Below are 57,671 nucleotides of genomic sequence, written 5' to 3'. Positions count from 1 at the left end.
ATAAAATGAACATAAAAACGCGCAATAAAATGCTGGAATCCATGACGGACGAAGTCGGGGCGCTTGTCTTGCGAAATAATTACCAGCAGGCACAGGGAATCAGCCTGATGGAGTTACAGGCTGCGGCCAACCTGCCGGAACACGCCCAGTTAATGCGCGAACTGGAAAAATCCGGAAGCTTGAAACGTGTGCTCGAAAACCTGCCGCCGGACGAAGAAATAGAAGAGCGCATCCGGACAGGAAAAGGTCTGACACGTCCTGAACTCAGCATCCTACAGGCTTATGCAAAAATTTCCTACACAAGCGAACTTCTGGATAGTGACATCCCTGAAAGCAAGGCGATGGAAGGACGGCTTTTAAAATATTTTCCTCAGCATATGAGCAAGACATATAAAAAGGAAGCTCTATCTCACATGCTTAAACGTGAGATTATCTGCACCACGCTGGCAAACAGTATTGTCAACCGCATGGGGCCGACCTTCATGATGAAGCGGATTGAAAAATCAGGAACCGATGCCGCCGAAGTCGCCAAAGCCTATATTATCGTTCGCGAAGCCTTCGGCCTGCGCCATATCTGGAATGAAATCGAGGCGCTTGACAATAAGGTCCCCGCGCTGGTTCAGTTGAAAGCCTTCCAGAACATTGCCCAGATGACAGATCGTGCTGTTACATGGTTCTTAACCCGCACCGGCTGCAACCTGAATATTAACAAGGAAATTGCCGCCTATGAAACCGGCATTGACGAAGTTCGCAGAAATCTGGATAAGGTCGCGACAAAAACGCTGTCCAAAAACATAGAAAATCTGGCGGCGCTCAATATCAACAACGGCATGCCGAAAGATCTCGCCCATCATATTGCCCTCATGCCAATGCTGTCTTCGGCCTGTGATATCATCCGCATTTCAGAAAAACGGAAAGTGGATACGGCCATTACCGCACAGGTTTATTTTGAACTTGGCGAACACTTCCACCTCGACTGGATGCGTCAAAAAGCCCATTACCTGCCCACCGGCGACCGCTGGTCTACCGAAGCGCTGGAAGGCCTTATCGACCAGCTCTACAGCTGTCAGGCCGGTTTGGCGTCTCGTATTTTAAAAGACACCATCAAAGCCGCAGGTACCACAAAATTCAAATTAAATGGAAAAGAACGTATTCTTAAAAAGTGGATCGAAACACACGGCCAGCAAGCCAGGCTTTTGGAGCCTCTGTTTGATGAACTGCGCTCCAGCGCCGCCGTTGATTTGCCGATGCTCATTATCGCCGAACAGCGCCTCAGGGGTCTATACGGAGGATAAGGAACGTTTTACGGGCACGGCCATGCACGAGCGTAGTTGTTGGAAATATTAACAATCTCTTGTGCAGTAAAACCAATATATTTCTTAAGTTCAGGATCATGCCAACTCGCGACGAGCGTTCCTTTTTCTTTCATCTCCTTTGCTGTCTGCCAGAACTTTTTCATTCTTTCCAGATCTGGCTCTTTTTTATCTTGCGGCCATGCCTCGTTGAATGTCTTGGTAAGAGAAGAAAAGTGAGTGTCTTGAGAGTGAGGTAATTGCAGCATAGCGGATTCAATTTTTCCGGTTTCTGAAATCCATTTGATAGCCCCGCTATCAATGACAATGGACATGCCATCAGGTAGAACCCCTGTGTTTTTTTGATAGCAATCATGGAAGTCTATTCCGTCTTCATATAGGGTTTGAGCCAATTCCTGAGTGGATTCCTTTGAAGCGGGGACTCTGACGCCCGGCAAAATATCTATATGCGTATCTCCGTAATGTCTATGCGCAACGGGTTTAATGACACGAAAATGTTGAATGTAAGGCGCATCATCTTCTCGTATATGACGAACGCGAAGGATAAGAGCCGTTTCTTTAAGAGGCACAAACAAACCCGTTTCAGATGTTTCAAAGAACTCCCATTTCTCTGGGAGTGGCATGCACATACGATTAAAAAAATCAGCCATATGCGTTCCGTGAGAACGATCTCTATAAATCCTACTTATGTACTCTTTTAAGCTAATCTCATTAAGCATGCTTATATCCTGAAACTTTCCGGAACTTTTAACATTTGTTTGCATTATGTCAATAAAATTTGTGTTCGGGACAATAATATCCCTCTTGCATCCCCCCTTGACCTTCTTTTCTTTTTAAATGATAATGATTATCATTATAATATAAGGAACCAGACAATGCCGCTCGTAAACAGAACTCTCCGTTTTTTATCCGGCAGCTTCGAAAAGGCAGAAAACGGAATAAAACCGGCTTTACATGATAAAAACACCCGGGGAGAGACCGGCGGCGATGACGGCGCGCCTTCCCTGGAAAGGGAAAAATGCAGCGAAGAAGCGCAATCCGCCATTACCTATGGAGAATGGGTCTGTCTGGCTGAACACCACCACCATCACCATTAGATCATGAAAAACCCAAGCAAAACGAGCAGTCCGAGATACTGGTTGGATTTGAAAATACGTAAAGAACTGGCAGGATCATTCATATCCCAGCGGTAAAGCTGCCAGAAAAAATGCGCCCCGGCAGGCACCAGAAAATGGACGATATAACTTCCCGGCGCCGCCGCCCAACCGGCCGCACAAAGCAGGATCCAGCAAGAAATAAAAAACCCCGCCACCCAGATTTTGCTGCGGGAACCGAAAAGAAGCGCCGTGGATTTGACCCCTACAACCGCGTCGTCTTCCCTGTCCTGATGGGCATAGATCGTGTCATAGCCCAGTGTCCAGAAAATACTGGCCGCATATAGCAAAAGAGCCGGAAGCCGGAGATCGTCCGTAACGGCCGCCCATCCCATCAAGGCCCCAAAATTAAAGGTCAGCCCTAAAAAAGCCTGCGGCCAGAACGTAATACGTTTCATATAAGGATAGATGACGATCAACGTTATGGAGAACAATCCAAGCAGAATGCATGTCGGCGGCATCTGCAGCAAAATCGCAAGTCCGAGAGCCAAAAGAACAACCAGAAAGACAAGGGCTTGTTTAACGCTGACCGCGCCGGACGCCAAAGGCCGCAAACGCGTGCGCGCCACCTTTTTATCCAGATTTCGGTCCCAGAGATCATTGATAATGCAGCCGGCCCCGCGCATCACAATGGCCCCCGCCCAAAACAACCCCATCAGAATAAGTGTGGAAATATCAGGGCCGCCACTCGCCAAAACAATGGCCCACCAACCGGGCAATAAAAGGAGCCACCATCCAATGGGCCGGTCCAGCCGCATCAAAAGCGCATAAGGCCGCCAGGATTGCGGCAACGCCGTAACCCAACCTTTGGATTTGATATCGGTGTGGCTCATGCTATTCCTTATCCCATGATAGAAAGCGAAACATTTAAATTTCCGCGTCTTTGCGTGGACGCGGAGCTGGGAGAAGGGAAAAACGTGATGCTGGCCCCCCAACAAGCCCATTATTTCAGAACCGTTTTACGGCGGCAAGATGGCGATCCCGTCCGACTTTTTAACGGACGAGACGGCGAATGGCTGGGCCATTTGCAAAACCTGTCGAAAAAGGCCGGAGACGTGACGCTTGAAAAAAGACTTAGAAACCAGCCGCAAAAGCCCCAAAGGGTGCATCTTTCCTTTGCCCCGATTAAAAAACACCGCATGGACTGGCTGATTGAAAAGGCAGTGGAACTCGGCGCAACAGATTTTCACCCCGTCCTGACCCAAAATACGGAAACACGCAAAATCAACGAAGAGCGGATGCAAAAACAAATTTTCGAAGCCGCCGAACAATGTGAACGGCTCGAAATTCCTGCCTTGCACCCCTTGGAAACACTGGAACTGTTTCTGCAAAACTGGCCTGAAAACGTACCGGTTCTAGCCTGTCTTGAGCGTTTCGACGCACCCCCCCTTTCCAACGGGATGTCTAAACACACAGATATCTGTCTTTTAATCGGCCCCGAAGGCGGATTTACATCCGAAGAAAAGGAAAAAATTTCCGAAAAAGCCGTTCCCGTGTCTCTCGGAGAGACAATCCTGCGCTGCGAAACCGCAGCAATCAAGGCGCTTATCCTGACGGAAAATAGTCTGCAAAGTCCCCTCGACTTTCATGAAAAGGACGGTTAAAAACACTCCTATGATTGAAAAGCTTGAAGACCAACTTTTTGAAGAAATATTACGGGCCCGTACACGGGTTTATCGTGTAGGAAACCGCACGCCGTTACAGGAAATCAGTAATGACGAAAAAAATTATCAGATTTTTATCAAGCGCGAAGATCTGGGGCCTATCAACGCCTATAAATGGCGCGGAGCATATAACGCCGTCCTGATCCACCATGAACAGACAGGCTGTCAAACGGTTGTGGCAGCCTCGGCTGGAAATCATGCGCAGGGTGTGGCCCTCGCAGCGAGAGAACTTGGCCTGACCTCTAAAATTTTTATGCCCGAATCCACCCCGATGATGAAACAAAAATCCGTGAAACGTCACGGCGGGGACACGACGGAAATCATCCTGATCGGCGACACATACAACGAAGCGGGAAAAGCCGCAAAAGCATACTGCGAAAAGCACAAATACACATACATACACCCTTTCGACGACCTCTATACCATTGCGGGACAGGCCACGATCGCGGATGAAATCATGCTCTCGGGAAAAGGCCCTTTTGATTATGCCTTTGTCCAGATCGGGGGAGGCGGAATGGCGGCCGCCGTTTCCAGCTGGCTGAAAATCCACAATCCGGACATTAAAATCATCGGTGTCGAAGGGGTGGATCAGGCCTGCATGAAAGCTTCGATTGAAGCCGGAAAACCTGTCACCCTGGAGAATGTGGACACATTTTGCGATGGAACGGCTGTCACACGCCCGGGTGATCTGACCTTCGATATTTGCCGGAAATATATTGACGCGTACATCACCGTTACGAATGAAGAAGTCTCCGCCGCAATTGCGCGTATGTGGGAAGCCTCCCGCGTTATCCCGGAACCTGCCGGCGCGATGGGCCTCGCCGGAGTCATCCAGTTTGCGGAAAACAATCCCGATGAAGTTCAGGACAAAAAAATGCTGTCTATCCTGTGCGGCGCCAATATGGATTTCAGCAAGCTTTCCCTGATTGCAAGCCGCAGCGCCATCGGCGCGCACCGTCATTACCTCCGTTTTCACCTGAACGAAGAAAAAGGAGGGCTGCTCAACCTGCTGGATAAACATTTTAAAGACGTAAATGTTTCTGAATTCCTCTATGGCAAGGTCGACGAAAAAGAGGCATGGCCCATCATCGCGCTGGAAGCCACGCCGGCACACTTTGCCACGCTTAAAAATGTTTTAAACAAAAGCGGAACGGAATTCGAAGATGTTACCATGGCGCCGGACGTCCGCTACCGGATCATTAATTACAATCCCGCCCTGTTCAAAGCCCCTCTTTTGATGCACGTTCATTTCCCGGAACGCAAAAGCGCCTTACGCGATTTTCTCCGCAACGTATCGGGAATCGCCAATGTCTGTTACTTCAACTACGCCTATTCCGGGGAAGCTATCGGCCGCGCCCTCATGGGATTTGAATTTGAAAGTCAGGAACAACAGAAAGAGTTTGAAAAGATCGTTCAAAACAGTCTGGTCACCTGCCGCCCGGTTGACGAATCCACCGCAGCACGCATCCTTCAGTAAACCGCTTACATTCCTTCCTGGCTTAAAAGTTTTTTTCGGAATCTGTGAGCCGGATAGGTGCCTAAAATCGTCACGTCTTCCGCAAAAAAGCCAAGCTCTTCCATGGCTAACTGGAAAGAACGGTCCTCAGGGTGCCCGACAACATCGACATAAAACTGGGCTGCCTGAAAATTTTCATCCACATAAGATTCCAGCTTTACCATATTGATGCTGTTTGTCGCAAAACCGCCAAGAGATTTATAAAGGGAAGCGGGAATATTACGTACACGAAAAATAAAACTGGTCAGGCAGTCTTCCGCTTCGCTATGCAAAGGAACGCGGGCTTCACGGGCCAAAACAAGGAAACGCGTGGTATTATGATCCGCATCCTGTACGTCTTTTTTCAAGACGTCCAGCCCATAGATTCTGGCGGCCAGTTCCGAAGCAATGGCCCCGTGGGCCTTCTCCCCCTTTCTGGAAATTTCTTCGGCCGCGCCGGCCGTATCGGCATGGACCTGCGGCTTTAACCCCAGTTCCTTGATAATCTTCCGGCACTGGGGCAACGCGTGAATATGGCTGTGAACATGCGTTAAGTCTTCTATCTTTGCCCCTTTAATTCCCAGAAGGGAATGTTCAATAGGCTGAAAATGCTCTCCGATAATATAAAGCCCGCTCTTGGGCATCAGATGGTGGACATCGGCCACCCGCCCGGCAAGTGTATTATCGACCGGAATCATGGCCAACTCCGCGTCCCCACCCTGAACAGCGGAAAATGCATCGTCGAAAGTCTCGCAAGGCATCGTTTCCCAATCCGGGAAAACACTGCGGCAGGCCATATCCGAATAGGCACCGGAAAATCCTTGAAATGCAATTATATTGCCCATTATTTTTCCTTTATACTCTCGACAGTTTCAACGTTCATAGTATATTCTCCGGCTTAGGAATAAAACGCAAGGTCATTCATTAAGAAAGAAAAGGGTGAGGTTTCTCATGAGCGCTATAAAATTCGGTAAGTTTCTGGTTGCGGTGTTGATTGCCGGAGGAGTTGCCTACACAGCGGGCTTCGTTGCAAACCTGATGGTTCAGCCGGAAGCCTTGAAGCAAAACGCTTTTAAAATCGAAGTTGTCGAAACAGCCCAGGCTGCAGAAGAGATAGCCCCCCCGGAAGCAAAAGAAGAGACAAAAACGTCAGAAGCGGTAGAAACGGAGGAAGTAATGGTTGCTGAAGCAACCGAAACACCCGAACCTGCCGTAGAAGAAGGAGCCCCTTCTTTAGGAGAGATGATCGCCAATGCAGATGTAGCCAAGGGCGAAAAGAAAGCAAAAGCCTGCGCCGCATGCCATACGTTTGATAAAGGCGGCAAGAACGGTGTCGGACCCAACCTTTCGGGAATCGTGGGCCGTAAAAAAGAAAGCGCCCCGGGCTTTGCGTATTCAGGGTCCCTGAAAGCCAATGGCGGCGATACATGGACGGAAGAACAGCTCTATGCCTTTTTGGAAAAGCCTAAAAAATACGCTCCGGGAACCAAAATGACGTTCGCCGGACTAAAGAAAGACGAAGACCGGGCGGCTGTGATTGCATGGCTGAAAAAACAGTCCAACTGACCCTTTCCTGCTTTCAGGCTTTTTGTTCCCAGCTGCCGCCGTCTGTCTGTTGCCAGTAGGTAACGTCAAAGCCCGAGTCTTTGTAGGCTTTCCAGCGCTTGCGGGCGGCTCTAACGGCTGCCTCATCGTTGCCGTTGAGCATTTCGCAGCATAAATCGAATTTATCTATATCTTGATGCACCGCCTCACCGGTTAAAACCAGAACCTGGGCGCCGTTCGGGTTTTCATCCTTATCCGTTAAAAAAACAGGCTGATCTTCAGCATGCCCGTCTTTTTTGTTCCCATGAGGCAGGAAACTCTCCGGCCTGTATGTCCAGAGAAAATCGTTCATTCTCCGGACGTCTTCTTCATCCGTGAGTTTTACAAGAGCGCGACGATCGCTTTCCAGTACCTTAGAGAGAATCTTCGGCAAAGCCTGATCGAGGCTCTGAACGCTTAAATGATAAAAACGTATTTCCGTCATGATTCGTAGTGATCCGCCACCAGCCGGTTCAAGACACGTACGCCATAGGTACCTGCTTTATCACTGCCGCGCAGGGCTTCGGCGGCAATGTCCAGATGCGCCCAGACCTGCCCTTTTTCAATAAAATGCTCTAAAAAGCCCGCAGCGCTGCAAGCCCCGCCCCAGCGGCTGCCTCCCATATTTTTAAGATCGGCAATTTTACTTTCGACTTCCTTGCGATAGCTTTCATCCAGCGGCATCCGCCAAAATTTTTCGCCTGTGTCCTGACTTGCCTTCTCTATCTGGTTCCAAAGCTTTTCATCATTCACGAAAGCGCCGTAATATTCATATCCCAGCGCCACCACAATGGCGCCGGTGAGCGTCGCCATATCAATCACAAAGCGGGGCTTATATTTGCGCTGTACGTATGTCAGCGCATCGGCCAGAACAAGACGCCCTTCTGCATCCGTGTTCTGAATTTCAATGGTTTTGCCGGAGAGGGACTTAATAATGTCATCCGGCCTGTACGCATTATGAGAGGGCATATTTTCAGCCAGAGCGACAACAGCCACGACATTTGCCTTCGCTTTGCGCAACGCCAATGTTTTCATAAGGCCGACAATGCCTGCCGAACCGCCCATATCCTTTTTCATGTTTGTCATGCCCTCGCCGGACTTAATGGAAAGCCCGCCGGAATCGAAGGTGATGCCTTTCCCCACAAAAGCAAGCGGAAGGGCCGCCTTTTTGCCTTTACCTGTCCCCACGCCGTTCCAGCGCATAACAACAACGCAAGGCGGACGCTCGGATCCTTGTCCCACAGCCAGATGCGCTCCAAAACCCAGTTGCTTCATTTTCCCGGCATCCAGAACCTCGATTTTAATCCCGAGGGGGCCAAGTTCTTTACGGATGATTTTAGCGTAGCTGGCAGGATAGAGCGTGTTGGGCGGCTCATTGGCCAGATCATGGGCAAGGAAAATACCCTCTGCCGTGGCGCTGTGCCCTTTATAAAGATTTGCCGCCGCTTTATGTCCATCCAGAATAAGGTCGATCTCCCTGACCACAGAAGACTTATCCTGTCCCTTATTTTCTGACTTGTATTTGTCGAAACTGTAGGAAGCAAGCTTCATGCCCAGCGCAAGGCTTGCCGCGCCCTCCTTTCCAGCCCCCGCAAACAGGGTAACACGCTCCGCCCCCGCGTCTTTCAGGGCCGCAAAGAGTTCTTTCCCCAGCTTTTCGCAAGCCCGCGCATCAAGCTTTTCAGGACTTCCCGCTCCAAGCAGCATAACAAACCGGAATTTTTCTCCCTTGCCGGGTGTCAGGGAAAGGACCTGTCCGTTTTTGGCTTTAAAAGCCCGGTGATTTTTCAACGTCTGCGTAACAAGCCCCTGCGTTGCCTTGCTTAACGCCTTGACCGCCGTATCGGGCCTGTTTTTTTCAAAGACAAGAATTACGGCCGTCTCGGATGCGGCCCTGGGTGTTTTTGCAAAAGATATTTTAAGAGTCATGATATTTGGCCTGTTTATACAGTTTGTCTATGCAGCTTGATTCCAATATAAGTGTTTTTACAGGAACAGCACCATAGAGAATCCATGGTTTTTGACAGATATCTTTTAAAAAGCCTTATCATTGCAACCGTTTTTACGGCCCTGACGCTTGCCATGATTATTTTGCTGACCCAGTCTTTACGGTTTCTGGAGCTCATCATTGATTCCGGCGCCTCGGGAAGCGTTTTCTGGGTTTTGACGGCGCTGGCCCTCCCGCGCTTTTTTGAAGTCATCCTGCCTCTGGCTTTGGTCATTTCCACCATCTTCATATACAACCGGATGAATATGGATAGCGAACTCATTGTAATGCGGGCGTCCGGCCTGTCTCCCATGCATCTCGCCCGTCCGGCCCTTGTTGTTGCAACCGTCGTGACAATTATCCTGCTCGGAATCACAACATGGCTCGCCCCCGTGTCCCTGGCAGGAATGAACCAGATGCGCCAGGTGATCAAGGCTCAGTATTCAACCCTTCTTTTTCGGGAGGGCGTTTTCAACACGATCGGAAAAAACACGACGGTGTATATTCGCCACCGGACAAAAGAAGGCGAGATCGAGGGAATTTTGGTCTATGACAGCCGCCCCGAGCTTAAAAATCCGGTGACAATCCTTGCCAAACGCGGTGTCATCGTAACCACGGACGAAGGGCAGCAGGTTCTAGTTTACGACGGCTCCCGGCAGGATTTTGACCCCAAAACAGGCGCGCTCGGCCGTCTGGATTTCGAGCGCTATACGATCGACCTGCCTGATAGTGCGGGAGCCGTGCGGCAGCGCTGGCAAGAACCCAATGAACGAACCTTTGCAGAGCTTTTGACTCCGAATACAAACATAAAAAGGGACATGGAAAACAAACATAATTTTCTTATTGAAGCTCACCGCCGCATTGTCAGCCCCTTTCTGGCACTGTCTTTTACGATTCTCGCTCTTGTCTGCCTGCTTTTGGGACCGACCAACCGCCGGGGACAAACCCGCCGGATCATTTTAGCAGTTGCAGGGGTCATCCTTATACAAGGGCTTTATCTTGGCACTTATAATCTGGCTGTTAAAAATATATGGGGGCTGGGTTTAATGTACCTCCTTGTGTTCGGGCCCATGCTCGGTGGACTGTTTCTCTTAAGCGGCTTTAGCGAAAATCTGCGCCAAAAAATCCTCTACCCAAGAAAAGTAACCATGAATTCGGGGACAGTATGAAACAGTTCTTTCCTTCAACGTTAAGCCGCTACCTGGCAAGGATATATACGGTTAATTTTTGCGGCCTTTTGCTTGTCCTTCTGGGCATTATTTACTTATTCGACACCGTTGAGCTTTTGCGTCGCGGAACAAAGCACGAAGACATTTCCCTTTTTTTGATTTTCCAGATGGGGCTTTATAAACTGCCCGAAGTCGGCCAGATGGTATTGCCGTTTGCGGTCCTGTTCAGCGCCATTTTAACGTTCTGGCACCTGACCCGGAGACATGAACTGGTCGTTGTACGGGCGGCAGGCCTTTCCGTCTGGCAGTTTTTAGGCCCTATAATCGGGGTGGGGCTTCTTATCGGTGTTTTACAAATTACAGTTATAAACCCCCTCGGAGCCCTTTCTCTGGCCCGTTTTGAAAGTCTTGAAAGTTCCTATCTCAAACGTCAGGAAAGCCTGGTTAGCCTTTCCCAGCAAGGACTTTGGCTCCGCCAGTCTACGGAAGGGGACGGATACGTGATTTTGCACGCTTCCGGCGTGAAGATGCCCGAATGGGTCCTGCAAAATACAATCTCCCTGTTTTTTAGCAATCAGGACACTTTTTTACGGCGGATTGATGCCAAGGAAGCTGTTTTGGCGCCGGGAGAGTGGAAATTCCGCCATGCCACAGTCAATGCCCCTCACAATTTACCCGAAGAGGCGGACCTGATTTCGCTCGCGACAAACCTGACAGCGCAGGAAATCGAAGACAGTTTTGCGTCAGCGGAAACCATCCCTTTTTGGCGATTAAGAGCATTTATCAGCACAATGGAAGCGACAGGATTCAATGCCACAAGTCTCAAAATCCACTTCCAAAGACTTCTGGCCCAGCCATTGATGTTTGCGGCCATGATTTTGCTGGCCGCCTCGGTATCGCTACGACCGCCGAGACTTCGCGGCACGGCCATGCTCGTGATTATTGGTGTTGTTATCGGATTTATCGTCTTCTTTATTTCAAGCTTTTTGCAGGCTTTAGGCGCTTCAGGGCAATTGCCGCCTGTTTTGGCGGCCTGGTCTCCGCCAGCGATCTGTTTTCTTCTAGGGGTCGGGGCCATGATGACCCTTGAAGACGGCTAAGTTTTTTTGTGTGAGGTTTGACTTTGGTTAATTTTACTGTTGACCTGCAACCCTTTCCGAAGCAATTATTGTAGGATGCTCTGAAAATCTTTATTTTTCAGAATGTTATGAATCGAATAAAAAGTTAAAATTTTAAGTAATCTTAACCTTGCGTGAACCTAAATCGTGGTTTACTCGAACGGTAGTAAAGAAAAACAAATGGATTTAGGGCTAACAGAGCGATGAAAAAATTGAAGAATAAGGAATGTTTTAGGCGCGGGTATTACCTCCTGCTGGTTTTATTTGCCTGCCTGGGCCTTTCAGCCTGTTCAACCAGCGGCGGCGGAGACGTTTACGTGGGGGACACACTCGTAAGCGATCCTTTCGAGGAAACAAACCGCCGGTCCCTGAAAGTGAATGAAGCCCTTGATAAAGCCATTTTAGAACCGGCCGCCCGCGGATACAGGGCAGCGACGCCAAAAGCTTTCCGTCTGGGGCTTCGTAATTTTCTTCGGAACCTGAAAAGCCCGATCATTATCGGAAACCAGATTTTACAAGGTGATGTGGAAGGAACCGCCAATTCCACGCTTCGCATGATCGTAAACACGCTCGCCGGATTCGGCGGTATTCTGGATCTTGCCACGGAGGGCGGCGTTGCCTATGAACCTGAAGATTTTGGACAAACGCTCGCCACATGGGGCATTGGAAACGGACCTTACCTGGTTGTGCCTATTTTCGGCCCAACGACCTTGCGTGATGGCGCCGGAACCCTTGTCGATGCATATGCCGATCCTTTGCGGATTTACCTGTTTAATACCCATCGCGAGGAATGGCATTACGGACGTGTCGGAGCCGGTATTATCGACCAACGTGAAGAGCTGCTGGATATTATTGACGATCTGCGCCGCAATTCCTTCGATTATTATGCGGCCCTGCGCAGCGCTTACATTCAGCGGCGTCAGGCCCTGATTAACGACGAAGATCCGGATAAGATGGGTGGACCGTCTATCCCTGATTACGATTGATCCGGGAGTCTTCCTCCCGTCAAAATCAGGCCAGGCTTATGAAAGAGTTTGGCCTGATTGCTTTTTGATATTTTTCGCGGTAAAACCATAGTGGAAAAAGAACCTATTTTTTAAGGGCAGGGCATGATCAAAATGAAAACTGTTTGTATAAAATTCCTCTTAAGCGCTGTTTTTTTCGTTTTTTCTCTTGCCCTCGTGACAGGGGAGTCAAAAGCGGCTTCTTTCGAATGGGGATATTTCCTCACCGGCCCTTCCCAGACGTCCTCGTCTCATCCGTCATATCTTGTGAAAATCGCTAATCTTGACGCCAAAGCCGTAGAGAACGGCGACAAAATGGCAAGCGGCGCGCAAAAATTTGTAGACGATATGGGACAAAGAGCTATCGGTTTTCTGGGAGATACCAAACTGACTCAAAATCAAAAAGAACAGAGATTCCGTACTCTTTTGCGCGACAGTTTCGATATGAGCACCATTGGTCGTTTTGCTCTGGGACGGTATTGGAGAACGGCTACCTCCGCCCAGCAACAAGAATATCAACGCCTTTTTGAAGATATGGTCGTAGATGTTTATTCCGCACGCTTTAGCGAATACAAGGGCCAGACACTGGAAGTCAGTGAGACCAGAAAAGACGGAACAAAAGACAGCATCGTAACCTCCTTTATTGTCCCGACTTCCGGCTCCAAGATCCGTGTGGACTGGCGGGTTCGCTATAAGCAGGGAAAGTATAAAATTGTTGACGTCATTATTGAGGGCGTGAGCATGTCCCTGACCCAGCGCAGCGATTTTTCAAGCGTCATCCAGCGCGGCGGCGGAGAAATGCAGGCGCTTCTCGTCCATTTGCGCGGCCAGTAGCCTTCCATACATACCGTTCGTCTTTGAAAACAGAAGAACCTTCTGAAGACAGGTCCTCTTGATGAGGTTTTGTTTACGGGAAGGAAACAAAAGGAACGGGAGCCTTTATTCTAGCCGTCCTCCCCCTTTTTGAACATACCCGAAAGATTTCCGGCCATGTCTTTCATGCCGCCCTGAAGCTGCTGTCCTATGCGGCCTCCGCCAACAGCCATATATTTCACAAGACCTTCTGCCGGATCCGAACTTTTATCATTGAAGGCAGGCACCCCTGCATTCATCCAGCGTAAAATGTGATTGGGAACGTTGTCGATCAGCTTAAAGCAGGACATTCCTATCATATAAACGATAATGGCATAGATAACCGTGAAGAAAAATTCATCCAGGGGACCGCGGAACATCGTCTTGGGATCGATACCTCCCGATCCGTCAGGTGCGCTAAAGCAGGAGGTTGTAGAAAGGGGGTCCTGGCCCGACAGGTTGGTAATAACAAGATAGAAAATGTCGTTTAGAACCCGAACCATTGCGGCAAAGATTGCAATGGATGCCAGCAACCCAAAAACGATTAAAATGGGCCGGATAAATATTTCAAAAATCAGGAAATACCCGCTCATGGCGGCCTCGCCCGGCAAACCGTCTCCGCCTATACGCAAATGAGCCAGCGCCCAGAGAGGAACACCGACCATCGCTTCAAACAAGCCCTTGACCCAACCTGAAACGGCGAAGAAGAAATAGATAAAGGGCAGAAACGGAATCACGTAAAAAAGCAAAAAGCCGACGAGCAACCCAATGCTGGCCACAGCAGTAAAAAAGCTCGCCAGCGCAAAGAGGGTATCTCCTGCAGCGCCATATGCTTCCGAAAGTTTTGCCAATCCGCCCGCAGCTCCCGCAAAAATGGACCCGCCAAACATCCCGATTGCGTTATTCACCATCGTTTTTCCAAGAGAGGCAAGCTGTGCCAAAGGGTGAATATCCGTATTTTCGCACATCTCAAACAGACCTCTGGTTCCAAACAGAAGGTTGATGGCGTCAATCACGATATTTCCGGTCAGTTTTGTCTGGGAGGCCATATCGTCCTGCCGAATTCCCTCCGACATGACAAAATCGGAAACCTGATGAAGAACACGCGCCTTATCATGGTCTTCCGGATACTCAAATTCTACCAACTGGTTGTCAGACACGGAAGGAGAGTAGGTATCGGACGCCGAAACATTTTTATCCTGCTTGACCTTTTCGCTTTTTATCCACTCCATGACGGACGGCATCAGGATCGGCTCGGGAGTATTCATGGCAGCAGTTGTCAAAGCGCCGTTTTTCTGGGCAATTTTGTTGTACCATATGCCCGCCCCGGCCCAGCCGAGAATCTCCATATCCGCATCGGGATCTACGTTTCCTCCGGCTCTTTGGGCTTGCAAACCATCCTCTATAATTTTTTCAGCCTTTTCCTGGATACCCTTGGAGGTTTCCGCTTTCCATTTTGCATCGGGAATGGGTGTTTCCGGTATTCTTGGCTCAACGGATGAGTATTTTAAGCTGAAATTTTTAGCATGTTTATCAATGTCAAAAGCACCCTCCCAGAGTTCTTTGACAAGATCGTAATATCCCTCCTGAATTTTGGTTGCGCCGGGTTCCGCCATATCCGATGTCTTTAAAACAACCTCTCCGCAATACGGGTAAACACTGCCACTTCGGTTCTTATAAAGAATCGGGTCCTGCTCACCAAAACGAATGTGAATATCCCCGCCTTCTGTTTCCTCAGAGACATTTGAAGCCGTCGTTTCAGACAATTTCTTGGCATCCTCCGGGCCGGGGCCGTATATAACGAAAGCCTCAATATTTCGTCTTGCCGCCCGCCCTTCGGCATAGAGGCACGTACGGGCAAGAAGTATATATCCGTAAAGATAGGCCATTTCCGGTGTATTGGGCTTGGCATACAGAGTCTCCATCTTCCCAAGATATTCCGAGCTATTAAGGACTTCATTGAATTTGAGCCATCCGTTCGTTGCCAAACCGGACCCGTATTTTGCCGCATAAAGAGAGATCATTTGTCCGCCGTTTAATCCCGACGTGACAGGAAGCAAAAGGGCGAAAAAAACGCTTAGGCGAATGGGAGTCCAGGCGTGATTGAAACGTTTGCCAAAAGGGGTTCCTGTTTGTGCGGTTTCCGCAACGATCGTCACAACAAAATACAGAATGATAAAAAACCCGACCAGAAGAAGGCCATAGCTATAAAACTCAAACAGGCTTTGCAGCGCAAGCTGAAGAGGCGTCCCTACGCTTTCCTTTGAATTAAAAAGGTCCGGAACGCCAAAAACCATATCCAGCGCCCGAAAGGCCAGATCTGTCTCCGGTGCGCGTGCGCGTGTAACAAAAAATTCCGAATATGTTGTCGGCATCGTTGCCGCACGGGCGGGTGATATAAAAACAGCAATCAGAATCAGAATGAACTGCAAAACTAAAATGACAATGGCCGCCAGAATGGAAAAAAATACAACGATCTGGTCAATGTTCTTCCGGCAAGGAACGATGTGATTGGCCGCTTCCGCAATCACATGGCGCAAACCGTAAGTCCCGAGAGAATCCGCTCTTAAATAGGGGTGATTGTCCGGAAGAATGCGTACGGCGTTAAAAACGGTTGCAACAAGAAGCGCGAGATTATAAAAGCCCGATCCTGCGAGCGCACTTACACGCGGCAATATACCCGGCAGGAGGGCATATTTTAAAACGCTTTTTCTTGTAATGCCGATTTCTGCCAGCATATTTCACTCTATCCCCCTATTTTTTTCCCTGTGTAACAGCAGCAATACCCTGTTTAACCTGTTGAGCCGCTTGTGCCAGAGAAGAGCCCATCGCCGACCCGCCAACCGACATTTTCATGACAAGACCCTCGGCCGGTTCGCCCGCCTGATCTCCAAAGGTTGAAACGCCCGACCCCATCCAGCGCAGGATATTGTTTGGAATCAGGTCAATCAGTTTGAAGGACGCCATTCCCATCATATAAACGATAATTGTATAAATGACGGTAAAGAAGAATTCATCAATCGGGCTGCGGAAAAATTCCTTGCTTCCAACTTCCGGCGCTGCCGTGCCGCTTTTACCGCAAACGGCTGCCGTCTCAGGGTTAAAACCGGAAAGGTTGGAAACAACAAGATAAAAGATTTCATTCAGGACTTTAACCATGGCGGCAAAAATCGAAATGGAAGCAAGCAGACCGAAAATAATCAAAATAGGCCGGATAAATATTTCAAAGATAAGGAAATACCCGTTGACCGCCGCCTTACCAGACAAGCCTTCCCCGTCAATACGCAGATGAGCCAGCGCCCAGAGAGGAACGCCGACAATCGCTTCGAACAATCCTTTGATCCAGCCTCCCACAGCAAAGAGAAAATAAAGGAACGGCATGAACGGTACGACATAAAAGAGGATAAACCCGATCATAATGCCGATACTGGCCATGGTCCCGAAGAAACTCGAAGCCGCTCCCAGCGCCGCGCCAAAATGCTGTTCAAACAAAGCGGCAAGCCCGCCGGATACGCCCGCCCCGGCAGAGATACCCAAGTTTCGGATAGCGGCTTCTATAATGCCCTTTCCGACCTGGGAAAGCTGTGCCAAGGGATGAATATTTGTATTTCTGCAAATATCAAACAAACCATGTGTACCCAAAATAGCATTAATGGCATCAATGACTATATTTCCGGTCAGGCGCGTATGGCCCGCAAGCGAGTCCGTCCTGAACCCTTCCCCGTTCCAGAACTCATAAACGTGATTCAATGTCTCTTCTATCGTTTTGTCGCCCTCGTAAAGATATTCGATCTCCCGTCCATCGGCCAAATTGGCTTCAAAGCGTTTGCTGTTAGGTGTTTTCTTATCCTGCTGATAGTGTTGCTGCCGGGTCCATTCCATGACAGCGGGATCCAGCTTTCTGCGCGGCACATTCATAACGGCGGCCACCAAAGCGCCATTGATCTGGGCAACGCGGTTATACCAGACACCGGCGCCGCCCCAGCCCCATTGCTTTATTTTTTCTTTATCCTTTTCCCAGGTTTTCGAGCCTTTCTGGGCCTCAACGGCCTCCTCAATAGCCTTACTCACCCGTTCTTCCAGTTCTTTTTGAACCTTTACTTTAAAATCGGCCTGAGGCAAAGATGCGTCCGGATTTTCCCATATCTCCGAATGCGCATAACGCTCCACATAAGCTATAGAGAAGGCCTCCATATTCTCAATATCGTTGACCCAAAGATCCCTGATAAGCTCATAATAAAACTCCTGTATTTTCCTGGAACCGGGTTCCCTGATATCCGTTGTCTGCAGGACCAGTTCGCCGCACGTGGGAAAGACATATCCCTTAAATCCTGTATATGATTCTGGATCCAGCTCTCCGAAACGAATGCGGATGTCTCCGTTATGAAAAAATTCCAAAGCATCCTCATAACTTCCCATAGGGATCCCTTGTCTTTCCGCAGGGTTTATGACGAGATAAGCATTAATATCATCCTTACCGTTTTTCATGGACTCGGCCCACATACATGTTTTGGCAATCATGATAAATTCCGCAATGTCCATAAGCTCCGGCGCATTGGGCATCGCAACCAATGTTTCTTTTTCGCCGAGATAGGTTCCTGTTAGCGTATCGTTAAAAAGAATCCAGCCGTTTGTAGCAAAACCGGAGCCAAACTTGGCAGCGTAAAGCGTGATCCACTGTGCGGAATTCAAGCCTTGTCCGACGGGGATAAGCAGGCCGATCGCCACCACAAGACGGATAGGCGCCCAAACATGATTGAATCTTTTTCCAAAAGGTGTGCCATGCTGCGCCGTTTCCACCACAATGGCAAAAACGAAATAAAGAGCAATCAGAACGGCCACCACCAGGAGAGCAACACTGTAGAATTGCAACATACCGTGCAGCGCATCATGAAACTCTCCGATTTTATCGGCGTCCTGAGAATTGAACATATCCTTCACGCCAAAAACGCGATCTAAAAGACGGAAAGCAATATCCGTTTTATAATTCTCGGTAATAAACAGATTGTCCGGCAGGCTAATCGCCGCAGAGGCCGGATTAATCAGGAACGAGGCAAGCAGAAGAAAAAACTGGACAAACAAAATGGCGATACCGGCCAAAATAGCAAAAAAGACGATAACCTGATCGATATTGTTTCGTCTGACAACAAGATGAGACGCCGCCTCGCTCATCACGTTATACATACCATAATTTCCAACCGCTGCCGGTTTCAGGTAAGGATGATGGTCCGGCAAAATATTGGCCGCCCGAAGGACCAGAGCCATGAAATAAGCCAGATGGGCAAAACCTCCTTTTGTGAGGTCACGAAAACGCGGCAAAACCTGCGGCATAAAGATATACCGGAAAATCTGGCCTTTTGTTATCGTCTGTGTTTCCATCAAATTATTCACCTAACTTTATGGTTTCGCTTGAGATTTTTGCCCTAACATAGCAAGGGCCCCTGCCGCCTGGCCTGTTCCCTTCAGACCCGTATTGACGGCCCCCATAACCTGTCCGCCGACCGTATATCCACCAACGGCGGCATATTTAACAAGGCCTTCTTTTGGATCTCCGCTCTGATCCGCAAAGGTAGAGACAGCATCACCTATCCAACGTAAAACCTGCTGCGGCACCAAATCAATCATCTTGAAAGACGCGAGCGCCATCATGTACATGACAACGGCATAAACGATCGTAAAGAAAAATTCGTCTACGATATAGCGCCGAAACTCTGTCAATCCGTCATCTACCGTACCGCCTGTTCCTCCGGCCGAGACCCCGAGCATGTCCGTTCCGGACCCCATATCCATCGCCGTTCCTGTGATGTTATAAACGACGAAGGCAAACAGATCGTGCAGAATAACAGCCATGGCCGTGAAAATAGCCATCCCGCCGATCAAACCGAAAACCGTTAAAATCGGGCGGACAAAAATTTCAAAAATCAGCAAATATCCATTGGCGGCGGATTTTCCCGGCAACCCGTCTCCATCGATGCGCAAATGCGCCAGCGCCCAAAGCGGTGCCCCCACCATGGCTTCAAAAATTGTTTTGACCCAGGCACCGACCGCAAAGAAGAAATAGATGAAGGGCAAAAACGGCAGGATGTAATAGAGGATAAATCCGGCAATGAGGCCGATAAGCGCAATGGAGGTAAACATTTCGCTCGCCGCTTGAAGAGACGCCCCCCAATGGGATTCAATCGCCGTTCCAAACCCGCCAAAAACAGCGGTTCCCATAGAAAAAGCCATGTTCCGGATAGAGCTGTCGACCAAAGACTTGCCAATGGCGACAAGAGCCGCCAGCGGATGAACTTCATCGGCATTATTTTTCCGCAAATCAAAAAGACCGTTAGACCCGAAAATAATATGCATGGCATCCCATATAATATTTCCCGTAGAGCCCTTTCCCGTTTCCAGTGCAGGATCACAGGTCCAATATTCATAAGCAGCGTTCATCGGGCCCAGAACGGTCATGTCGACCCCTTGGGCATCAAAATCAACGTTCTTACCATCCCCAAGATTAGGCCGGAACTTCTGACACGGCTTGTTGGTCCCCCCTTGTTTGGCCTGGGCGGTTTTAACGGCTTCCATAAGTTCCGGATATTTGCTTGGCGTTGGAATACCCTTAATGGCAGCGGTCATAGCCCCATTTGCATCCGCAATCTTATTGTACCAGATGCCCGCGCCGCCCCAGCCGCGCTTGAGAATATCTTCCGGCATTGTAAAATCTGCCGCTTCGCGCGTCTTATCAAGAACAGATTGAATTCCTGTCTTGTAGACTGTATTAAAAAGCTGCTTCATTTCCTGCTTGACTGGAGAAGGGGGTTTATAGGTGGTTTTACAGGTTTCCTCATCATGAAACAAGTCTACATGGATACAAGGATTTGCTCGACTGTGATGTGGGTGGTTGGCATGCGCCATTCTTTCACCAAGATATTTGCTAAAAATAATGGTGTAACCAAACTGGGCAAGCCTGTAATACATCTCCTGAATATACTCGGGACCCAAGGACGCAGAATAACCAGCATCTACTTTTCCGGATTTGTTGCTTAATGTTTCCGGATTTGTTGCTGAAAACGGAATATTCAGCTTGCCGCAATAGGGACGAACATTCCCGGCAAAGGTGCTGTGCATATCAGCTTTTTCACCAAAAACGACTTCAATGTCCCCGTTTTTAAGCTTCTGCCTTATTGTCAGTACATCTGTCTCTATAAAATCCAAAGCTTCCTTGCCAATCACGATATAGGCTTTGATTTCACCGTTACTGCCCACACCATCCATCCCGCGCATGATTTTATAACTTTCGCGGCAAGTCTGGACAACGGTGAAAAATTCCGCCAGACCGTCCGCATCCGGTATTTGCGGACTCGCGATGAGACTTGCGTTTTTCTGCCCTATCGGGTTCTCTGTCGCCCTGTTGAAAACGATCCAGCCGTTGGAGGCCATGCCGGATCCCAGCCGCGCGGCAACCAGTGTGATATACTGGCTGGCGTTAAAGCCGTAATTGATCGGGACAAGAAGCCCCATCGCCACAACAAGACGCAGCGGGGCATAAATATGGGAAAAGCGCTGACCGAAGGGCGTGCCTGTTTGCGCCGTCTCCGCCACAACCACGACGACATAATATAAAAACACCAGAACGGCGACGATCAAAATAGCCAGATTATAGAACTCGAACAGGGCCTGAAGAGCCACATGAAACGGCGTTCCCGTTGCCACACTGGATCCAAAAAAGTCGGGAATGCCAAAAACATGGTCCAAAAGCATAAAAGCAATATCGTCTTCGGGAGTCCGCGTTTTGAATATCCCTTCAAATCCGGCCGCCGCATCAACGGCCCCCGCAGCAAAAGCCTCCCCGCTCAGCAGCATAAGGAGGAGAAGAACAAATTGCAGGACAAGAATGACAAGACCGGCCAGAATCCCGAAAAAGACAACAATCTGATCTATGTTCTTCCGGTCCATAACAACGTGATTCGCCGCAGCCCCAACCACCTGGCGCAGACCGAACGTTCCGATATTGGCCGGATTGGTATAAGGATGCGTAGAAGGAAGAATGCGAACCGCGTTATAGACCATGGCAATCAGAAACGCCAGATACCCGAAACCCGACCCGCCAAGCTCTCTAGCGCGCGGCAAAATACCCGGCAACAGGAAATATTTTGCCACCTTTTTCGCCGAAACCTCTTTCGCAAGCGCTGTCATTAACCCTGATTGTCCCCCTGTTTCCCGTTTTTCCGCCGTTTAAACGCGCGTCATCCACGCAATCCGACTTATTTTAAAGTATACCATAGCGCCGCCCTGTACTTCCAATTCTGATGAAAGGATAAGACTTTTAGACAGATAGAGCATAACGATCTGATATAAATAGGTTTTTTTACACCCTTTTACCGTTCCGAATCCGCTTCACAGACGCGCCGGCAAATCCGCCGGAGAAAAACCTATCCTGTCTTACGCAAGGGTTTGTATTTGATATTATGCGGACGGTCCGCCTCATGGCCCATCCGGCGGCGATAATCCTGCTCATACTCTTCATAGTTGCCCTCAAACCATTCCACGTGGGAATTGCCTTCAAAAGCCAGAATATGGGTCGCCAGGCGGTCAAGAAACGCCCGGTCGTGGGAAATAACTACGGCGCAGCCGGGAAACAGCTCCAAAGCCTCTTCCAACGCCGAAAGCGTTTCCGTATCCAGATCGTTTGTCGGCTCATCCAGAAGAAGAACATTAGCCCCGCTTTTGAGCATTTTAGCCAGATGAACGCGGTTTCTTTCCCCGCCGGAAAGCTGCCCGACTTTCTTTTGCTGGTCCGGCCCGCGAAAATTAAAGGCGGAAACGTAGGCCCGCGAGGGCATATCTATTTTGCCAAGTTTTAAAATATCCAGCCCGTCTGAAATTTCTTCCCAGACGTTTTTGTTCGAATCGAGAGAATCCCGACTTTGATCCACATAGCCAAGTTTGACGGTTTCGCCGACATTAAAGCTGCCGGAGTCAGGTTTTTCCTTCCCGGTAATCATCTTGAACAAGGTTGTCTTGCCTGCCCCGTTCGGACCGATCACACCGACGATGCCGCCGGGCGGTAGCTTAAAAGATAAATCTTCAATCAAAAGCCGGTCTTCAAACCCTTTCCGCAAATCCCTGGCTTCAATCACAAGATCGCCAAGACGTGGCGGTGTTGGAATCACGATCTGGGCGGTTCGAACATCCTGCCGCTCAGACTCCGCCAGAAGCTGTTCATACGAAGACACACGCGCCTTGGATTTTGCCTGCCGCGCCTTGGGAGACTGACGAATCCACTCCAGCTCGCGGCTCAAGGTCTTTTGTCTGGCCTTATCCTCACGCGCTTCCTGCGCCAGACGCCGCGACTTGGCTTCCAGATAGGCAGAATAGTTTCCTTCGTACGGAATGCCTATTCCACGGTCGAGTTCCAGAATCCAGCCCGTGACATTGTCCAGAAAATACCGGTCGTGCGTGACCATGATAACGGTGCCTTCATATTCGCAGAGAAAACGCTGAAGCCATGCGACACTTTCAGCATCCAGGTGGTTGGTCGGCTCATCGAGCAACAGAATATCGGGCTTCTCCAGCAGCAGGCGGGCCAGCGCCACACGGCGCTTTTCACCCCCGGAGAGGTTTTTAATGTCCGCATCACCCGGCGGGCAGCGCAAGGCTTCCATAGCCATTTCGACGGTACGGTCCAGCTCCCACCCGTCAACAGCATCTATTTCTTCCTGCAGCGCGCCCATCTCTTCCGTCAATGCTTCAAAATTCGCATCGGGATCCGCCATAGCCAGAGCAACCTCGTTATAGCGGTCCAGCTTGGTTTTAATCTCGCCCAGCGCTTCCATGACGTTCTCGGAAACGCTTTTGTTTTCATCAAGTTCCGGCTCCTGTTCCAGATAACCGATCCGGACCCCTTCTGCGGCCCATGCTTCCCCGGAAAACTCACTGTCCCGTCCGGCAATAATTTTAAGCAAAGTCGATTTTCCGGCGCCGTTAGGCCCCAAAACACCGATTTTTGCCCCCGGCAAAAAGCTCAGGGTAATGCCGTTTAAAACAGTTTTGCCGTTTGAAAAGGCCTTCGTCAGACCGTTCATCACATAAACATACTGGTAAGAAGCCATTGTCTTTTTCTCCTAAAGCTTTAAAGCCTCCTTCGTTTAGCATATAGTGGCCAAGGAAACAAAGGAATGAAACATCATGACAGGTGACCAAAGTTCAAGAGACTCGTTGATGGAGGCCACACGAAGCCGTGCAAGGTTTTCAGAACATGGCGGAAAAGGAGCCTCCGGTTTTATCAGTCCGTATGACGAAAACCAGGACGCCTCTTTTCTATCGAAGCCCGGTGAAACGGCGATCGTGAATCCTCCTATGGGTGGTTTGCGGGATTTTGAAATCGGCGTCGCATGGGATGTACGGCAAATTCAAACACAAAAACAGGGGCTTTTGGGTAAATTATTGAACAAAACCAAAACGGTCACGCGCCAACAAAATGTCGATCTGGATCTGGGCTGTTTTTATGAACTCGAAAACGGAGAACGCGGGGTTGTTCAGGCGTTCGGAGAAAACTTTGGCGCTTATGACAAACCGCCTTACATTTTTTTGTCCGGTGACGAACGAACCGGAGAAGCAGAAGGAGAAGACGAAAAGATCACCATCAACGGCGGACATTGGAAAGATATAAAACGCGTGCTGATTTACCTGTATATTTACGAAGGTGCAGATGATTTTGAAGAGGTAAACGAACAAATTCAGGTCCGCGTTCCCGGCGAAAAACCAATGGTTGTAAGTCTTCACGCACATCGCGATGAAATGGACCTTTGCGCGGTCGCCGGACTGGAAAACATACGCGGTGGTATCCGCATGACAACCTATCTGGAATATTTCCCCGGTCACGAATCCATGGACCGGGCCTTTGGTTTCGGGTTGCAATGGGAAGAGGGCGCAAAACGCTAAAAAGTTTTAACTTCATAAGAATAAACAATCTTTTATAAAAAACCGGAAAATCTCCATGATCGAATGCGACACCCAGCAGCTTTTCATTCTCGCCATCGGCGCGCTTGGCCTTGGCATGTATATGCTGCTGCGCGGGGGAGGATGGACGGTTGACGCCGCCGTTTTTGTCGCAAGACGTTTGGGCATTTCCCCGCTGGTCATCGGCTTTACCGTTGTTGCGATGGGCACCTCCCTGCCGGAGCTGATTGTTTCCATCAACGCCAATATGGTGGGGTCCGCAGGTATCGTGACAGGAAACGTGATCGGCTCCAACATCGCCAATATTCTCTTTGTACTTGGCGTAACGGCTTTTTATACGACATTGACGGTCCTGCCGCGGGCTTTGATGCGGGATCTGGTCATGATGATGTTTGCAACCCTTCTTATGATGGGATTTATGCTCTACGGGGATATAACCCGCCTTGCCGGTATGTCCATGATTGCCATCATATTTTCTTATGTTTTCTGGCAGTACTGGCTGGCACGCAAAGGGAAAATAGATGTCGAAGATATGGAAGAACCGCAATTCAAATCCATGGTGCCAGCAGTTGGATTTTTGATTGCAGGGTTGGCTTGCATTGCTCTGGGAGCCGAATTTCTCGTGCGTGGAGCAAAAGTGACAGCCACCATTATCGGTGTTCCGGAAGACGTGATCGGTCTGAGCGTCATCGCACTGGGCACCTCCCTACCGGAGCTTTCAACCTGCCTCATTGCCGCAATGAAACGCCACACGGATATTGTGATCGGCAACATCGTCGGTTCGAATGTTTTCAATATCCTGCTCATCATCGGCGTAACAGCCCTTGTAAAACCCATTCAGCAGGCAGAAATCGCGCCGCAAGTTATATCTCTTGATATATGGGTAATGTTTGCCGTCTCTGCCATCTTCACAGTGATTTTGCTTTTATATCGGAAGCTGAATCGTGGAATTGGAATTCTCTTTATTCTGGCATATATACTCTACATCAGTGCCATTTATGGGTTATACTTGGGCAGAGATTTAATTCCGCAGGGATAGACAGAATGTGGGAGCCTTTCCATGAAAGATGACGATGAACATCATAATGAAATAGACGACTTCGATCCCCATGCCGAGCGCAAGAGCGTCGAGCTTGGAGCTATCGGCGCACAAAAATTCGTCACGCGGGGTGAAGAAATTAATTTGAAGTATCTGGATCCGTCCCTGAACGAAACCATTGCCGCCGTCGGATGGGATTTCAAGCAATTCGATCGCGATCCGCCGGATATGGATGTGAGCGTCTTTCTGCTGAACAGACACGAAAAAACCCGTGAGGATACAGACTTTATTTTTTACAATAACCTCACCGGATGTGACGGCGCCGTCCGTCATATGGGCGATAGCCGGACAGGAGCCGGGGATGGCGACGATGAAACCATTTTCATCGACTTAAACGCCCTTCCTTTCGATGTTTTGAAGATCGTCTTTGTCGTTTCGATTTATGACCTGGATTTAACGGACAACAGTTTCGACCAGGTTAAAAACGTTTATTTCCGCCTTGTAAACAAAGATACAAACCATGAGCTTTTCCGGTTCAATCTGGACGAAAATCTGGAAGCGGGAAAAACCAGCCTTTTGGTTGGTGAAATGGAGCGGGTCGGATCGGAATGGGTATTCCGGGCCATCGGAGATACGGCTGAAGGAGGACTCTCCGCTGTGGCAAACGAATACGGTATCATTGTTGCCCAGATGATTGTGCCAACCTAGTCCGCAAAGACCGCTAAAAACCGCGTCCGCCTTTCAGCCCCATCAGTGCCTGCGGCTTGATTTTAGGCGCTTTGCTGCTGCCGCCCTGTCCGCCGCCTCCGAAATGGCCGCCGGATTTCATTTCCCGATTGAGAAGGTCCTCAATATCCGGAAACTTATTCATCTTGAGGTCTTGCACGCAGGCATGAAAGAAATTACATCCCTTTTCATCCCACCCATGAAAACTGCCCGCCTGTTCTTCCCCCCTGATCTTCATGGAAGTGACTTCCCATTTATCGTTCGTAACCGGTTTGGCAAAAGCCCAGAAAACCTGTTCCACAGGGAGGGCCCCCTCCTTTGGAAGGTCGGACATCGTCTGGATTTCCATCTCCAGTTCATCTTCATCCGGTCCCATACGGACTTCGGCGCTACACGTTACGGCTTTTTCCTCATCGTAAACCGACCATGGACAAGTCTCGTAGGCCAGAAGTTCATAGCCTACGCCCAGATGGTCCAGTAATTTCTTTAACGGTACGCGCATGATTCATTGTATCGTAAAAATGTTTATTTTCCTAAGGTTTTAGCCGTTTTCCGAGTGTAATACCAACTTTTTCGCCCCCGGAAAACTCTATTTCGCCTCCCATGCCTTCCCTCGTTTGATCCGCCCTGGTAACAAGAGCGCCGTTTGAATCGCGCAAAACGGTAAATCCGCGCTCTAAAACCCGTTTAAAAGAGAGACTTTCCAGCATACGCGCTGCCTGATCAAGATGGCTTTGAGGCTCTTTCAAAAGAGCGCCCCGCGAACGGTACAAAGCCTCTGTATGCAGCATCAAGATTTTACCCATTCCTTCAAGACGCGCGCGTGGATGTAAAAGTTTTGCCGCCGTTTCCTTCAGGTTACTTTTCCTTTGTTGCAGGATTTTTTCAAAACGGCTTTGTAAATTGCCGGACAGGAAATCAAGATTTTGGATTTTAATCTCCAGCAAACGCTGCGGATCGCCAAGTCTTACGGCGCCTGTCTCCAGAATATTTTTAAGATCAGAGAGATGGCGCTGCATCGCACGGATCATTTTTCCCTGATCTTCCCTTACCTGCGCCATCAGATCAATGCGGACCGGCACCGCCATTTCTGCAGCGCCCGTGGGCGTGGGAGCCCGGAGATCCGCCGCATAATCAATCAACGTGGTATCCGTTTCATGGCCCACGGCGGAAATCACGGGAATATCACTTTCAGCCACCGCGCGGACCACCTCTTCCTCGTTAAAAGCCATGAGATCTTCGAGAGAACCGCCGCCCCGCGCCACAATCAGGATATCCGGCGGCACCGGCAATGCATTAAAACCACGGATTGCGGCTGCAATTTCAGCCGCCGCTTTCTCCCCTTGCACGGCAGCAGGCCAGAGCAAAACCGGGCGGGGAAAGCGGTCTTCAATACGGTGGATAATATCACGGATGACCGCGCCCGTGGGAGAGGTCACCACACCGATGGTTTCCGGCAAAAAAGGCAGAGGCTTTTTACGCGCAGCATCAAAAAGGCCCTCGGCAGCCAGTTTTTTCTTCCGGTCTTCCAGCATTTTGAGAAGTGCGCCTTCTCCGGCAAGCTCCATTGAATCTACGATGATCTGATAGCGCGAAGATTTTGGATAACTGGAAACCTTTCCCGTAATAACAACCTCCAGCCCGTCTTCCGGCTTCACAGACAGGCGGGAGACGCTTCCCCGCCAGCATACGATATTAATCACAGCCTCTTCGTCTTTGATATCGCCGTAAAGATGGCCGGACGCGGCCAGTTTCAGGCCCGAAAGCTCTCCCCGCACCCGCACCCGCCCAAAGGTTTCCTCCAGCGTTTTTTTCAGGGAAAGAGCAAGCTCTCCAACTCCCATTTCCGGAATATTTGTTTTTCCGGAATCCGAAAACAAGTCTGTTGTTGTCTCTGTTGCCATGGGAAAGAATGGTATAGAATCTGAATGCTTGTGTCATCCTGAACAATCATCAGGCACGTCGCCGGTCTTTTAAGGTTTCTTACGGATGGCAATAAGAGCAGATATTTGAAGATAAGGGCTTGGAATATGCACAAACAGATCTCTCCCTCTCTTTTTCCATCCGAGGATCAGTGCGTTCACGATCTTCTTTCCGCCCTGGACTGGCGCGATGCGCGCGCTTTACGCGTGCGGGACGAGGCGATAAGACTGATCGAAACCATCCGAAAAACCCCTCAGAAAACCGGAAGCATCGAATCCTTCTTTCAACAATATTCCCTGAATACAAATGAGGGCCTTGCCTTGATGTGTCTGGCGGAAGCGTTCCTTCGTGTTCCGGACGGACCAACGGCCAAGGCGCTGATCCGCGATAAAGTGGCAGGAACGAACTGGCTTAAGACTATTCAGAAAAAAGGGCAGAACAGCGACTGGATGACACAGGCCGCTGGACTGGGGCTATCCATGAGCAGCGGCACCATGAACAGCCTCTTTTCAAAACTGGGAGAACCTCTCATCCAGCAGGCCGTCATGCAGGCTATGAACCTGCTGGGGAGTCAGTTTGTTCTGGGAGAGAACATAAATAGCGCAATCACGAATGCACAGGTTCTGGAAAAAGAGGGCTACCATATCTCTTACGATATGCTCGGCGAGGGCGCGCGTACATCCGAGGATGCAAAAAAATATTTTGAAAACTACCTCGATGCGATAGAAAAGGCCGGAAAATCGGCCAAAAAGAGCACAATCTCCGTAAAACTTTCCGCACTTCATCCACGCTATGAATTTGCACAAAGCGATATCTGCATCCCCGAAATTTCAAAAAAATTGCTGCAGCTTTGTGAAGTAGCCGCCGCACAAGATATTCCTTTAACGGTAGATGCCGAAGAGTATGAACGCCTTGAAATATCGCTGAAAATCATTGAAACCGTTTGCGCCGCTCCTGAGCTGAAAGGCTGGGAGGGCTTCGGGCTTGCACTTGCCGCCTATCAAAAAACCGCCGTTTCAACACTGGATCATATTCTGGGGCTTGGGCGAACGTATGAACGAAAGCTGCAGGTCCGGCTGGTCAAGGGCGCTTACTGGGACAGCGAGATCAAGCGGGCACAGGTTGAATCTTTGCCCGATTACCCCGTCTATACGCGCAAATCCAATACGGACCTGTCCTATCTGGTTTGTGCACAAAAATTGCTGCAAAACAGGAAGTATGTCTATCCGATGTTCGGTACGCATAATGCCTACAGCGTCGCAGCAATCCTTGATATGGCGGGGGACAAAAAAGACGGGTTCGAATTCCAGAAACTCTTTGGGATGGGGAACGCGCTTTATGCAGACGTTCTGGGAAAGACACAAATCCCGGTTCGTGTATATGCCCCGGTGGGCGTATATGAAGAACTGCTACCCTATCTGGTACGGCGCCTGCTTGAAAACGGCGCAAATTCCTCTTTCGTAAACAGGGTCTTTGATGCCAATACGACGCCTTCGGCACTGGCGGCCGATCCGGTTCAGAAGGCGCAACAAAATGAGCCCAAAAGTCATCCCAAAATTCCTCTTCCTGAAAATATTTACGGGCAGAAGCGCAAGGGCTCCAGAGGGTTAGACCTGTCGAGTGCCGACATTCTGGAAGAATTGCTGCAAAACATGCGCACAAGAAACCTCTCCCCCAATTATGTGGCGGCGCCGATGATCACAGGAAAAGCGCACCAGAAAGGCGTTAGAAACAGAGTCTTTTCCCCCGCCGACCGGGACAGGATGCTGGGACATATTCATTACGCGGACGAGGACAGGATTGTAGATGCCTTCAAGGCGGCAAAGACAGGACATCAGGTCTGGTCCCAGACGCGGGCGGAGGAACGCGCCCGAATTCTTGAGAAAATTGCAAATGCGCTGGAAGAAAACCGGGCGGAATTGATGGTGCTATGCGTTGAAGAAGCCGGAAAAACAATTCCGGATGCGTTGGCAGAGGTGCGTGAAGCCGTAGATTTCTGTCGTTATTATGCGCAGCAAGGCCGCGCCCTGTTCAAGGAAGACGGCACCACATTACAAGGCCCGACAGGGGAGAATAACGTTTATTCTTTTTGTTCCCGCGGAATTTTTGTCTGTATCAGCCCATGGAACTTTCCGCTGGCAATTTTTACGGGCCAGATTGCCGCCGCCCTCATGGCGGGCAATGCGGTTATTGCCAAACCTGCGGAACAAACATCCGTAATTGCGATGCGCACGTGCGAACTCATGCTGGCATCCGGACTGCCAAAACAGGCTCTTACACTGCTACTCGGTGACTGGCGCCCCGGTGCGGCGCTGGTAGATCACCCGGAAACAGCCGGCGTTGCTTTTACCGGCTCGACAGAAACGGCCTGGAAAATCAATACTGCGCTGGCAGCCAAAAAGGGCCCTATTGTGCCCCTGATCGCCGAAACGGGCGGGCAAAATGCCATGATAATGGATAGCTCGGCCCTTACAGAGCAGGTCGTGGACGATGTGGTATTAAGCGCCTTCGGTTCGGCAGGCCAGCGCTGCTCCGCCTGCCGCGTTCTTTATGTGCAGGAAGAAGTGGCTGATAAAACCATTCACATGCTGCAAGGCGCAATGGCGCATTTGCGTGTTGGCGACCCGCGGGAAATCAACACGGATATCGGCCCGGTCATTGACGAGCAGGCATTGGCCGTCCTGCAAAAACACAAAACCGCGCTTGAAGGATTCGGGAAAAAAATTGCGGAAGTGCCGCTGGACCCGGTTTTGAAGAAACAGGGATCTTATTTTTCACCCATTGCCTATGAAATACCTTCCCTGAACGTCTTAAAACGTGAAATTTTCGGCCCCGTTCTTCATGTCATCCGTTATTCCGCAGAAAAAATGGACGATGTTATTGAAGAGATTAATGCAAGCGGATACGGCCTTACCTTCGGCGTGCATAGCCGCATTGATTCGTTTTCAAAAAATCTGGCCCAGCGTATCAATGCCGGAAACATCTATATCAACCGTTCCATCATCGGGGCCGTAGTGGGCGTGCAACCCTTTGGCGGGCGCGGTTTATCCGGCACAGGCCCGAAAGCGGGCGGCCCGAATTATCTCCAGCGCTTTGCGAACGAAAAAGTTGTCAGCGTGAACACAACCGCTGCGGGTGGAAATACCTCTCTTGTCATGCTAAAAGAATAAAAACTATAATGTGTCCCTTCAACCCTGTGAGGAACAAAAAATGAAGGTTTTATTGGTAGGCGGTGGTGGCCGGGAAGACGCGCTGGCCTGGCGGCTGGCGCAATCGGAAAAATGTGAAACGCTTTATTGTGCACCGGGCAATGCCGGAATATGCAGATACGCCAAATGTACGGGAATCGGTGCCGAAGATATCAACTCCATCGTGGCCTTCGTGAAAGATAAAAAGATCGATTTCGTTGTGATAGGACCAGAGCAGCCACTGGTTGCGGGACTGGCCGACCCCATCCGCGGGATGGGCATTCCCGTCTTCGGACCCTCCAGAGATGCCGCCATTCTTGAAGGCTCCAAAGGTTTTATGAAAGATTTATGTAAAAAATATGATATCCCTACGGCGGCCTATGGGCGTTTCACAGATATTGAAGAAGCGAAAAACTTCATCCGGGCGCAAAAAGCGCCTGTTGTTGTAAAAGCCGACGGGCTGGCGGCCGGCAAGGGCGTCATTATTGCACAAACGCATGAGGAGGCCGAAAAAGCTGCGGAAGACATGCTTTCCGGAAATTCTTTCGGGCAGGCCGGGCATGAAGTTGTCATTGAAGAATTTCTGGAAGGGGAGGAACTCAGTTTTTTTGCGCTGACAGACGGAGAAACGGTCCTGCCCTTTGGCTCCGCGCAAGATCATAAGCGTGTTGGCGACGGGGATACCGGGCCGAACACGGGCGGAATGGGAGCTTACTCCCCGGCGCATCTTATGACACGCGAGCTGCATCAGAAAATAATGGAGCGCATTATTCTACCAACCGTGGAGGGGATGAAAAAAGAAGGCCGCCCCTACACAGGTGTTTTATATGCGGGGTTAATGATCGTGGAAGGAGAGCCAAAACTGATTGAATATAACGCGCGTTTTGGCGACCCCGAAACACAGGCCCTGATGGTACGGCTTTACAACGATCTTCTGGATGTCCTTTATGCTGCCGCACAAGGAAAACTGGCAGAGTATGAAGACAAAATTGAATGGTCTTCCATGAAGGCCCTTTGTGTTGTGATGGCCGCGAACGGATACCCCGGAGATTATATCAAAAATACGGTTATCAAGGGTGCAGAAAAAGTCAACATCATGGAACGGGTCAAAGTGTTCCATGCGGGCACCGTCCGGAATGAGGCGGGAGATATTGTCAACACCGGGGGACGCGTTTTGAATATTGTCGCCAGTGGCGAGACGATCGAGGAGGCCCAAAAACAGGCTTATGAAGCCATAAAAAGGATTGACTGGCCCGAAGGGTTTTACAGGCACGATATCGGCTGGCGGGCGGTCGCCGCAGAAAAGGGAAAAGCGGCCTAACGCTTTGACGCGAAAAAATCTTTCAGAATTTGCCCGCTCGGGCCGGCATGAACGCCTGCAGCAATTTCGATTTTATGATGACAGGTCGGTTGCCCGAAAAAACGGGGACCGTGCTCGATCGCGCCGCCTTTCGGGTCGGACGCACCGTAAACCAGTCTTCGGATGCGGGCAAAAGAGATCGCCGCTGCACACATTGCACAAGGCTCTAATGTGACATAGAGGTCACATTCTGGAATGCGTTGAACACCGCGTTTTTTACATTCCTCCCGGATAACCAGAATTTCGGCATGCGCCGTGGGATCGGCCCGTTCAATTGTCCGGTTTCCGTCTCTTGTTACAATTTCACCGCTCAGCGAATCGACCAAAACGGCCCCGATGGGCACCTCGTCTCTGAGACGTGCCTTTTTAGCCTCTTCCATCGCAGCCTGCATATAGATATGGTCGTCTTCCATAGAGGTTAGATAATGGAAAACGAGAATAAAAGCAAAGGCGAGAGAATAGCCAAAGTTATAGCAAGGGCAGGACTTTGTTCCCGCAGGGAAGCCGAACGCTGGGTTGGCGAGGGACGTGTCAGTCTGAACGGCAAAATCCTGGACACCCCCGCACAAACGGTTACAGGCGAAGACAAGATCCTTGTCGACGGGAAAGCCCTGCCCGGAAAAGAAAAAACGCGCCTGTTCCTCTACCACAAGCCCGCAGGGCTCGTAAGCACAAACAGGGATGAAAAAGGCCGCGATACGATCTTTGACAAATTGCCCAAAGACCTGCCCCGCGTCATGAGCGTGGGACGGCTGGATATGAATACCGAAGGGCTTTTGCTGCTCACCAATAACGGGGAACTGGCGCGGCATCTGGAACTTCCGGCAACGGGCTGGACGCGTTGCTACCGCGTGCGGGCGCATGGCCGTATTACGCAGGACCGGCTGGACAAGCTGAAAAACGGCCTGAAAGTCGGCAATATTCAATACGGCCCGATAGAAGCGGAGCTTGAAAAACAGCAGGGAGACAACGCCTGGATGACCATGAGTCTCAAAGAAGGAAAAAACCGTGAAATCCGCAATGTCATGGAAGCCCTGAATCTAAAGGTAAACCGCCTGATTCGTATATCCTACGGCCCCTTTCACCTCGGAAAACTCCCCAAAGGCGCCGTGCTGGAAGTCAAACAAAAGGTTCTGAAAGACCAGATACCCGGGGTCTTTAAATGATGAAAATTTCAGGCGGACATCTCCGCGGGCGGTCTTTAAAGCCGCCTAAAGGCCGGGATATCCGGCCTACAAGCGATAAAGTCCGGCAGGCCATTTTCAATATGCTGAATGCCCGCGGCGGTGTGGCGGGTGCCCGTGTTCTGGACGCGTTCTGCGGAAGCGGGGCCCTCGGGCTGGAAGCCTTGTCACAAGGAGCGGATTTTTGCCATTTCTGGGACACCAGCCCTGCATCTGTAGCTCTTTGCAGAGAAAATGTTGCACTTTTGCAATTGGAAGAATGCAGCAAAATATCTTTGCAAGATGCAACAAAACCATCAAAAAAACCGCAGGAGACAGGCCGGATAGATCTGGTTTTTCTCGACCCCCCTTACGGGAAAGACCTTCTTTTCAGGACGATCCAGAGATTGCTGCAAGACGGCTGGATAGAAGACAAAAGCCTTTTTCTGCTGGAGATGGGCGCAAAAGAAAACCCGGATATTTGCGGCCTGACGGTTTTGCAGGAAAAAACCTACGGCGATACAAAAATTATTCTGGCTCAAAGCACGCCGGAATAAACCAGCCCCAAAAGGGCGGTTCCAAAGATAAGACGGTAAACAGCAAAGGGGGTAAAGGTTGCTTTTTCAAGCCATTTTATCATCAGCGCAATCGCCCCCCACCCCACCAAAAAGGACAGGATAACGGCAATCAGCACATCCATGCCAAGCTCGAGGTCCCCTGAAACCCAAAGATCCAGAGCGCCCAGCGTGCCGGCGCCGCTAATGGCCACAATGGCAAGCAAAAGGGAGAAGCGGGCAGATTCGGTGCGGGAGAACCCGAGAAACAATCCGGCCGTCATGGTAATGCCGGAGCGGCTGGTCCCCGGCACGAGAGCCAGGGTCTGGGCCAGTCCGATCAGAAAAGCGTCACGCACGCCCATCGCCGAAAGCTCTTTGTTCCCCGTGAAATAGCGGTCGGCAATCCATAAAACTATCCCGAAAACCAGCATCATCCAGGCCATAACTTCTATCAGGCACAGCAGGGACGGCTGCATTTTGTGCAGCATAAATCCGGCCAGCACAGCCGGAAGTGACGCCAGAAAAACATATTTCAGGAGTTGCCCTCCGTCCGATTTCGGACTTTTAAGACCGCCTATCATAGCCACAACATCCCGGCGGTAATAAAGCAGGACAGAAAGCAATGTGCCGACATGGAGGCCAATATCAAGGGTCCGGTTTTGTTCCCAGCACAAATCGACAGCCCCCCCCTCCCAAAAAGAATGGAGCAACACCAGATGCCCGCTGGAGCTGACCGGAAGAAATTCCGTAATCCCCTGAACTAGAGCCAGAATGAGTATATGGATTAATGGCATGAATGTGTTAATCTCCTATTCTCTACCTTGGCGAGACTATAGAAGAACTGGATGATGGTCTATATCTATGGCGTTATAGGATTTGTTGGCGGTTTTGCGTGGGGACTGTTTATGATCCATCTGTTTTTGCGCGGACGCAGTGCCCGCGAACTGCTTGAAAACAAAAGTCTGCGCTGGCCCTACGGACTCTTTGTCTGGATGGTTGCTGCCGGGGGCCTTTATGCGGGACTATGGATGTATGAAACCCACCCGATCTCGTTGACGAATTAGGAACACAATAGCAAAGGAATTTTCATGAGACGCCCTTTTATAGCTGCACTGGCTTTTTTACTCCTTGCCTTTTCCGTTTCACCGGCCCGCGCCGACGTTGAACGTTATGATTTCGACAAAGCCCATACACAAATCCTGTTTTTTGTGAATCACCTCGGATTTTCCAATTCACAAGGAGAGTTCCACGATTATGACGGTTTTATAGAGTTTAACCGCGAAGAACCGGAAAAATCGAAGGTAGAAGTCACCATCCGGACATCCGGCATTGATATGGACGATGAAGCATGGGACACCCACCTGAAAAGCAAGGATTTTTTTGATGTCGAAAAATTTCCAGACATGGTTTTTAAGGGAACAACTATCGAAATTACGGGTGATAAAACGGCAAAAATCAATGGGGAGCTGACTCTTCTGGGCGTGACAAAACCCGTCACACTGGATACGGTTTTTAACAAAGCCGGAAAACATCCCTTTAGCGGAAAATACGTGGCAGGATTTTCGGCCGTGACAAACATAAAACGGTCTGATTTCGGGATGGAATACGGTTTGCCCATGATCGGAGATGATGTAAATATTCATCTGGAAGTTGAGGGAATCCGTCAGGACGGAAATGTGGTAAACGAATGAATTTTGAAAATACAAAAAAAGAAGAATACAGCGCCGTCTCCAAAGCGCTTCACTGGGCAACGGCGCTGGTAATTTTCAGCCTGGTGCTGGTGGGCTTGTTTATGGATGAAATGCCCGCCAGTCCTGAAAAATTCCAGGTCTACGGCCTGCACAAATCTTTCGGTCTTGTTGTCCTGATTCTTGTCATTTGCCGGTTGGTGTCGCGCTTTATCAGCCCGGCGCCGGATGCGCTGAAAACGCAGGCGCATTGGGAACACCTGCTCGCTAAAGTCGTTCAATTTGCGCTTTACCTCCTGATGCTCGGGTTACCGCTTTCAGGCGTTCTCATGTCCAATGCCGGAGGGCATCCGGTCGCTTTCTTCGGTCTGGAGATCCCTGCCCTCATAGAAAAAGACAAGGCCATTTCCAAAATTATGAAGGAAGCGCATGAAATTTTCGCCTTTGGGTTACTTGCGGCTCTGGCCCTTCATGTTGCGGGCGCCTTCAAGCATTTCGCTTTGGACAAAGACACAACAATGGCACGTATGATGTTTTCAAAATCCCCGGTATCTGCGCTGATCCTGTTTGCACTTACCATCCTTTTCTTTGGGGGAGTTGGATACCTCCTGACAGAAAAGGAAGAAAATGAAAAAAAGGAAGCTTCCGGACAAATGCCGCAAAGCGCAGAAAAGCAAGCTTCCCAGATCGATTTCAGCGCCATCGGAAAGCATGGCTGGGCGATTGTGCCTGAAAAAAGTGCGCTGGAATTCGAAACCGCCATGAACGGCGTTTCCTTTACCGGGCGTTTTCAGAAGTTTGAAGGAAATATTATTTTCGACCCCGACAATCTGGAAAGCAGCAAAGCATTTGTCCGTATTGATATGAGCTCTGCCGCAACCCAAAATGACGAACGGGACGAACAGATTGTCTCGGCAGACTGGTTTGATGTCGAAAACCACCCGCAGGCCCAGTTTGAAACTATTGTCATCGAAAAAGCGCAAGGAAACCGCTATATCGCGGTGGGAAATTTAAGCATCCGGGGCGTAAGTCTGCCCGTCTCCCTGCCTTTTACACTCGATATCGAAACCGGGGAAAACGGCGTGAAAACGGCGCATATGAAAGGCGCGCTGGGACTCAACCGTCTGGATTTCGGCATCGGGCAGGAAGAATGGGCAAGCGCGAAAAACGTCGATACCTCCGTCAGGGTCCATATCTCCCTGACGGCCCTGCAGCCCTAAACGCTTCCTTAATCTGGATGCGTCTGGGTTTGCCGTCTACATGGTCTATCTCGGACCTTGTTCTCAATCTTTTTGCTTCCTTTGTCATTTTTTGGTTTTTCCCCGGTTGTAATACTGCAAATTATTTACATATATTTCATATTTCCGGCAAGAAAAATATCTTTTGGGCCTTTCGCTTTCCTTTTCTCGTTTATATAAGCCTTATATAAAGCGCTATGATTCTCCGCATGGCTGCGGTAAGCTGTCTTCCATAATGAGAACGCTCTATCATCTATGGCTTCACCCTTTTTCACGCAAGGTCAGAGTTTTGCTGGCCGAGAAAAAGCTCGAATTTGAGCTGGAAATCGAAAAAATATGGGAGCGCCGGACAGAATTTCTGGCCATGAATCCGGCGGGAGACGTCCCGGTCCTCGTAGAACCGGACGGCACCACGCTCGCTAATTCTCAGGTGATTTGCGAATATATGGAAGAAGTTTACCCGCAGGTGAATCTTTTGGGATCAGATCCCGTCCAGCGTGCCGAAACACGGCGGCTGGTCGGCTGGTTTGACGTCAAATTCAACCACGAAGTCAGCGACAATCTTCTGGGAGAGAAGATGATGAAGCGGCTGTTAAAACTGGGGGAACCCCACGGACCTTCGGTGCGGGCCGGGCATGCCAATATTCACTACCACCTTGATTATATAGGATTTTTAACGGATAAGCGGACATGGCTGGCCGGAGAGGATTTTTCATTGGCGGATATTGCGGCGGCGGCGCATCTGTCTGCTGTGGATTATATCGGCGATGTTCCGTGGGAGGAACATCAGGCGGCCAGAGACTGGTATGCGCGGGTGAAATCGCGTCCCAGTTTTAAAGCGCTTCTGGAGGACCGTATTCCCGGCTTTACGCCGGTAGAACATTACGAAAACGTTGATTTTTAAAAGAGCCGAAATAAAGTCCCCTGGAAATAAAGCCTTGGGGCAAAAAACAAAAAAGCGGCAGGGTGAATGGACGAAAGCAATATAAACAAGAGACTGTTTTGTTTCGGGTATGGTTACACCTGCGATTACCTCGGTCATGCGCTGAAACAGAAAAAAGGTCAAAACTGGACCCTTTCCGGGACAACCCGGGATTTGGAGAAAAGAAATAGTCTTTTGCTGCGCCGTATACGCGCCCACATTTTTGATTATGAATGCCCTTTATCCGACCCGTACCTTGTCCTGAAAGACGTTACGCACCTGCTGATTTCCACCCCGCCCAACGACAAGGGAGACCCTTCCTTTCTGGCCCATGTTGACGATTTAATCAAATTACCGAATCTGGAGTGGGTGGGATACCTCTCGACAACATCCGTGTACGGTGACCGCGGGGGCGGAAAGGTAGATGAAACATCCAAAATCCAGCCCACATCGCAGCGCGGCTCCCGCCGGGCGAACGCGGAAGAACAATGGCTCTCCCTTTACCGTTCTCATAATCTGCCCGTTCACATTTTTCGCCTCTCCGGGATTTATGGCCCCGGAAGCTCGGCGCTGGATTCTGTTCGCGCCGGTGTCGCGCGCAGGATTGACAAACCCGGACAGGTTTTTAACCGGATTCACGTGGAAGACATCGCACGGGTGCTGCTGGCCTCTTTTGAACGGCCAAATCCCGGGTCCATCTATAATCTGGCGGATGATGACCCAAGTCCCAGCCATGAAGTCATTGAATATGCCTGCAACCTTTTGGGAATAGAACCCCCGCCTTGTATTCCCTATGAAGAAGCGGATATGGCGCCGATCGCACGAAGTTTCTACGAAGACAATAAATATGTTTTGAACGACAAGATTAAAAACGAACTGGGCGTGGTGTTGAAATATCCGGATTTTCGTAAAGGACTTCAGGGATGTCTTGAGGCCGAACGCCATGCGCTCCATGCTTTCCGGCAGGCAACATATTAAAACACGGGAAGCTCTGACCGATTCACTCCGCAGCAGCAGAAGACAGTTTGGCAGCTTCCATGCGCGCACGGCACGCCTGTGAAGCATCATAGGGCAAGCGGATGGTTACCGTTGTTCCCTTTCCAAGTGTAGACTCGATGTGGAGAGTCCCGCCGTGAAGTTCTACCAGTTCCTTGGTAATGGCCAGCCCCAGACCGGAGCCTTCATGCTCGCGGGTATAGTGTGAAGCGGCCTGTTCAAAGGGATTCGTAATCGTTTTCAGTTTGTTGGCCGGAATACCAATGCCGTGATCCTGCACTTGCAAGGAAAGATATTTCTCGCGTTCAATAGCTTTAACGGTGATTTTTCCACCCTTTTTGGAAAATTTTACGGCGTTGGAGAGCAGGTTTAGCAAAATCTGCATAACCCCCCGTCTGTCGGCAACAATCAACAGGTCCTCGTTATCTATTTCAGCCTGAATATGAATATCATTCTCCAGCGCACGCCCTTCCATCATATGGATAGACAGTTTGATAAGCTTGGAAAGCCGGATTTCCTCCAGATCCAATTCATATTTTCCGGCCTCGATTTTGGACATATCAAGAATATCACTGATAAGGTCCAGAAGATGCTCCCCGCTTTCACGAATACCGGCGATATATTCGAGATACTTCTCCGTGCCGATCGGCCCCAAAAGCTGCCTCTGGATCATCTCGGAAAAACCGATAATGGCATTGAGCGGCGTGCGAAGTTCGTGGCTCATATTTGCCAGAAACTGCGTTTTAGAAGCATAGGCCCGCTCGGCCGATTCCTTTGCGGTGCGCAAATCACGTTCATGCAAAACCGCTTCGGTAATGTCCTGCATAATGCCATAGAGCGCAGCAACATCGCCATCCTCATCCAGTTCACAGCGCCCTTCGCAGCGAACAAAACGCGTTTCGCCGCCGGGATCGCGAATTTCAAAATCCATGTCGTAATCATTTTGTGCAATGATTGCGCGTTGGAAAGCCTGGATCATGCGCCCGGCATCACGCCGGTGCAGCATGGAATTCACGTTATCCAATGAGGGAACAAAGGTCTCGGGGTCTGTCCCGAAAATCCGGTAGACTTCATCGGACCAGAAAATTTCGTCTTGACCGACCTGCCAGCGCCAATGCCCCATCTTGCCAATGGTTTCAGCCTCTGAAAGCTGCCGCTCATGGCGTTTTAAAGCCTCTTCCTGTTTTTTGATCTCCGTAACGTCACGCCCGATACTGTAGATATGCCCGCCGACGCGCTTATGCCGCCAGTTCATCCACAGAATGCTTCCGCTTTTGGTTACGATGCGCGCTTCAAAATCGATGAGAAGATCGGACGCCGTGTCCTCGGCATGCATCAATCCCTGCATGGACGCCAGAACATGCGCACGATCGTCCGGATGGACAAGATCTATAAAGGTTTTTCCTTCAATATCCCGGTCTTCATAGCCAAGCTGCCGGACAAATATTTCATTCGTCTGCAAATAGACTCCGTCCTTGTCTGAAATGCTCATGATATCGTCAGACATATCCAGAAAAGGAAACATTTCCTGCGCGATCCGGGCAGACTTTGTCTTACGGGGCTTATAATTAATTAACTCAAGTATATTTTCAGAAAGCGAAGATGTTTGTTCCTGTGCCGAAGCAATCAAAAAACACCGCCCGTCCACCGTCTCCACCCGATCAAACTGCATGCGGGTGGACTTTGCATCTTTATGATTTTCCTTAGATTTTTTCCCAGGAAAAGACAAAAGATGCAGCCCGCTCCGCAAAGAATCAAAAGCCCCCTCCTGCTTGTCTCCGAATAAAGCACTTGCTCGAAAAACGTCTTCAGGGTGCTCGAAAGTGATGACCTTATCAAGCGCCTTCCCTTTTAAGGACGTCTCGCCGCAGAGTTTTTCAAAAGCGCTATTGGCGTAAAGAATGCATCCTTGCGTATCTGCAATCAGCCGCGGCGACGCGGCATCGGTCTTTAAAGCAGGCGCTTTTTGCGACGTTTGTTTCTTCTGAATTTTTTTAACGGAAGCCATTTCCTTAAAAACCGATTCCTTCCAATCGAGCTCTAATTTTAATACCATAATACAAAGCGGGGGAAATAGGTAGAAAAAAGCCGCGTTTCCAGACAAAAGCGGCTTTTCATTAACGGGTAAAGTCTTTCAGGGCTAATATTTTACAGCGCATCCGTAAGGTTTTGTGGCTGAAACCTTGACAGCCTCTCCTTTGGCAAGGGATTCCAGCGCATCTGCAACATAATTCGTAGCCCCCTTGATACCTTCGGGATTAAAGCCGGGATCGCTGTCGATGGCCCCCGCATAGACAAGAATACCTTCTTTACTGACAACAAACATATGCGGCGTCGTGCGTGCCCCGTACAGCCTTCCGATCTTCCCGCTGGAATCAAGAATGCGGGCGGTCGCATGCGCTCCTTTTTCTTTTATGATAGCGGCCGCTTCTTCACCGCTTGTATAGCCCTGCTTGCCAACCGCCGAAGAAACGATGCTCAGCCAAATCACACCTTGCTCCGTATATTTCTGCTGGAGCTTTTGCATGTTTCCGGACCCATAATGTTTTTTAACAAAAGGGCACTCATGGTTTGTCCACTCCAGAACGACATTCCTGCCTTTGAAATCGCTTAAGCTGATTTTACTGCCCGTGCTGTCCGTCCCTGTAAAATTCGGGGCCATTTCACCGATTTTGGCTTCGACTTTACTTTCCGGCAAGCATCCCGCCAGAGTTAAAAGAGCCAGAAAAGAAAGAAAAAAAGTTTTGGTCATGTTTGTATCTCCATCTTATTGAATGGTTTCGGTCATGGTGTTTGTTGTTAAAATCTGGGGCAAAATAACGGCCTCCGGCCTTTTACCCGTCTCCTCGTCGCGCAGGGGATAATAGACATACAAAGGCACTCCGTTGCGGCCATAGGACGCCAGATATTTTGTAATTTCAGAGTCCTGGTTGGTCCAATCGCCCTTCAAAGTGCGGATATTTTTTTCTTTGAAAATCTTACGTGTCGTCTCCGTCGATAAAGCCACTTTTTCATTGACCTTACAGGTAATGCACCAAGCCGCCGTCATGTTCACAAAAACAGGATGTCCTTCCCGCAACAATTTATTCAGGCGGGCTTCCGTATAGGGTTCCCAGTCTTCCCAAACCGCAAATGCGCCTTCCTCTGCCTTGTGCCGGGAAAGCGTGCAGGTCGAAATGACAAACCCCAAAGACCCCAGCATCAAAAAAAGTGCAACAATTTTTCCAGCCCTTTTTTCAGGCCGGAGTTTGGCCAGCCAGATCATAAAGGTCAGGGCAATCATGCCTGAAAGCGCGGAAAAAACACCCATCGGATTTGTTTGCTGCGCAAGAACCCAGACCAGCCATGCCGCAGACGCAAACATCGGAAAAGCCAGAAATTGCCGGAAAGTTTCCATCCAGTGGCCGGGATGCGGCAAAAGATGGCGCAGGGCCGGAACGAAAGTCAGCACCAGATAGGGCAGCGCCAGTCCAAAACCGAGCATCAGAAAAACACTCATAGCAATCAAGGCAGGCTGCGTCAGGGCAAATCCCATGGCAATCCCCATGAAAGGAGCCGTACAGGGTGTGGCGACGAGGGCGGCCAGAACGCCCGTGGCAAAAGACCCTGTAACCCCGTGTTTTTGCGTGAAGTAGGTTCCGATTCCTGCGAAACGCCCGGCAGTCAGTTTAAAAAAGCCGGACAGGTTTAATCCGATAAGGAAAAGCAAATAGGCGAGCGTTAAAATCATCAACGGATTTTGCAACTGAAACCCCCAGCCAATTTGTGCGCCGGCCGCTTTCAGTGCGATAAGGGCGCCCGCAATAACGGCAAAGCTAGCCAAAACGCCGGCGGTATAAGCAAGGCCATGCGCACGCGCCTTTGAAATTTCCTTGTCTTTAAGTTTGACGAGGCTCAAGGCCTTCATGGATAAAACAGGAAACACACACGGCATCAGGTTCAGAATAAGCCCCCCCAGCAGCGCGGAAAAAAGCGCCGTTAAAAGAGAAATATCACTGACAAGAATTCCGTTGACAGACGAAGGAGCAGAGGAAAAATCAACCAAGGTTGCGATGCGGATGCCCTTCTTTTGTCCCTGCGGATCCTGATAAACAATAACCCCCTTCGCAGTAGGCACATCCGAAAGCGCTCTTTCCCCCCGGCCTTGACGAATCAAAAGCCCCGTATCTGTGATCTGCGCTTCGGGCTTTGCGGTATTATCAAGAAGCCCCCATTCTTCCGGAAAGAAATGAATGGAACCTGTTTTTGCAAAAGGCGCTGTATTTTCCGCGATCACACGCACTTCCAAGGTTCCATTCTCTTCGCTTATGAGAGCTTCCCATCCGGTTTCCAGCGGCAGTTCGGCGCGAGCTAACGCAATAACAGAAGCTTGCGCTTTCTCAGCACCATTCAGGGTAATTTGGGCCTGATGCGTTTCAGGAATGCAGATTTCATGGCAGACAAGAAGATCAATCTGTGCGTTGAGCGTGACAGGCCCGGAAGGCAGCTTTTCAGGAAGCGTTAAATCCTGAAGCAACGTCACCTTGCCTTCGTACCCATAGTTCACCAAGGGCCCCATTTTCATTTTCCCGGGAATGGGCCACGCAGGCTCCGATACTTTAAACCCTTTGGGCAAGGTCCACGAAACGCGCGCAGGCGTTCCCGAATCTCCCGGATTGATCCAGTACGTATGCCAGCCGGTTTCAATTTCCTGTTCAATCCCGAGGGTAATCTTTTCGCCGCCTGTAACCTTTGTTTTATCGGCTACAAGGCGAATGGAAACATGAGGGGTCTGATTGCCGCCATCGCCATATCCGGCATAGGAAGAAACCGGTTTCCAAAAAAACGTTCCCATCAATATCCCGGTCCAAAGCGCAAAAAGAACCGGAAAACGGATAAATGTTGAAAACGTCATGTGAGGGCAACCTTCCTTGTCATTCCATATCTGGTGAGTCAACATGATTGAAATTGATTCATTATGGCGATATCTTCGGCGTTATTCTACAAAGGGTTACAAAAACCGATGGAACAGAACGATATACCGCTATGGTCGCCTTGTGCACCGGAAAAAACTCTTCTCGCTGCATTTATGAACGAATGCGGGCACGGAGGGGACGATTATACCGCCTTTTGGCGCTGGTCGGTGGATCATTCGGAAGAATTCTGGGACAAAGTCTGGGACTTTTGCGATGTCATTGGCGAAAAAGGCAACACCGTTCTTAAAAATCCCGATAAAATGCAGGGCGGACAGTTTTTCCCGGAAGGGAGCCTGAACTACGCCCAGAACCTTCTGCGCCGCAGAGATGAAGCCCCCGCCATTATTTTTCGGAATGAACAGGGTACGGAGCGCAGCCTTTCTTTCAAGCAGCTTTACGATCAGGTCAGCCTGTGGGCGCAGGCCCTCAAGGCTCAGGGGGTAGAAAAAGGGGACAGGGTAGCAGCCTATATGCCCAATATGCCCGAAACGATCATTGCGTGCCTGGCAACGGTTTCCCTCGGCGCCGTCTGGTCTTCGGCCTCTCCTGATTTCGGCGTACAGGGCGTTATCGACCGCTTCGGCCAGATCAAACCCAAAGTCCTGATTAGCGTTGGCGGATATTTTTATGGCGGAAAAACGATTGATTGCCTGAAAAAAATACGGGACATACAGCCCGCGCTCGAAAATCTTGAAAAAACGGTTATCGTTCCCTTTGTCGAAAACGTGCCGGATTTGCACGGTTTGGACAAGACCGTCCTGATGGAAGACTTTTTGAACAATCTCTCTCCGCAGGAGATTGAATTCAATCCCGTTCCTTTTAACCATCCCCTGTTTATCATGTTTTCTTCCGGCACAACGGGCATCCCGAAATGCATTGTGCACGGACATGGCGGCACCTTGCTCCAGCACCTGAAAGAGCACAAATTTCATTGCGACATAAAAAAAGGGGACAGTGTATTCTATTTTACCACCTGCGGCTGGATGATGTGGAACTGGCTCATAACGGCCCTGGCCAGCAATGCAACGCTCCTGCTATTTGACGGCAACCCGTTTTATCCCGACGGAAAAGTTTTGTGGGAGTTTACGTCCAAGCATAATGCGATGCTTTTCGGGACCTCCGCCAAGTATATCGACGCCCTGAAAAAGGACGTTATCCGTCCCGAGGAAGATTTCGATTTGGTCGCCCTCAGAGTTATCACGTCAACGGGCTCGCCTCTGGTGCATGAAAGTTTCGACTACGTGTATTCTTCAATTAAAAAAGACGTGCATCTGGCTTCTATCTCCGGCGGCACCGATATCGTGTCCTGTTTTATGCTGGGAAACCCTGTTTCCCCTGTCTGGCGCGGAGAAATTCAGGGACCGGGGCTTGGTATGGCGGTGGAAGTCTTCGATGAAGACGGAAACCCTATCCCCGCGGGAGCCGGATCGGGAGAGCTGGTTTGCACGAAACCTTTTCCGTCCATGCCTGTCGGTTTCTGGAACGACCCGGATGGAACCAGGTTTCATGAGGCTTATTTCGAAAAATATGAACATATCTGGTGCCATGGCGACTGGATTGAACGCACGGAGCATAACGGCTTTATCATTCACGGAAGATCCGATGCGACGTTAAACCCCGGCGGCGTCCGTATCGGCACGGCTGAAATTTACCGTCAGGTGGAACAAGTGCCGGAAGTTATTGAATCCATCGCTGTCGGACAGGACTGGGAGGGAGACGTACGGGTTATTTTGTTTGTCCGTCTCAAAGAGGGAGCCGTGCTTGATGAAGAACTCACAAGCCGGATTAAAAAACAGATCAGGACCGGGGCTTCGCCGCGACATGTGCCTACGCACGTCATCCAGATTGCCGATATACCACGCACCAAAAGCGGCAAAATAACCGAACTTGCCGTACGCGATGTTATTCACGGGCGAAAAATCAAAAACAAGGAAGCCCTCGCCAATCCCGAAGCATTGGATCTTTATCAAAATCTCGAAGTATTGGGCCAATCTTAAAACGTGACAAAAGAAATCGAACAGGAAAACATCCCTTTTCGCGGTGTTTTAGAACGGCTTGCCCCTAATCCGGGGGCGGAAATGCTGCGTTACGGGTGGCGCAGGCCCGATATTCTGTCGCTGGGACAAGGGGAAGGAGACCTCAAAACACCGGACTTCATTACCAGTGCCACCCATAAGGCCATGAAAGAAGGAAAAACCTTTTACGGCCCTGTGGTTGGAAGACCCGAACTGCGGCAGGAAATTGCGGCCTATTATACGCGCCTGATGGGGCTGAACATGCCCACCGGCCGGATTTTTGTAACCCCCTCCGGCAGCAGCGCCATGCATCTCGCCCTCACGTCTATTTTAGAGGAAGATGATGAAGTCGTCGCCATCACCCCGATCTGGAAAAACCTTCTGGGCGCGGTGGGACTGGCTCAGGCAAAAGTTGTACAGGTCCCGCTGGATGAAAATGAAAACGGCTGGAATCTGGATCTGGAAAAGGTTTTTCAGGCATGTACGTCACGTACGAAGGCCATTTTAATCGTCACTCCTTCCAACCCAACGGGCTGGATTATGCGGCGGGAAGAGATGAAGGACGTTCTGGAATTTGCCCGGGCACGTGGAATCTGGATTATTTCCGATGAGGTCTACAACCGGAGCGTCTTTTATACATCCCACGCCCCGAGTTTTCTGGAAATCGCCCAGGATCACGACTTTCTGTTTACGATTAACAGCTTTTCAAAATCCTATGCCATGACCGGCTGGCGGCTTGGCTGGCTCGTTGGACCGCCGGAATCTGAAAATATTATTCAGGGGATAGCGTTGTACGATAATATGGGTCCGCCAACATTTACCCAATTTGGCGGGATTGAAGCCTTGCGGCACGGGGAGGATTTCATCGCCCAACAGCTTGAATCCTGGCGATCCAATCTGGATTTGCTGACAGACCGTTTTAGAGAAAATCCCCGCATTCATACGCATCGTCCGCCCGCCACATTTTACAGCTTCTTTCGGATAGAGGGGGAAGAAGACTGCATGGCGCTGGCAAAACGGCTCATTGACGAGGGAGGCTTAAGCCTCGCGCCAGGCTGCGCTTTCGGAGAGTGTTGTAAAAGCTGGCTTCGCTTGTGCTTTGCCGTATCGGAAAGAAAACTGGTCGAAGCGATAGATAAACTCGAACAGGTTATAAACGGATAAAAATATGCGTGGATATTTTGGAATCGGAGTCGAAGGAATCAGCAAAGAGGGCAATCTGGGCAATCTGGTGCGAACAGCCCACGCCTTTGGCGCGAGTTTCTTTTTTGTTATTCGCCCGGTCGTTGATATAAACGAAATCCGGGTTTCTGACACCTCCGGCGCATTTGACCATATGCCCTTTCATGTCTGGAACAGTGTGCAGGAAATGGATTTACCGGAAGGATGCAGTTTGACAGGCATCGAATTTATGGAGGATTCGATTGAAATGCCCTCTTTTAGACACCCCACACGCGGCGCTTATGTCCTGGGGCCGGAGATGGGAGACTTGTCCCCGGAACTGATCGAAAAATGCGATCATATTGTCAAAATACCGTCAAAATTTTGTATCAATGTCGGGGTGGCAGGCGCTTTAACCATGTATGACAGGATGATCTCCATGGGACGTTATGCCGAACGGCCCGTCCGCCCTTGCGGAAAGCCTGTAATTCCGGCGGAAAACAATGTGACTCGGCGACGCAAGACAAGAACAAACTTCAACATAAAATAAAGGACTTGCGGTAAATTAATCCGCCCCGTACATTCACAAAACGTGAGAAAAACAATCAGTATTGGAACACAAATGATGATTCGATCGGACAAGACATTCTGGACCTTGATTTTAGCCTTCTCTTTAGCTCTTTTTGCCGTCCCTCTCGCACCTTCCGCTGCGCAGGCATCCGAGCCGGAACTGGTCGGCACACACGGCGACTGGTCGGTTTATAAATTCATGGAAAACGGGAATCAGGTTTGTTACATGGCGGCGACACCCGAAAAAGACGAAGGTGATTATAGCCGCCGGGGTAAAATTTACGCGCTTATCACCAGCCGTCCGGCCGAAGGCACAAACAATGTTTTCAGCTATATTGCCGGATACCCTTACAAAGAAGGCAGCGAAGTTACCGTAACCATCGGAACGCAAAGTTTTAGCCTCTTCACGCAGGATGAAACCGCATGGACCGCCGATGCCGAAACGGATAACCGTCTCGCTTCAGCGATTCGCGGCGGGTCAAAAATGGTTGTAAAAGGAACCTCGCGCCGGGGAACGTTAACAACAGATACCTATAGCCTGCGCGGCAGCAGCGCGGCTCACGATGCTATTTCTGGAAAATGTGGCCATTAGAGACTGCGTCTTCAAATATTTCAGACCCATAAGTTTTATGAAAGAGTTGGAACATATCGTCTGCTATGCTAGATTCTGGGTCTGGGTCAGGCGGTTTCATACATATCAAAAATGAATAGAAACACCAAAGAAGAGAAGCATGCAATAATGTTGAAAAGACGGGTTGTTACTTTTCTGAAAGGGTTTTGCGCAGACGCGGGAAGTATTGCGCCTGAAAAACTCAAAAAAAACTGCCCTGCAGTCCTTTCTTTTCTCGGCCGGATTTTGCGTTTACGGCAACGCCATGTCCTGACCCGGTCGGGATATCTGCGGCTGCGTTATATTGTCGCTCCGGCTGTTTTATTTCTGGTTGTCAGTTCGCCGTTCTTTACATCTTTAGCCTCTTCTCCCGACGGCCTTCGCCTGTATGGCCAAACAGGAGAAAATAGTCAGATAGCCGGGCGCCTGCACCCTCCTGAAAATTTTTCAAGCCGGTTAAACGCCAGTCTTTATGGCCAATTATCCTCCGTTTCTGCAATTGCGCGCAGTATTCCGCAGCCGGTTGAAAAAATTGTCACCGTGAAACCGGGAGATTCTCTGGGCATTGTAATGGAGCATTCCGGTGTCGGAGGAACAGAAGCAGACCAGATCATTAAAGCAATGAAGGCGAATTTTGATCCGCGTCATTTGAAAGCGGGGCAAGATGTCCACATGCATTTTGTGCCGGAGGACGGTGGAGGGATGCGTTTTGCACGTATGAAAATCCCTTTGGATTCGGTAAAAACATTGATCGTTTACCGTGGCGCAGAAGGGTTTTCATCCAAGCTTCACGAAAAGGAAGTGGAAAAAGTTGCGCGCGCACAAAAAACGAATATCGAAGTTTCTCTTTATGGAAGCGCTGCCAAGGCCGGTATTCCAAAATCTGTCGTAACGGAGGCAATCCGCATTTATTCATGGAATGTCGATTTCCAGCGGGATGTCCGGAAAGGCGACGGACTTGAAGTGCTCTATGACAGCTTTGAAACCGACAACGGTCATGTTGTAAAAACCGGGGACATCCTGTACGCGAAGCTAACCTTAAACGGAAAAGAATTGCCTCTTTACCGCTATGAAATGGCCGACGGACGGGTAGGTTATTTCGGCGCAGACGGTCAAAGTTTAAAAAGAACGCTCATGACAACGCCTATCGACGGGGCGCGCATGTCGTCCGGTTTCGGTATGAGACGTCACCCGGTTTTGGGATACAGCAAAATGCATAAAGGGATGGATTTCGCGGCTGCCACAGGAACGCCGATTTATGCCGCCGGAGACGGTGTCGTTGAAAAGGCCGGCCGCTTTAGCTCGTACGGAAAATACGTTCGCATCCGCCATAATTCTGAACTGAAAACCGCTTATGCCCATATGAGCAAAATTAAAACGCGTGTCGGCGCCCGTGTCACACAAGGGCAAGTCATAGGATATGTGGGAACGACAGGACGCTCTACAGGACCTCACTTACATTACGAGGTTTTGAAAAACGGGCAACAAATCAACCCGCGTTCCGTTAATTTGCCCACGGGAGAAAAGCTCACCGGACAGGACATGAAAAAATTCAAGAGCGAAATTAAAAAGATAGACGAAAGATATGCCCGGCTTGTCGCCGACCAGAAATATGCCGACGGACAGAAAGAAAAGAAACATTATAACTGATAATGTTTTATCTTAAAACGTAAGCCTTGACACAATCCTTGTCTGAAAAAGCCTATAAACAATCTGCCGAATACTCGTAACCGCCTTCGGATTTCGGACGGCTGGAAATTGTGATTTCCCGGTCGATCCTCGTCCGGCAGGAAAAAACGGGAAACAGTGTCCGCAAACTCAGCTCCAGGCGGCGGCCTTCGTAAAAGGGACCGCGAGAGCAAAACTCCATCCGCTTTCCGGCTTCTATTTTGAAGCTTTCCGTATGCCGAATTTCCATCCCTTCTTTTTCTCCTGCAATGTCGGTCGAAAGCGTCCCATAGACTTTGTAGGACGTGGAATTGTACAAAACGCCGCAAATGGGAGACGGGGAAACTTCCCCCGCCGCCAATGCAGAAAAAGGAGGTCCGTAAAAGAAAAAACAGGCACCCAGCGCCAAGAAAATCAGATGTCTCATCTCCTCATTCTAGCGCATAACATCACGCAGCGGAAGGAATGCCTTTGGTCGTGGAATATTCAAAATGCAGCGCCTCGCCGGGATGAATCCGGTGATAAATGGCATGGGCGGCCTGCGCACTTTCGGCAAAACCGGTCAGAATATATTGGAGTTTGTCTTCATATGTTACAATGTCACCTATAGCATATATTCCGGGCAGGTTTGTCGCGCAGCTTGACGGATCAACTTTGATCCGGTGCTTGTCTACCTCCAGTCCCCAGTCAGAAATAGGGCCCAAATCGGTGGCAAGCCCGAAAAAAGGCAAAAGGATATCGGCTTCCAGAAGCCGGCCTTCCCCGTCCATGGACTGTACGTGTACGCCGCTTAAGAGGCCCCCGTTTCCTTCAAGCCCTTTGAGTTGATAAGGGGTTACAAGTTCCAGCTTCCCCGATTCTTCCAACATTTTCAAACGGGCGGCGCTTTCAGGGGCCGCGCGGAATTTCTCGCGCCGGTGAACCACATACAACCTGTCTGCAACGTCAGAGAGGGAAAGCGCCCAGTCCACGGCACTGTCTCCCCCGCCCGCAATCACAACTCTTTTCCCTTTAAAATCGCTTTTCCGGCGCACCATGTAAAAAACGGATGTGCCTTCGTAAGAATCCAGCCCCTCCAGCGGCGGCCTGTTCGGACCGAAAGCCCCGGCCCCGCCCGCAACGATAACAGCCGCTGCGAAGATTTCCAGACCGCCGGAGGAGATGAGTTTCCATTTGCTACTTTCTTTGCAAATAGAAACTATTTGTTGCCCCAAATGGTAAGTCGGTTGAAACGGGGCGGCCTGCGCCTCAAGATTTGAAATCAAATCACCCGCCAAAATGGCCGGGCAGCCTGGAATATCATAGATCGGCTTTTCCGGATAAAGCGCGCTGCATTGCCCGCCTATTTCTTCCAGCGAATCGACCACATGGGTTTTAAGCCCCAGCATGCCGCACTCAAAAACGGCGAACAGCCCCACGGGTCCCGCGCCGATAATTGCAACATCGGTTTCAAATCTATTGTTTTTTGACATTTGATATCTGGTATAAGGGAGAACCTTCGCAAAATACAAGGAATTAAAGGCGAAAAGATGAAAAACTTTGTCTCAAAAAGCGAATCCGATACGGCGAATTTTGCGGCAAAAATCGCCCTTAAAGCCCGGCCTGGCGATGTTTTTTGCCTGAGCGGAGACTTGGGCACAGGAAAAAGCGTTTTCGCCCGCGGATTTATCCGGACGCTCTGCGGAAAAGATACGGAGGTGCCAAGCCCGACTTTCACGCTTGTCCAAACCTATGAAACCCCTTGCGCCGATATTTGGCATTTCGATCTCTACCGGATCAAAAACCCCGAAGATATTTTTGAACTGGGATGGGACGAGGCTTTAAGTGACGGCATTGCCCTGATCGAATGGCCGGAAAGAGCCGGAAACTACCTGCCAAAAGACCGGACAGATATTCTCTTCGCCGCAAAAAAAGACGAATCACACATAATCACGGTGGAAACGGCATGACAAAAACCTCCCCGGATACAGCCTTTATTCTGGCGGCCGGAAAGGGCTCGCGGCTGCAACCTTTTACGGACCACATGCCAAAACCTATGGTGCCCGTGGGAGGCAAACCGCTTATTGACCACATACTGAAAAAACTGGAATCCGAAAAAATTCGCAAAGTCGTCATCAATACCCACCATTTGCGGAATATATTGGAAAAGCATTTGGAAAAAACAACATGTCCCCAAATTGTTTTTTCTCCCGAACAAGACCTTTTGGACACAGGTGGCGGCGTAAAAAAAGCCCTTTTAGAGCTGGGAAGCGCGCCCTTTTTCATGATAAACGGCGATGCTTTCTGGGATGAAAAGACGGATAAAACCGCTCTCGGACGCCTTTCCGAATATTGGGATCCTGAAAAAATGGATATTCTGATTCTGCTGCAACCCGTGGATCGGATGATCTTAACCAAAGGTGTAGGAGATTACGACCTGACCCCTGACGGCCGCGCGGTTCGCAATAAAGAAAAAAGGGGGCAGTATATGTTTGCAGGAGTCAGAATCACGAAACCCACCCTTTTCAAAAACAGGACAGAAGACATTTTTTCTTTTTTGGACCTTATGGATGAAGCGGAACAAAAAAGACAGCTTTATGGACTGGTTCATGAAGGCGCGTGGCACCATATCAGCACGCCGGAAGATCTTGAGCGCGTTAACGCCGCGCTTGAAAAAGGTTGCGCGGCATGAGCACAGCCACCTCCCCACCGACTGTCTATAATATTCCCGCAGGGTTTCCTTTCGCCAAAACGCTGGCAAAAGGACTCTTTGCGCGTAAAAATGATATGCCTGAAAGTCTGGCGGACACGACGATCCTCCTCCCCACCCGGCGGGCCTGCCGAACCCTGCGCGAAGCCTTTTTGCAGCTGAGCGAAAACAAACCGCTTCTTCTGCCCCGTATGCAGCCCTTGGGCGATCTTGACGAAGAAGAACTTTCAATCCTGTTGGGCGCTGAAGAAACGCTCAATCTGCCCCCGGCAATCTCTCCTTTGCGTCAACAGCTTCTTCTTGCCCGCACCATTTCGCGCTTGCCCGGTTTTTCAAAAGGGCCGGACCAGGATATGGCGCTGGCGGGAGCGCTGGGACAGTTCATGGACCAGGTTTGCACGGAAGGGCTGGATTTGGAAAAGCTGCCGGACCTTGTGGACCGGGAAAAATTTGCAAAACACTGGCAAATCACCCTTGATTTTCTAGGAATTTTAAGCCGGCACTGGCCCAAGGTTCTGGAAGAAAACCATGTTATCCCCGCTTCCGAAAGACGAAACCGTCTTTTGTCTGCCCTGAACACTTACTGGCAAAAAAACCCGCCTGAAAGGCCCGTTATCGCGGCAGGATCGACCGGATCCATTCCCGCCACGGCCGCTTTGCTTTCAACCATTGCCCGCCTGCCGCAGGGGTGTGTCGTCTTGCCGGGGCTGGATCAAAACATGGAACAGGACAGTTGGGACGCCCTCGACGACACGCATCCCCAGGCAACACTGAAAAAGCTTTTAACTCATATCGGCTGTATGCGTACGGACGTACTTTCATGGCCTCACACCGAAAATCTGCGGCCGGTGACAAAAGCCCGTCAATATCTGGCCTCTGAAATCATGCGTCCGGCGGACACGTCCGAAGGCTGGCAAAATCTCGGCCCTTCCGGCCAGGACAAAAAAGCCTTCACAAACAGCCTTTCGTCCCTCTATCGCTATGACTGCGCGGGGCAGGAAGAAGAAGCCTCCCTCATCGCGCTGGCTTTACGGGAAGTTCTCGAAGACCCGGGGAAAACAGCCGCTCTGGTGACGCCTGACAGACATCTTGCGCGGCGCGTTGCAACGGCCTGCCGGAAATGGGGGATCGAGATAGACGATTCCGGCGGCCAAAGCCTTCCATGCACGCCTGCGGGTAGTTTTTTAATGTTGGGCCTTGCCGCTGCAACGGAAAATCTGCGCCCTGTCGCGCTTCTTGCCCTTTTAAAGCACAATTTGTGTCATATGGACCGGGAAATCCCTCACTACAGGTCCCTTATCCGCACCTTTGATAAAATTCTGCGTGGACCGGTTCAAGGCAGTTCCCTGGATATTTTGAAGGAAAAACTCGAGGATGTCCCCGAATTAACTCCCCTTCATGCACTGCTGGAAAAAACCTTTGGCCCTTTTACAACGCTCTGCTTAAAAGGAGATCAAAGTTTTACGGACCTCCTTCAAGCGCACCTGCTCCTGGCCGAAGCGCTTTGCCCGCCTGAAATCTTATGGAGAGGGGAAGAAGGGGAGGCCGCATCCCTCTTCTTTTCTGATCTGGGCCAACACGCAGACCTTTTGCCCCGCCTAAACGCAAGCGATTACAAGGCGATTTTAAACCGCTTGATGAAAACTGTCACGGTACGCCCTTCCTATGGCATGCACCCGCGGTTAATGATCCTGGGACAGCTTGAAGCCCGGCTTATACAAGCCGACCGCGTCATTCTCTCCGGGCTAAATGAAGGGACATGGCCTCCCGCGCCCCCGTCTGATCCATGGATGTCGCGCCCGATGAGAAAAGATTTCGGCCTCCCGCCGACGGAACGCGCTACCGGACTTGCCGCCCATGATTTTGTGCAGGGCTTTTGCGCGGAAGAGGTTATCCTGACGCGGGCTTTACGGGTCGACGGCACCCCAGGCGTCCCGTCCCGGTGGCTGGAGCGGCTGGATACGGTTTTGCAGGCGCTGGATATCCCTCCCGGGACCATCGCGGCAGGGCCGCATAGTGCCTATGCCGGCGCCTTAAAAGACGTACAGGAGATTACGCCCGCGGAACGTCCCGCACCCAAACCGCCGCTGGAAGCCCGTCCCGATCATTTGCCCGTCACGCAAATTCAAACATGGCTGTATGACCCTTATTCGGTTTATGCGCGCTATATTCTGGGCCTGAAAAAACTAAAACCTTTGGAACAGGCTGTGGATGAGGCTGTAAGAGGAAATATCCTGCATAAAACGCTGGAAAAATTCGTAAAAACATTCCCAAAAGAATTGCCGGACGATGCGCCCCGTCAATTTGTAACCCTCGCAAAAGAGGAAGTTCAAAAAATATCGAAAGATCCGGTCTTCTGGAATTTCTGGCAGCCGCGTCTGGAAAATATCGCGGAATGGTTTTGCGCCCATGAAAAAGACTGGCGGAAAAACTGGAACCCTGCGGTGCAGGAAATAAAGGGACATCTTGTAATATGTGCGGCTGGAAAAGACTTTACACTCAGTGCCACCGCCGATCGTATAGATAGGGGACATGATAAAACCGCCGGTGCCGTCATTGATTATAAATCCGGCGGCACGTTTTCCCTTAAAGGCATGAAAGATGGCCGCCTTCCCCAACTTCCCCTTGAAGCACTTATCCTGTCCAAAGGCGGGTTTAAAGAAGCCGGACTCCCGTCTCTTTCTCCTAAAGTCCTGACCTACTGGACCTTGAACGGGGGACGGGACGGCGGAAAGATCACCGCCTTGTCTGAAAACGTAGAAGAAACCCTTCAAGCTGCCCATAGCGGGCTGATAGCCCTCATCGAAGCTTTCCGTGATAAAAACACGGCCTATCTGAGCCTGCCCGAACTGGACAAAGCCCCGCGCTACAATGATTATGAGCACCTCGCCCGCGTAAAAGAATGGGTGGCCTTAAATGGGGACTCAATGGAAATCGGAGAGGAGGCCGCATAAAAATGGTGAAAACGGCGCCTGCCATCAAAAACTCCTGCCGTGATCTTGACCCGAATGTCTTGCAGCGCCGCGCCTCGGACCCGGAAAACTCGGCCTGGGTCGTTGCTTCGGCGGGCGCGGGCAAAACAAAAGTTCTAACGGACCGGCTCTTACGTCTGCTACTGCCTAAAAAAGAGGGGCAGGGCGGATCACCGCCGGAAAATATTCTGGCCCTGACCTTCACAAAAGCCGCCGCAAACGAAATGGCTCTGCGCCTGAATAAACGCCTCAGCGCATGGGCCGTGATGGATGGAAAGGCGCTGGAGGAAGACCTGAGCGTTCTTTTGGGCCGTATGCCCCGTACAGAAGAAATCAAAAGCGCCCGCAGGCTTTTCGCCCGTGTCGTTGACACACCCGGCGGGATGAAAATCATGACCCTCCATTCCTTTTGTCAGTCCGTATTGGGCCGTTTTCCGCTTGAAGCCGGATTGCCGCCGCATTTTTCCGCACTGGAAGACTCCCAAAGCACAGCCCTTCTTCATCAGGCCACGGATATCGTTTTAGCGCGCGCTTCGAAAGAAAAAGGGTCCCCGATTGGCGAAGCGCTGCATAACATAGCCAAAAACGTCAATGAGGATCAGTTTTTAGCCCTCATACAGCAAATTTCCAGCGAAAGAAGACAGCTCCATACCCTGCTTGAAAAGCATTTCGGAATAGACGGGCTCTACGCACAGCTTTGTAACATACTGGATGTCCCCCCTCTCAAAACAGATCAGGATATGCTTTTAGCGGCAGCGCAAGAAAGTAGCTTTGACGCGCGGGGCCTAAAACAAGCCTGCGCGGCCCTGGCCGAGGGAACGGAAAAAACAGATCAACCCAAAGCCGCTAAAATCCAAACCTGGCTGGATGCAGACATCCCCGAACGCGTACATACATACGCTTCCTATCGAAACGCCTTCCTGACAAAAGAAGGAACGCCCTTTAAAACGCCGGCAACAAAAAGCGTTCTAAAAGCCCATCCCGAAACAGAAGACGTTTTATGCGCGGAGACACAGCGCTTATTAAAACTGGAAGAACAAAGAAAAGCCGCCGCATGCGCCTTTCTAACCCGCGACTTGCTGCTTTTGGGACAGGAAGTTCTGGCAACCTACCAAAAACTGAAAGATGCGTGCAGCGGACTTGATTTTGACGATCTGATTTTACGTGTTCTGGACCTTCTGCAGGGCAAATCGACAAATATGACACCGGAGGATATCGCCCCGTGGGTCATGTATAAACTCGATCAGGGAATTGACCATATTCTGGTAGATGAGGCACAGGACACCAACCCGGAACAGTGGGAAATTATCAAGGCGCTCTGCGCAGATTTTTTCACAGGGGAAAGCGCGAAGGATACGGCACGTACTCTCTTCGTCGTGGGGGATGAAAAACAATCCATTTTCAGTTTCCAGCGCGCCGCGCCGGATAAATTTTCCGATATGCAAAGCTGGTTCGATCAAAAAATACGCGACGCCCAGAAAACGCTCCAATCGGTCCCGATGAATATCTCTTTTCGGTCCGCGCCATCCGTTCTGCAAGCCGTCGATCAGGTTTTCGCCCCCGAACATATGCGCAAAGGACTCGGGCTCCATGTCCTGGATCATATTCCCCATCGCCGCAAACAGGCCGGTCTTGTCCAGCTTTGGCCCTTGTTCGACTCCGTCAAAAATGAAGAAAAGGACGAAGGCTGGCAGCCGCCGGTCCGTATCCGGGAAAGCCAGAGCGGCGCAGCGCAACTTGCGGATTACATTGGAAATACGATTCAAAAATGGGTCAGACATGAAAGACTCGAAAGCCATGACCGGACCGTTCAACCGGGTGATATTATGATTTTACTGCGCACACGCAGCGCCTTTATGGGGCAGCTTGTGCGGGCGCTCAAAACCCGCAGCATTCCTGTAAGCGGCATCGACCGCATGATTTTGAACGAACAGCTTGCCGTAC

Annotated in this window: 48 protein-coding genes (2 of these 48 only partly in view); 30 read left to right on the top strand and 18 right to left on the bottom strand. The window is 50.2% G+C overall.

Annotated elements, in window-relative coordinates:
• Positions 1 to 1,295, top strand: partial view of an NAD-glutamate dehydrogenase gene (locus H6853_03010; protein ID USO04253.1) — the 3' end only. 3,562 nt of this gene lie to the left of the window's left edge; 1,295 of the gene's 4,857 nt are visible here — the last part of the coding sequence; its start codon lies off the left edge, out of view; its stop codon occupies positions 1,293 to 1,295.
• An 8-nt stretch (positions 1,296 to 1,303) separates the two neighbouring features.
• Here the strand turns inward: H6853_03010 and H6853_03005 are convergent, their stop codons facing one another.
• On the bottom strand, positions 1,304 to 2,032 hold the full coding sequence (locus H6853_03005; GenBank protein USO04252.1) for a hypothetical protein: 729 nt from the start codon (positions 2,030 to 2,032) through the stop codon (positions 1,304 to 1,306).
• A 156-nt stretch (positions 2,033 to 2,188) separates the two neighbouring features.
• Here H6853_03005 and H6853_03000 point away from each other — a divergent pair, with 156 nt between their 5' ends.
• On the top strand, positions 2,189 to 2,410 hold the full coding sequence (locus H6853_03000; GenBank protein ID USO04251.1) for a hypothetical protein: 222 nt from the start codon (positions 2,189 to 2,191) through the stop codon (positions 2,408 to 2,410).
• On the opposite strand, the gene H6853_02995 is transcribed toward H6853_03000, so the two are convergent.
• Complete coding sequence (locus H6853_02995; protein USO04250.1) at positions 2,407 to 3,300, bottom strand: 4-hydroxybenzoate octaprenyltransferase; 894 nt, start codon at positions 3,298 to 3,300, stop codon at positions 2,407 to 2,409. The two genes, H6853_03000 and H6853_02995, sit on opposite strands and share 4 nt — an antisense overlap.
• 15 nt (positions 3,301 to 3,315) lie before the next feature.
• On the opposite strand from H6853_02995, the gene H6853_02990 reads away from it, so the two are divergent.
• Both H6853_02990 and H6853_02985 read left to right on the top strand, forming a co-directional pair.
• On the top strand, positions 3,316 to 4,071 hold the full coding sequence (locus H6853_02990; GenBank protein USO04585.1) for a 16S rRNA (uracil(1498)-N(3))-methyltransferase: 756 nt from the start codon (positions 3,316 to 3,318) through the stop codon (positions 4,069 to 4,071).
• A gap of 10 nt (positions 4,072 to 4,081) precedes the next feature.
• Positions 4,082 to 5,608, top strand: coding sequence for a pyridoxal-phosphate dependent enzyme (locus H6853_02985; protein ID USO04249.1), 1,527 nt, complete (start codon positions 4,082 to 4,084; stop codon positions 5,606 to 5,608).
• Positions 5,609 to 5,613: 5 nt separating this feature from the next.
• Here the strand turns inward: H6853_02985 and H6853_02980 are convergent, their stop codons facing one another.
• Positions 5,614 to 6,471, bottom strand: coding sequence for a prephenate dehydratase (locus H6853_02980; protein USO04248.1), 858 nt, complete (start codon positions 6,469 to 6,471; stop codon positions 5,614 to 5,616).
• A gap of 331 nt (positions 6,472 to 6,802) precedes the next feature.
• On the opposite strand from H6853_02980, the gene H6853_02975 reads away from it, so the two are divergent.
• The gene (locus tag H6853_02975) at positions 6,803 to 7,192 is read left to right on the top strand and encodes a cytochrome c family protein (protein USO04584.1); all 390 of its coding nucleotides are present in this window, start codon (positions 6,803 to 6,805) and stop codon (positions 7,190 to 7,192) included.
• Positions 7,193 to 7,205: 13 nt separating this feature from the next.
• Here H6853_02975 and H6853_02970 read toward each other — a convergent pair whose 3' ends face one another.
• Together H6853_02970 and H6853_02965 are read right to left on the bottom strand one after the other, a co-directional pair.
• On the bottom strand, positions 7,206 to 7,655 hold the full coding sequence (locus H6853_02970) for a DNA polymerase III subunit chi (protein USO04247.1): 450 nt from the start codon (positions 7,653 to 7,655) through the stop codon (positions 7,206 to 7,208).
• Positions 7,652 to 9,139, bottom strand: coding sequence for a leucyl aminopeptidase (locus H6853_02965; protein USO04246.1), 1,488 nt, complete (start codon positions 9,137 to 9,139; stop codon positions 7,652 to 7,654). Before H6853_02965 ends, H6853_02970 begins: the two co-directional genes overlap by 4 nt.
• Positions 9,140 to 9,223: 84 nt before the next feature.
• Between H6853_02965 and lptF the strand changes: the two genes are divergently transcribed.
• From lptF to H6853_02945, 4 genes are all read left to right on the top strand, one after another.
• Entirely contained in the window at positions 9,224 to 10,366 is a 1,143-nt protein-coding gene (gene lptF, locus H6853_02960; protein USO04245.1) for an LPS export ABC transporter permease LptF, read from the top strand.
• Positions 10,363 to 11,466, top strand: coding sequence for an LPS export ABC transporter permease LptG (gene lptG / locus H6853_02955; GenBank protein ID USO04244.1), 1,104 nt, complete (start codon positions 10,363 to 10,365; stop codon positions 11,464 to 11,466). Before lptF ends, lptG begins: the two co-directional genes overlap by 4 nt.
• Before the next feature lie 221 nt (positions 11,467 to 11,687).
• Positions 11,688 to 12,470, top strand: coding sequence for a VacJ family lipoprotein (locus tag H6853_02950; protein USO04243.1), 783 nt, complete (start codon positions 11,688 to 11,690; stop codon positions 12,468 to 12,470).
• A gap of 333 nt (positions 12,471 to 12,803) precedes the next feature.
• Positions 12,804 to 13,322: an ABC transporter substrate-binding protein gene (locus H6853_02945; GenBank protein ID USO04583.1), complete on the top strand. Its 519-nt coding sequence runs from the start codon at positions 12,804 to 12,806 to the stop codon at positions 13,320 to 13,322.
• Between the two features lie 110 nt (positions 13,323 to 13,432).
• On the opposite strand, the gene H6853_02940 is transcribed toward H6853_02945, so the two are convergent.
• The 4 genes from H6853_02940 to ettA all read right to left on the bottom strand — a co-directional run bounded on the left by H6853_02940 (position 13,433) and on the right by ettA (position 23,437).
• Complete coding sequence (locus tag H6853_02940) at positions 13,433 to 16,078, bottom strand: DotA/TraY family protein (protein USO04242.1); 2,646 nt, start codon at positions 16,076 to 16,078, stop codon at positions 13,433 to 13,435.
• Between the two features lie 16 nt (positions 16,079 to 16,094).
• On the bottom strand, positions 16,095 to 18,719 hold the full coding sequence (locus H6853_02935; protein ID USO04241.1) for a DotA/TraY family protein: 2,625 nt from the start codon (positions 18,717 to 18,719) through the stop codon (positions 16,095 to 16,097).
• A gap of 18 nt (positions 18,720 to 18,737) precedes the next feature.
• The gene (locus H6853_02930) at positions 18,738 to 21,521 is read right to left on the bottom strand and encodes a DotA/TraY family protein (GenBank protein ID USO04240.1); all 2,784 of its coding nucleotides are present in this window, start codon (positions 21,519 to 21,521) and stop codon (positions 18,738 to 18,740) included.
• Between the two features lie 236 nt (positions 21,522 to 21,757).
• Positions 21,758 to 23,437, bottom strand: coding sequence for an energy-dependent translational throttle protein EttA (ettA, locus tag H6853_02925; protein ID USO04239.1), 1,680 nt, complete (start codon positions 23,435 to 23,437; stop codon positions 21,758 to 21,760).
• 76 nt (positions 23,438 to 23,513) lie between these two features.
• Here ettA and H6853_02920 point away from each other — a divergent pair, with 76 nt between their 5' ends.
• Genes H6853_02920 through H6853_02910 form a run of 3 tightly spaced genes read left to right on the top strand, consistent with a single transcriptional unit; the run spans position 23,514 to position 26,034 of the window.
• On the top strand, positions 23,514 to 24,269 hold the full coding sequence (locus H6853_02920) for a Tellurium resistance protein TerA (GenBank protein USO04238.1): 756 nt from the start codon (positions 23,514 to 23,516) through the stop codon (positions 24,267 to 24,269).
• A gap of 55 nt (positions 24,270 to 24,324) precedes the next feature.
• On the top strand, positions 24,325 to 25,326 hold the full coding sequence (locus H6853_02915; protein ID USO04237.1) for a calcium/sodium antiporter: 1,002 nt from the start codon (positions 24,325 to 24,327) through the stop codon (positions 25,324 to 25,326).
• 21 nt (positions 25,327 to 25,347) lie between these two features.
• On the top strand, positions 25,348 to 26,034 hold the full coding sequence (locus H6853_02910) for a TerD family protein (GenBank protein ID USO04236.1): 687 nt from the start codon (positions 25,348 to 25,350) through the stop codon (positions 26,032 to 26,034).
• A 13-nt stretch (positions 26,035 to 26,047) separates the two neighbouring features.
• On the opposite strand, the gene H6853_02905 is transcribed toward H6853_02910, so the two are convergent.
• Together H6853_02905 and H6853_02900 are read right to left on the bottom strand one after the other, a co-directional pair.
• The gene (locus H6853_02905) at positions 26,048 to 26,554 is read right to left on the bottom strand and encodes a hypothetical protein (GenBank protein ID USO04235.1); all 507 of its coding nucleotides are present in this window, start codon (positions 26,552 to 26,554) and stop codon (positions 26,048 to 26,050) included.
• Positions 26,555 to 26,585: 31 nt separating this feature from the next.
• Entirely contained in the window at positions 26,586 to 27,956 is a 1,371-nt protein-coding gene (locus tag H6853_02900) for an exodeoxyribonuclease VII large subunit (GenBank protein USO04234.1), read from the bottom strand.
• Between the two features lie 126 nt (positions 27,957 to 28,082).
• Here H6853_02900 and putA point away from each other — a divergent pair, with 126 nt between their 5' ends.
• Entirely contained in the window at positions 28,083 to 31,145 is a 3,063-nt protein-coding gene (gene putA, locus H6853_02895) for a bifunctional proline dehydrogenase/L-glutamate gamma-semialdehyde dehydrogenase PutA (GenBank protein USO04233.1), read from the top strand.
• 40 nt (positions 31,146 to 31,185) lie between these two features.
• Positions 31,186 to 32,484: a phosphoribosylamine--glycine ligase gene (gene purD, locus H6853_02890; protein USO04232.1), complete on the top strand. Its 1,299-nt coding sequence runs from the start codon at positions 31,186 to 31,188 to the stop codon at positions 32,482 to 32,484.
• Here purD and H6853_02885 read toward each other — a convergent pair.
• Positions 32,481 to 32,936 (bottom strand): nucleoside deaminase, encoded by a 456-nt coding sequence (locus tag H6853_02885; GenBank protein USO04231.1) that lies wholly within the window; start codon positions 32,934 to 32,936, stop codon positions 32,481 to 32,483. The genes purD and H6853_02885 overlap by 4 nt on opposite strands.
• A 12-nt stretch (positions 32,937 to 32,948) precedes the next feature.
• Between H6853_02885 and H6853_02880 the strand changes: the two genes are divergently transcribed.
• On the top strand, positions 32,949 to 33,689 hold the full coding sequence (locus H6853_02880) for an rRNA pseudouridine synthase (GenBank protein ID USO04230.1): 741 nt from the start codon (positions 32,949 to 32,951) through the stop codon (positions 33,687 to 33,689).
• Positions 33,686 to 34,243 carry a 16S rRNA (guanine(966)-N(2))-methyltransferase RsmD gene (gene rsmD / locus H6853_02875; GenBank protein USO04229.1) on the top strand — a complete coding sequence of 186 codons (558 nt, stop codon included), beginning with the start codon at positions 33,686 to 33,688 and terminating at the stop codon, positions 34,241 to 34,243. The genes H6853_02880 and rsmD overlap by 4 nt, the downstream gene beginning before the upstream one ends.
• Here rsmD and H6853_02870 read toward each other — a convergent pair.
• A complete protein-coding gene (locus H6853_02870; GenBank protein ID USO04228.1) occupies positions 34,225 to 35,037 on the bottom strand; it encodes an undecaprenyl-diphosphate phosphatase in 813 nt (270 codons plus the stop codon). The two genes, rsmD and H6853_02870, sit on opposite strands and share 19 nt — an antisense overlap.
• A 54-nt stretch (positions 35,038 to 35,091) precedes the next feature.
• On the opposite strand from H6853_02870, the gene H6853_02865 reads away from it, so the two are divergent.
• The 5 genes from H6853_02865 (at position 35,092) to H6853_02845 (ending at position 39,069) form a co-directional block, all read left to right on the top strand.
• On the top strand, positions 35,092 to 35,307 hold the full coding sequence (locus tag H6853_02865; protein ID USO04582.1) for a hypothetical protein: 216 nt from the start codon (positions 35,092 to 35,094) through the stop codon (positions 35,305 to 35,307).
• 24 nt (positions 35,308 to 35,331) lie between these two features.
• Positions 35,332 to 35,934, top strand: coding sequence for a polyisoprenoid-binding protein (locus H6853_02860; GenBank protein USO04227.1), 603 nt, complete (start codon positions 35,332 to 35,334; stop codon positions 35,932 to 35,934).
• Positions 35,931 to 37,151, top strand: coding sequence for a YceI family protein (locus tag H6853_02855; protein ID USO04226.1), 1,221 nt, complete (start codon positions 35,931 to 35,933; stop codon positions 37,149 to 37,151). Before H6853_02860 ends, H6853_02855 begins: the two co-directional genes overlap by 4 nt.
• Before the next feature lie 253 nt (positions 37,152 to 37,404).
• Positions 37,405 to 38,073: a glutathione S-transferase family protein gene (locus tag H6853_02850; protein USO04225.1), complete on the top strand. Its 669-nt coding sequence runs from the start codon at positions 37,405 to 37,407 to the stop codon at positions 38,071 to 38,073.
• A 66-nt stretch (positions 38,074 to 38,139) separates the two neighbouring features.
• Positions 38,140 to 39,069 (top strand): SDR family oxidoreductase, encoded by a 930-nt coding sequence (locus H6853_02845; protein ID USO04224.1) that lies wholly within the window; start codon positions 38,140 to 38,142, stop codon positions 39,067 to 39,069.
• A 22-nt stretch (positions 39,070 to 39,091) separates the two neighbouring features.
• On the opposite strand, the gene H6853_02840 is transcribed toward H6853_02845, so the two are convergent.
• From H6853_02840 to H6853_02830, 3 genes are all read right to left on the bottom strand, one after another.
• Positions 39,092 to 41,095 (bottom strand): PAS domain-containing protein, encoded by a 2,004-nt coding sequence (locus H6853_02840; GenBank protein USO04223.1) that lies wholly within the window; start codon positions 41,093 to 41,095, stop codon positions 39,092 to 39,094.
• A gap of 132 nt (positions 41,096 to 41,227) precedes the next feature.
• Positions 41,228 to 41,839 (bottom strand): thioredoxin family protein, encoded by a 612-nt coding sequence (locus tag H6853_02835; protein ID USO04222.1) that lies wholly within the window; start codon positions 41,837 to 41,839, stop codon positions 41,228 to 41,230.
• 15 nt (positions 41,840 to 41,854) lie between these two features.
• Positions 41,855 to 43,981 (bottom strand): thioredoxin family protein, encoded by a 2,127-nt coding sequence (locus H6853_02830; protein USO04221.1) that lies wholly within the window; start codon positions 43,979 to 43,981, stop codon positions 41,855 to 41,857.
• A gap of 108 nt (positions 43,982 to 44,089) precedes the next feature.
• On the opposite strand from H6853_02830, the gene H6853_02825 reads away from it, so the two are divergent.
• The 5 genes from H6853_02825 (at position 44,090) to H6853_02805 (ending at position 50,048) form a co-directional block, all read left to right on the top strand.
• Positions 44,090 to 46,039 (top strand): acetoacetate--CoA ligase, encoded by a 1,950-nt coding sequence (locus H6853_02825; GenBank protein USO04220.1) that lies wholly within the window; start codon positions 44,090 to 44,092, stop codon positions 46,037 to 46,039.
• Positions 46,040 to 46,042: 3 nt separating this feature from the next.
• Positions 46,043 to 47,221: an aminotransferase class I/II-fold pyridoxal phosphate-dependent enzyme gene (locus H6853_02820; protein USO04219.1), complete on the top strand. Its 1,179-nt coding sequence runs from the start codon at positions 46,043 to 46,045 to the stop codon at positions 47,219 to 47,221.
• Between the two features lie 4 nt (positions 47,222 to 47,225).
• Positions 47,226 to 47,768, top strand: a complete 543-nt coding sequence (locus H6853_02815; protein ID USO04218.1) for a TrmH family RNA methyltransferase — start codon at positions 47,226 to 47,228, stop codon at positions 47,766 to 47,768.
• A gap of 75 nt (positions 47,769 to 47,843) precedes the next feature.
• Positions 47,844 to 48,380 carry a hypothetical protein gene (locus tag H6853_02810; protein USO04581.1) on the top strand — a complete coding sequence of 179 codons (537 nt, stop codon included), beginning with the start codon at positions 47,844 to 47,846 and terminating at the stop codon, positions 48,378 to 48,380.
• A 147-nt stretch (positions 48,381 to 48,527) separates the two neighbouring features.
• On the top strand, positions 48,528 to 50,048 hold the full coding sequence (locus tag H6853_02805; GenBank protein USO04217.1) for a peptidoglycan DD-metalloendopeptidase family protein: 1,521 nt from the start codon (positions 48,528 to 48,530) through the stop codon (positions 50,046 to 50,048).
• A gap of 52 nt (positions 50,049 to 50,100) precedes the next feature.
• Here the strand turns inward: H6853_02805 and H6853_02800 are convergent, their stop codons facing one another.
• Positions 50,101 to 50,493, bottom strand: a complete 393-nt coding sequence (locus tag H6853_02800; protein USO04216.1) for a hypothetical protein — start codon at positions 50,491 to 50,493, stop codon at positions 50,101 to 50,103.
• A 22-nt stretch (positions 50,494 to 50,515) separates the two neighbouring features.
• On the bottom strand, positions 50,516 to 51,538 hold the full coding sequence (locus tag H6853_02795) for an NAD(P)/FAD-dependent oxidoreductase (GenBank protein USO04215.1): 1,023 nt from the start codon (positions 51,536 to 51,538) through the stop codon (positions 50,516 to 50,518).
• Positions 51,539 to 51,595: 57 nt separating this feature from the next.
• Here H6853_02795 and tsaE point away from each other — a divergent pair, with 57 nt between their 5' ends.
• The 4 genes in view from tsaE to addA are tightly spaced (at most 2 nt apart) and all read left to right on the top strand, a layout consistent with a single transcriptional unit that may run on beyond the window.
• The gene (gene tsaE / locus H6853_02790) at positions 51,596 to 52,015 is read left to right on the top strand and encodes a tRNA (adenosine(37)-N6)-threonylcarbamoyltransferase complex ATPase subunit type 1 TsaE (protein USO04214.1); all 420 of its coding nucleotides are present in this window, start codon (positions 51,596 to 51,598) and stop codon (positions 52,013 to 52,015) included.
• A complete protein-coding gene (locus tag H6853_02785) occupies positions 52,012 to 52,737 on the top strand; it encodes a nucleotidyltransferase family protein (protein ID USO04213.1) in 726 nt (241 codons plus the stop codon). The genes tsaE and H6853_02785 overlap by 4 nt, the downstream gene beginning before the upstream one ends.
• The gene (locus H6853_02780) at positions 52,734 to 55,709 is read left to right on the top strand and encodes a PD-(D/E)XK nuclease family protein (GenBank protein ID USO04212.1); all 2,976 of its coding nucleotides are present in this window, start codon (positions 52,734 to 52,736) and stop codon (positions 55,707 to 55,709) included. The genes H6853_02785 and H6853_02780 overlap by 4 nt, the downstream gene beginning before the upstream one ends.
• A 2-nt stretch (positions 55,710 to 55,711) precedes the next feature.
• Positions 55,712 to 57,671, top strand: the 5' portion of a protein-coding gene (gene addA / locus H6853_02775; GenBank protein USO04211.1) for a double-strand break repair helicase AddA. Its footprint extends 1,532 nt past the window's final position; only the first 1,960 of its 3,492 coding nucleotides appear in the window; it begins with the start codon at positions 55,712 to 55,714; its stop codon lies off the right edge, out of view.

It is taken from the genome of Rhodospirillales bacterium, assembly GCA_023898765.1.
In the GTDB taxonomy this organism is placed as follows: Bacteria; Pseudomonadota; Alphaproteobacteria; order Micavibrionales; family Micavibrionaceae.
Note: the sequence above shows the minus strand (reverse complement) of the source record. Positions and strands in the feature narration are given on the sequence as shown.

What these genes read in the sequence shown, in the direction of transcription:
- H6853_03005 (USO04252.1), bottom strand. Translation starts at nt 2,032, where the DNA reads ATGCTTAATGAGATTAGCTTAAAAGAGTACATAAGTAGGATTTATAGA.
- H6853_03000 (USO04251.1), top strand. Translation starts at nt 2,189, where the DNA reads ATGCCGCTCGTAAACAGAACTCTCCGTTTTTTATCCGGCAGCTTCGAA.
- H6853_02995 (USO04250.1), bottom strand. Translation starts at nt 3,300, where the DNA reads ATGAGCCACACCGATATCAAATCCAAAGGTTGGGTTACGGCGTTGCCG.
- H6853_02990 (USO04585.1), top strand. Translation starts at nt 3,316, where the DNA reads ATGATAGAAAGCGAAACATTTAAATTTCCGCGTCTTTGCGTGGACGCG.
- H6853_02985 (USO04249.1), top strand. Translation starts at nt 4,082, where the DNA reads ATGATTGAAAAGCTTGAAGACCAACTTTTTGAAGAAATATTACGGGCC.
- H6853_02980 (USO04248.1), bottom strand. Translation starts at nt 6,471, where the DNA reads ATGGGCAATATAATTGCATTTCAAGGATTTTCCGGTGCCTATTCGGAT.
- H6853_02975 (USO04584.1), top strand. Translation starts at nt 6,803, where the DNA reads ATGGTTGCTGAAGCAACCGAAACACCCGAACCTGCCGTAGAAGAAGGA.
- H6853_02970 (USO04247.1), bottom strand. Translation starts at nt 7,655, where the DNA reads ATGACGGAAATACGTTTTTATCATTTAAGCGTTCAGAGCCTCGATCAG.
- H6853_02965 (USO04246.1), bottom strand. Translation starts at nt 9,139, where the DNA reads ATGACTCTTAAAATATCTTTTGCAAAAACACCCAGGGCCGCATCCGAG.
- lptF (USO04245.1), top strand. Translation starts at nt 9,224, where the DNA reads ATGGTTTTTGACAGATATCTTTTAAAAAGCCTTATCATTGCAACCGTT.
- lptG (USO04244.1), top strand. Translation starts at nt 10,363, where the DNA reads ATGAAACAGTTCTTTCCTTCAACGTTAAGCCGCTACCTGGCAAGGATA.
- H6853_02950 (USO04243.1), top strand. Translation starts at nt 11,688, where the DNA reads ATGAAAAAATTGAAGAATAAGGAATGTTTTAGGCGCGGGTATTACCTC.
- H6853_02945 (USO04583.1), top strand. Translation starts at nt 12,804, where the DNA reads ATGGCAAGCGGCGCGCAAAAATTTGTAGACGATATGGGACAAAGAGCT.
- H6853_02940 (USO04242.1), bottom strand. Translation starts at nt 16,078, where the DNA reads ATGCTGGCAGAAATCGGCATTACAAGAAAAAGCGTTTTAAAATATGCC.
- H6853_02935 (USO04241.1), bottom strand. Translation starts at nt 18,719, where the DNA reads ATGGAAACACAGACGATAACAAAAGGCCAGATTTTCCGGTATATCTTT.
- H6853_02930 (USO04240.1), bottom strand. Translation starts at nt 21,521, where the DNA reads ATGACAGCGCTTGCGAAAGAGGTTTCGGCGAAAAAGGTGGCAAAATAT.
- ettA (USO04239.1), bottom strand. Translation starts at nt 23,437, where the DNA reads ATGGCTTCTTACCAGTATGTTTATGTGATGAACGGTCTGACGAAGGCC.
- H6853_02920 (USO04238.1), top strand. Translation starts at nt 23,514, where the DNA reads ATGACAGGTGACCAAAGTTCAAGAGACTCGTTGATGGAGGCCACACGA.
- H6853_02915 (USO04237.1), top strand. Translation starts at nt 24,325, where the DNA reads ATGATCGAATGCGACACCCAGCAGCTTTTCATTCTCGCCATCGGCGCG.
- H6853_02910 (USO04236.1), top strand. Translation starts at nt 25,348, where the DNA reads ATGAAAGATGACGATGAACATCATAATGAAATAGACGACTTCGATCCC.
- H6853_02905 (USO04235.1), bottom strand. Translation starts at nt 26,554, where the DNA reads ATGCGCGTACCGTTAAAGAAATTACTGGACCATCTGGGCGTAGGCTAT.
- H6853_02900 (USO04234.1), bottom strand. Translation starts at nt 27,956, where the DNA reads ATGGCAACAGAGACAACAACAGACTTGTTTTCGGATTCCGGAAAAACA.
- putA (USO04233.1), top strand. Translation starts at nt 28,083, where the DNA reads ATGCACAAACAGATCTCTCCCTCTCTTTTTCCATCCGAGGATCAGTGC.
- purD (USO04232.1), top strand. Translation starts at nt 31,186, where the DNA reads ATGAAGGTTTTATTGGTAGGCGGTGGTGGCCGGGAAGACGCGCTGGCC.
- H6853_02885 (USO04231.1), bottom strand. Translation starts at nt 32,936, where the DNA reads ATGGAAGACGACCATATCTATATGCAGGCTGCGATGGAAGAGGCTAAA.
- H6853_02880 (USO04230.1), top strand. Translation starts at nt 32,949, where the DNA reads ATGGAAAACGAGAATAAAAGCAAAGGCGAGAGAATAGCCAAAGTTATA.
- rsmD (USO04229.1), top strand. Translation starts at nt 33,686, where the DNA reads ATGATGAAAATTTCAGGCGGACATCTCCGCGGGCGGTCTTTAAAGCCG.
- H6853_02870 (USO04228.1), bottom strand. Translation starts at nt 35,037, where the DNA reads ATGCCATTAATCCATATACTCATTCTGGCTCTAGTTCAGGGGATTACG.
- H6853_02865 (USO04582.1), top strand. Translation starts at nt 35,092, where the DNA reads ATGGTCTATATCTATGGCGTTATAGGATTTGTTGGCGGTTTTGCGTGG.
- H6853_02860 (USO04227.1), top strand. Translation starts at nt 35,332, where the DNA reads ATGAGACGCCCTTTTATAGCTGCACTGGCTTTTTTACTCCTTGCCTTT.
- H6853_02855 (USO04226.1), top strand. Translation starts at nt 35,931, where the DNA reads ATGAATTTTGAAAATACAAAAAAAGAAGAATACAGCGCCGTCTCCAAA.
- H6853_02850 (USO04225.1), top strand. Translation starts at nt 37,405, where the DNA reads ATGAGAACGCTCTATCATCTATGGCTTCACCCTTTTTCACGCAAGGTC.
- H6853_02845 (USO04224.1), top strand. Translation starts at nt 38,140, where the DNA reads ATGGACGAAAGCAATATAAACAAGAGACTGTTTTGTTTCGGGTATGGT.
- H6853_02840 (USO04223.1), bottom strand. Translation starts at nt 41,095, where the DNA reads ATGGCTTCCGTTAAAAAAATTCAGAAGAAACAAACGTCGCAAAAAGCG.
- H6853_02835 (USO04222.1), bottom strand. Translation starts at nt 41,839, where the DNA reads ATGACCAAAACTTTTTTTCTTTCTTTTCTGGCTCTTTTAACTCTGGCG.
- H6853_02830 (USO04221.1), bottom strand. Translation starts at nt 43,981, where the DNA reads ATGACGTTTTCAACATTTATCCGTTTTCCGGTTCTTTTTGCGCTTTGG.
- H6853_02825 (USO04220.1), top strand. Translation starts at nt 44,090, where the DNA reads ATGGAACAGAACGATATACCGCTATGGTCGCCTTGTGCACCGGAAAAA.
- H6853_02815 (USO04218.1), top strand. Translation starts at nt 47,226, where the DNA reads ATGCGTGGATATTTTGGAATCGGAGTCGAAGGAATCAGCAAAGAGGGC.
- H6853_02810 (USO04581.1), top strand. Translation starts at nt 47,844, where the DNA reads ATGATTCGATCGGACAAGACATTCTGGACCTTGATTTTAGCCTTCTCT.
- H6853_02805 (USO04217.1), top strand. Translation starts at nt 48,528, where the DNA reads ATGTTGAAAAGACGGGTTGTTACTTTTCTGAAAGGGTTTTGCGCAGAC.
- H6853_02800 (USO04216.1), bottom strand. Translation starts at nt 50,493, where the DNA reads ATGAGACATCTGATTTTCTTGGCGCTGGGTGCCTGTTTTTTCTTTTAC.
- H6853_02795 (USO04215.1), bottom strand. Translation starts at nt 51,538, where the DNA reads ATGTCAAAAAACAATAGATTTGAAACCGATGTTGCAATTATCGGCGCG.
- tsaE (USO04214.1), top strand. Translation starts at nt 51,596, where the DNA reads ATGAAAAACTTTGTCTCAAAAAGCGAATCCGATACGGCGAATTTTGCG.
- H6853_02785 (USO04213.1), top strand. Translation starts at nt 52,012, where the DNA reads ATGACAAAAACCTCCCCGGATACAGCCTTTATTCTGGCGGCCGGAAAG.
- H6853_02780 (USO04212.1), top strand. Translation starts at nt 52,734, where the DNA reads ATGAGCACAGCCACCTCCCCACCGACTGTCTATAATATTCCCGCAGGG.